This is a genomic window from Glycomyces rhizosphaerae (assembly GCF_042647865.1).
GTDB classification, from domain to species: domain Bacteria; phylum Actinomycetota; class Actinomycetes; order Mycobacteriales; family Micromonosporaceae; genus Glycomyces; species Glycomyces rhizosphaerae.
On record NZ_JBHRWO010000004.1, the window covers coordinates 726782 to 782799 of the forward strand.

52 protein-coding genes and 1 tRNA gene are annotated in these 56018 nt (G+C 69.1%); 29 read left to right on the plus strand and 24 right to left on the minus strand.

Going from position 1 to position 56018, the window contains the following annotated elements:
- Nucleotides 1-147: 147 nt before the first annotated feature.
- Nucleotides 148-495 (minus strand): hypothetical protein, encoded by a 348-nt coding sequence (locus ACFO8M_RS04285; protein ID WP_387970951.1) that lies wholly within the window; start codon nt 493-495, stop codon nt 148-150.
- Nucleotides 496-681: 186 nt separating this feature from the next.
- Here ACFO8M_RS04285 and ACFO8M_RS04290 point away from each other — a divergent pair, with 186 nt between their 5' ends.
- Nucleotides 682-1257 carry a GNAT family N-acetyltransferase gene (locus tag ACFO8M_RS04290; RefSeq protein WP_387970954.1) on the plus strand — a complete coding sequence of 192 codons (576 nt, stop codon included), beginning with the start codon at nt 682-684 and terminating at the stop codon, nt 1255-1257.
- Here ACFO8M_RS04290 and ACFO8M_RS04295 read toward each other — a convergent pair.
- Nucleotides 1247-1558 (minus strand): hypothetical protein, encoded by a 312-nt coding sequence (locus tag ACFO8M_RS04295; protein WP_387970957.1) that lies wholly within the window; start codon nt 1556-1558, stop codon nt 1247-1249. The two genes, ACFO8M_RS04290 and ACFO8M_RS04295, sit on opposite strands and share 11 nt — an antisense overlap.
- Before the next feature lie 325 nt (nt 1559-1883).
- Here ACFO8M_RS04295 and ACFO8M_RS04300 point away from each other — a divergent pair, with 325 nt between their 5' ends.
- The 3 genes from ACFO8M_RS04300 to ACFO8M_RS04310 all read left to right on the plus strand — a co-directional run bounded on the left by ACFO8M_RS04300 (nt 1884) and on the right by ACFO8M_RS04310 (nt 4957).
- A complete protein-coding gene (locus tag ACFO8M_RS04300; RefSeq protein WP_387970960.1) occupies nt 1884-2471 on the plus strand; it encodes a hypothetical protein in 588 nt (195 codons plus the stop codon).
- A 40-nt stretch (nt 2472-2511) separates the two neighbouring features.
- On the plus strand, nt 2512-3789 hold the full coding sequence (locus ACFO8M_RS04305; protein WP_387970963.1) for a glycoside hydrolase family 1 protein: 1278 nt from the start codon (nt 2512-2514) through the stop codon (nt 3787-3789).
- A 166-nt stretch (nt 3790-3955) separates the two neighbouring features.
- Nucleotides 3956-4957 carry a TerC/Alx family metal homeostasis membrane protein gene (locus ACFO8M_RS04310; RefSeq protein ID WP_387970967.1) on the plus strand — a complete coding sequence of 334 codons (1002 nt, stop codon included), beginning with the start codon at nt 3956-3958 and terminating at the stop codon, nt 4955-4957.
- Nucleotides 4958-5001: 44 nt separating this feature from the next.
- Here the strand turns inward: ACFO8M_RS04310 and ACFO8M_RS04315 are convergent, their stop codons facing one another.
- Together ACFO8M_RS04315 and ACFO8M_RS04320 are read right to left on the minus strand one after the other, a co-directional pair.
- Nucleotides 5002-6114: an MFS transporter gene (locus tag ACFO8M_RS04315; protein ID WP_387970970.1), complete on the minus strand. Its 1113-nt coding sequence runs from the start codon at nt 6112-6114 to the stop codon at nt 5002-5004.
- A complete protein-coding gene (locus ACFO8M_RS04320) occupies nt 6104-6730 on the minus strand; it encodes an HAD-IA family hydrolase (RefSeq protein WP_387970973.1) in 627 nt (208 codons plus the stop codon). The genes ACFO8M_RS04315 and ACFO8M_RS04320 overlap by 11 nt, the downstream gene beginning before the upstream one ends.
- 59 nt (nt 6731-6789) lie before the next feature.
- On the opposite strand from ACFO8M_RS04320, the gene ACFO8M_RS04325 reads away from it, so the two are divergent.
- A complete protein-coding gene (locus ACFO8M_RS04325; protein WP_387970975.1) occupies nt 6790-7989 on the plus strand; it encodes an ROK family protein in 1200 nt (399 codons plus the stop codon).
- Here ACFO8M_RS04325 and ACFO8M_RS04330 read toward each other — a convergent pair.
- From ACFO8M_RS04330 to ACFO8M_RS04345, 4 genes are all read right to left on the minus strand, one after another.
- Nucleotides 7986-9194, minus strand: coding sequence for an MFS transporter (locus tag ACFO8M_RS04330; RefSeq protein WP_387970978.1), 1209 nt, complete (start codon nt 9192-9194; stop codon nt 7986-7988). The genes ACFO8M_RS04325 and ACFO8M_RS04330 overlap by 4 nt on opposite strands.
- 124 nt (nt 9195-9318) lie before the next feature.
- On the minus strand, nt 9319-9873 hold the full coding sequence (locus ACFO8M_RS04335) for a hemerythrin domain-containing protein (protein WP_387970980.1): 555 nt from the start codon (nt 9871-9873) through the stop codon (nt 9319-9321).
- 146 nt (nt 9874-10019) lie between these two features.
- Nucleotides 10020-10090: transfer RNA gene (locus ACFO8M_RS04340), tRNA-Gly, on the minus strand.
- A gap of 42 nt (nt 10091-10132) precedes the next feature.
- Nucleotides 10133-10801: a ThuA domain-containing protein gene (locus tag ACFO8M_RS04345; protein ID WP_387970983.1), complete on the minus strand. Its 669-nt coding sequence runs from the start codon at nt 10799-10801 to the stop codon at nt 10133-10135.
- 311 nt (nt 10802-11112) lie between these two features.
- Here ACFO8M_RS04345 and tig point away from each other — a divergent pair, with 311 nt between their 5' ends.
- The 7 genes from tig (at nt 11113) to ACFO8M_RS04380 (ending at nt 18793) form a co-directional block, all read left to right on the plus strand.
- Nucleotides 11113-12513, plus strand: coding sequence for a trigger factor (gene tig / locus ACFO8M_RS04350; protein ID WP_387970985.1), 1401 nt, complete (start codon nt 11113-11115; stop codon nt 12511-12513).
- Nucleotides 12514-12725: 212 nt separating this feature from the next.
- Nucleotides 12726-13976 (plus strand): hypothetical protein, encoded by a 1251-nt coding sequence (locus ACFO8M_RS04355; RefSeq protein ID WP_387970988.1) that lies wholly within the window; start codon nt 12726-12728, stop codon nt 13974-13976.
- Nucleotides 13973-15364: an ABC transporter substrate-binding protein gene (locus tag ACFO8M_RS04360; RefSeq protein ID WP_387970991.1), complete on the plus strand. Its 1392-nt coding sequence runs from the start codon at nt 13973-13975 to the stop codon at nt 15362-15364. Before ACFO8M_RS04355 ends, ACFO8M_RS04360 begins: the two co-directional genes overlap by 4 nt.
- Nucleotides 15365-16234 carry a branched-chain amino acid ABC transporter permease gene (locus tag ACFO8M_RS04365; protein ID WP_387970994.1) on the plus strand — a complete coding sequence of 290 codons (870 nt, stop codon included), beginning with the start codon at nt 15365-15367 and terminating at the stop codon, nt 16232-16234.
- Nucleotides 16235-17269 carry a branched-chain amino acid ABC transporter permease gene (locus ACFO8M_RS04370; RefSeq protein WP_387970997.1) on the plus strand — a complete coding sequence of 345 codons (1035 nt, stop codon included), beginning with the start codon at nt 16235-16237 and terminating at the stop codon, nt 17267-17269.
- On the plus strand, nt 17266-18099 hold the full coding sequence (locus ACFO8M_RS04375; protein WP_387970999.1) for an ABC transporter ATP-binding protein: 834 nt from the start codon (nt 17266-17268) through the stop codon (nt 18097-18099). The genes ACFO8M_RS04370 and ACFO8M_RS04375 overlap by 4 nt, the downstream gene beginning before the upstream one ends.
- Complete coding sequence (locus ACFO8M_RS04380; protein ID WP_387971002.1) at nt 18086-18793, plus strand: ABC transporter ATP-binding protein; 708 nt, start codon at nt 18086-18088, stop codon at nt 18791-18793. Before ACFO8M_RS04375 ends, ACFO8M_RS04380 begins: the two co-directional genes overlap by 14 nt.
- A gap of 67 nt (nt 18794-18860) precedes the next feature.
- On the opposite strand, the gene ACFO8M_RS04385 is transcribed toward ACFO8M_RS04380, so the two are convergent.
- Nucleotides 18861-19793, minus strand: a complete 933-nt coding sequence (locus tag ACFO8M_RS04385) for an aldo/keto reductase (protein ID WP_387971005.1) — start codon at nt 19791-19793, stop codon at nt 18861-18863.
- A gap of 118 nt (nt 19794-19911) precedes the next feature.
- On the opposite strand from ACFO8M_RS04385, the gene ACFO8M_RS04390 reads away from it, so the two are divergent.
- Nucleotides 19912-20796 (plus strand): LysR family transcriptional regulator, encoded by an 885-nt coding sequence (locus tag ACFO8M_RS04390; protein WP_387971007.1) that lies wholly within the window; start codon nt 19912-19914, stop codon nt 20794-20796.
- A 6-nt stretch (nt 20797-20802) separates the two neighbouring features.
- Here ACFO8M_RS04390 and ACFO8M_RS04395 read toward each other — a convergent pair whose 3' ends face one another.
- From ACFO8M_RS04395 to ACFO8M_RS04420, 6 genes are all read right to left on the minus strand, one after another.
- Nucleotides 20803-21186 carry a VOC family protein gene (locus tag ACFO8M_RS04395; RefSeq protein WP_387971010.1) on the minus strand — a complete coding sequence of 128 codons (384 nt, stop codon included), beginning with the start codon at nt 21184-21186 and terminating at the stop codon, nt 20803-20805.
- Between the two features lie 8 nt (nt 21187-21194).
- The gene (locus ACFO8M_RS04400) at nt 21195-22850 is read right to left on the minus strand and encodes a hypothetical protein (RefSeq protein WP_387971013.1); all 1656 of its coding nucleotides are present in this window, start codon (nt 22848-22850) and stop codon (nt 21195-21197) included.
- A gap of 10 nt (nt 22851-22860) precedes the next feature.
- Nucleotides 22861-23739 (minus strand): carbohydrate ABC transporter permease, encoded by an 879-nt coding sequence (locus ACFO8M_RS04405; RefSeq protein WP_387971015.1) that lies wholly within the window; start codon nt 23737-23739, stop codon nt 22861-22863.
- Nucleotides 23736-24626, minus strand: coding sequence for a carbohydrate ABC transporter permease (locus ACFO8M_RS04410; RefSeq protein ID WP_387971203.1), 891 nt, complete (start codon nt 24624-24626; stop codon nt 23736-23738). Before ACFO8M_RS04410 ends, ACFO8M_RS04405 begins: the two co-directional genes overlap by 4 nt.
- Before the next feature lie 42 nt (nt 24627-24668).
- Nucleotides 24669-25937 (minus strand): ABC transporter substrate-binding protein, encoded by a 1269-nt coding sequence (locus ACFO8M_RS04415; protein ID WP_387971018.1) that lies wholly within the window; start codon nt 25935-25937, stop codon nt 24669-24671.
- A 225-nt stretch (nt 25938-26162) separates the two neighbouring features.
- A complete protein-coding gene (locus ACFO8M_RS04420) occupies nt 26163-26513 on the minus strand; it encodes a hypothetical protein (RefSeq protein WP_387971021.1) in 351 nt (116 codons plus the stop codon).
- A 126-nt stretch (nt 26514-26639) separates the two neighbouring features.
- Here ACFO8M_RS04420 and ACFO8M_RS04425 point away from each other — a divergent pair, with 126 nt between their 5' ends.
- The 4 genes from ACFO8M_RS04425 to clpX all read left to right on the plus strand — a co-directional run bounded on the left by ACFO8M_RS04425 (nt 26640) and on the right by clpX (nt 31010).
- Nucleotides 26640-27797, plus strand: coding sequence for a S8 family peptidase (locus tag ACFO8M_RS04425; RefSeq protein ID WP_387971024.1), 1158 nt, complete (start codon nt 26640-26642; stop codon nt 27795-27797).
- Nucleotides 27798-28046: 249 nt separating this feature from the next.
- Entirely contained in the window at nt 28047-28700 is a 654-nt protein-coding gene (locus ACFO8M_RS04430; RefSeq protein ID WP_387971027.1) for an ATP-dependent Clp protease proteolytic subunit, read from the plus strand.
- A gap of 19 nt (nt 28701-28719) precedes the next feature.
- Nucleotides 28720-29385, plus strand: a complete 666-nt coding sequence (locus tag ACFO8M_RS04435; RefSeq protein WP_387971030.1) for an ATP-dependent Clp protease proteolytic subunit — start codon at nt 28720-28722, stop codon at nt 29383-29385.
- 320 nt (nt 29386-29705) lie between these two features.
- Entirely contained in the window at nt 29706-31010 is a 1305-nt protein-coding gene (clpX, locus tag ACFO8M_RS04440) for an ATP-dependent Clp protease ATP-binding subunit ClpX (RefSeq protein WP_387971032.1), read from the plus strand.
- A gap of 11 nt (nt 31011-31021) precedes the next feature.
- Here clpX and ACFO8M_RS04445 read toward each other — a convergent pair whose 3' ends face one another.
- Nucleotides 31022-31336, minus strand: a complete 315-nt coding sequence (locus ACFO8M_RS04445; protein ID WP_387971035.1) for a PLD nuclease N-terminal domain-containing protein — start codon at nt 31334-31336, stop codon at nt 31022-31024.
- Between the two features lie 148 nt (nt 31337-31484).
- On the opposite strand from ACFO8M_RS04445, the gene ACFO8M_RS04450 reads away from it, so the two are divergent.
- The 3 genes from ACFO8M_RS04450 (at nt 31485) to ACFO8M_RS04460 (ending at nt 34181) form a co-directional block, all read left to right on the plus strand.
- Nucleotides 31485-32255, plus strand: a complete 771-nt coding sequence (locus tag ACFO8M_RS04450) for an electron transfer flavoprotein subunit beta/FixA family protein (protein WP_387971038.1) — start codon at nt 31485-31487, stop codon at nt 32253-32255.
- A gap of 9 nt (nt 32256-32264) precedes the next feature.
- Nucleotides 32265-33194: an electron transfer flavoprotein subunit alpha/FixB family protein gene (locus tag ACFO8M_RS04455; RefSeq protein WP_387971041.1), complete on the plus strand. Its 930-nt coding sequence runs from the start codon at nt 32265-32267 to the stop codon at nt 33192-33194.
- A gap of 375 nt (nt 33195-33569) precedes the next feature.
- Nucleotides 33570-34181: a biotin transporter BioY gene (locus tag ACFO8M_RS04460; RefSeq protein WP_387971043.1), complete on the plus strand. Its 612-nt coding sequence runs from the start codon at nt 33570-33572 to the stop codon at nt 34179-34181.
- A 95-nt stretch (nt 34182-34276) separates the two neighbouring features.
- Here the strand turns inward: ACFO8M_RS04460 and ACFO8M_RS04465 are convergent, their stop codons facing one another.
- Nucleotides 34277-35188: a hypothetical protein gene (locus ACFO8M_RS04465; RefSeq protein WP_387971046.1), complete on the minus strand. Its 912-nt coding sequence runs from the start codon at nt 35186-35188 to the stop codon at nt 34277-34279.
- A gap of 294 nt (nt 35189-35482) precedes the next feature.
- On the opposite strand from ACFO8M_RS04465, the gene ACFO8M_RS04470 reads away from it, so the two are divergent.
- The 3 genes from ACFO8M_RS04470 to ACFO8M_RS04480 are packed head-to-tail and all read left to right on the plus strand — an operon-like array spanning nt 35483 to nt 38821.
- On the plus strand, nt 35483-36640 hold the full coding sequence (locus ACFO8M_RS04470) for a cysteine desulfurase family protein (protein WP_387971049.1): 1158 nt from the start codon (nt 35483-35485) through the stop codon (nt 36638-36640).
- Nucleotides 36641-36672: 32 nt separating this feature from the next.
- A complete protein-coding gene (gene mnmA / locus ACFO8M_RS04475; RefSeq protein ID WP_387971050.1) occupies nt 36673-37779 on the plus strand; it encodes a tRNA 2-thiouridine(34) synthase MnmA in 1107 nt (368 codons plus the stop codon).
- A complete protein-coding gene (locus tag ACFO8M_RS04480; protein ID WP_387971053.1) occupies nt 37772-38821 on the plus strand; it encodes a methionine synthase in 1050 nt (349 codons plus the stop codon). The genes mnmA and ACFO8M_RS04480 overlap by 8 nt, the downstream gene beginning before the upstream one ends.
- A gap of 10 nt (nt 38822-38831) precedes the next feature.
- Here the strand turns inward: ACFO8M_RS04480 and ACFO8M_RS04485 are convergent, their stop codons facing one another.
- Together ACFO8M_RS04485 and ACFO8M_RS04490 are read right to left on the minus strand one after the other, a co-directional pair.
- On the minus strand, nt 38832-39476 hold the full coding sequence (locus ACFO8M_RS04485) for a sulfotransferase family protein (protein ID WP_387971056.1): 645 nt from the start codon (nt 39474-39476) through the stop codon (nt 38832-38834).
- 133 nt (nt 39477-39609) lie between these two features.
- The gene (locus tag ACFO8M_RS04490; protein WP_387971059.1) at nt 39610-41973 is read right to left on the minus strand and encodes a DUF4153 domain-containing protein; all 2364 of its coding nucleotides are present in this window, start codon (nt 41971-41973) and stop codon (nt 39610-39612) included.
- Between the two features lie 177 nt (nt 41974-42150).
- On the opposite strand from ACFO8M_RS04490, the gene ACFO8M_RS04495 reads away from it, so the two are divergent.
- Nucleotides 42151-42888, plus strand: coding sequence for a VIT1/CCC1 transporter family protein (locus ACFO8M_RS04495; RefSeq protein WP_387971062.1), 738 nt, complete (start codon nt 42151-42153; stop codon nt 42886-42888).
- On the opposite strand, the gene ACFO8M_RS04500 is transcribed toward ACFO8M_RS04495, so the two are convergent.
- The 5 genes from ACFO8M_RS04500 to ACFO8M_RS04520 all read right to left on the minus strand — a co-directional run bounded on the left by ACFO8M_RS04500 (nt 42885) and on the right by ACFO8M_RS04520 (nt 47661).
- Nucleotides 42885-43901, minus strand: a complete 1017-nt coding sequence (locus tag ACFO8M_RS04500; protein WP_387971065.1) for a magnesium and cobalt transport protein CorA — start codon at nt 43899-43901, stop codon at nt 42885-42887. The two genes, ACFO8M_RS04495 and ACFO8M_RS04500, sit on opposite strands and share 4 nt — an antisense overlap.
- 52 nt (nt 43902-43953) lie before the next feature.
- Nucleotides 43954-44580, minus strand: a complete 627-nt coding sequence (locus ACFO8M_RS04505; RefSeq protein WP_387971068.1) for a TetR/AcrR family transcriptional regulator — start codon at nt 44578-44580, stop codon at nt 43954-43956.
- Between the two features lie 9 nt (nt 44581-44589).
- Nucleotides 44590-45327: an ABC transporter permease gene (locus ACFO8M_RS04510; protein ID WP_387971071.1), complete on the minus strand. Its 738-nt coding sequence runs from the start codon at nt 45325-45327 to the stop codon at nt 44590-44592.
- A gap of 1 nt (nt 45328) precedes the next feature.
- Nucleotides 45329-46060, minus strand: coding sequence for an ABC transporter ATP-binding protein (locus ACFO8M_RS04515; RefSeq protein ID WP_387971074.1), 732 nt, complete (start codon nt 46058-46060; stop codon nt 45329-45331).
- Nucleotides 46061-46230: 170 nt separating this feature from the next.
- Nucleotides 46231-47661 carry an alkaline phosphatase PhoX gene (locus ACFO8M_RS04520; RefSeq protein WP_387971077.1) on the minus strand — a complete coding sequence of 477 codons (1431 nt, stop codon included), beginning with the start codon at nt 47659-47661 and terminating at the stop codon, nt 46231-46233.
- Between the two features lie 165 nt (nt 47662-47826).
- On the opposite strand from ACFO8M_RS04520, the gene ligA reads away from it, so the two are divergent.
- The 5 genes from ligA (at nt 47827) to ACFO8M_RS04545 (ending at nt 56007) form a co-directional block, all read left to right on the plus strand.
- Nucleotides 47827-50031 (plus strand): NAD-dependent DNA ligase LigA, encoded by a 2205-nt coding sequence (gene ligA / locus ACFO8M_RS04525; RefSeq protein ID WP_387971080.1) that lies wholly within the window; start codon nt 47827-47829, stop codon nt 50029-50031.
- Between the two features lie 336 nt (nt 50032-50367).
- Nucleotides 50368-52395 (plus strand): putative bifunctional diguanylate cyclase/phosphodiesterase, encoded by a 2028-nt coding sequence (locus ACFO8M_RS04530; RefSeq protein WP_387971083.1) that lies wholly within the window; start codon nt 50368-50370, stop codon nt 52393-52395.
- A gap of 105 nt (nt 52396-52500) precedes the next feature.
- Nucleotides 52501-53472: a sigma-70 family RNA polymerase sigma factor gene (locus ACFO8M_RS04535; protein WP_387971086.1), complete on the plus strand. Its 972-nt coding sequence runs from the start codon at nt 52501-52503 to the stop codon at nt 53470-53472.
- An 81-nt stretch (nt 53473-53553) separates the two neighbouring features.
- Nucleotides 53554-54009, plus strand: a complete 456-nt coding sequence (locus ACFO8M_RS04540; RefSeq protein ID WP_387971087.1) for a VOC family protein — start codon at nt 53554-53556, stop codon at nt 54007-54009.
- A gap of 561 nt (nt 54010-54570) precedes the next feature.
- Nucleotides 54571-56007 carry an ATP-binding protein gene (locus tag ACFO8M_RS04545; protein WP_387971090.1) on the plus strand — a complete coding sequence of 479 codons (1437 nt, stop codon included), beginning with the start codon at nt 54571-54573 and terminating at the stop codon, nt 56005-56007.
- The last annotated feature ends 11 nt before the right edge of the window (nt 56008-56018 follow it).

Consider the following 56018-nt stretch of genomic DNA (forward strand, 5'->3'; position numbering starts at 1 on the left):
ATTCGGGTTGCTCTGGTAACGGAACAGCGTGCGCGACCTGGTGGTATTGGCCATAATTGCGGCGGCGTAGTCATGGGGCCGGGCGCGGGGCAGGTCGTAAGGCCGGTTCGTTGGACCCGGCCGTAAGGGTTGTTCGTGGCAGTTCGGTTACGGCAGTTCGGACCGGTGGGCAATGTCAGCAAGGGTGAGCCGTTTGCCGTAGCCGATGAGCCGCCAGTGGGCTCCGGTTGGGCGGGCTTCTACTGCAGTGGTGAGGGCGGTGGCGACCGGGAATTCCAGTGCCTCGCGGGCAGCACCGGCGTGGAAATGGTCTTCGCGGGCCCGGCTATGCAGGGTGAACAGGACGGTGCGGGACCTGCCGACGTCCAAGGGCCGGTAGTGGACAAGGGCCAAAAAAGCCTGGGCACCATCCGATGGGTGGTCGAGCAAGCCATCGCCCATCTCCACCAGTTCAAACGCCTCGCCGTCCGCTGGGACCGCCACCTGTTCATGCATCAGGGCTTCACCAAACTCGCTGCGAGCCTCATCTGCTGGAGACGACTGACCCACATCAGCTGAGGAGCACTCTATGAAATGTTCTTGTCCCGCTGCCCGGGGACCGCGCACAATCCTCGATGTGATCGCGCGGAGCTGAGGGCGAAGCCGCCCTGAGAACCTGACCCCTGATCGAGGAGCAACGACATGGACCACGGCATACGGCGATACCTGGCATCGGATGAGAGCGCCTGGCTGCGCTGCCGTGTCCTGTCGTTCTTGCACACCGCCTACTTCGACGACGTCCAGACCGCCAAGCCCGCCGCCCCGCCACCGGGGTTGGAGCTGGTCGCCGCCGACTCGAGCGGCGAGATCCGGGGCATCCTCGACATCACCATCGAAGGCGAATCGGCCACCATCGACACCATCGCAGTCCATCCCGACCACCAATCCCAAGGCATCGGCCACGCCCTCCTCCAGGAGGCGACCGACCGTCTTCTGGCACTGAAGGTCGCAACGCTGGATGCATGGACCAGGGACGACCCATCGACCTTGCGTTGGTACCGATCCAACGGGTTCTCCGAGACCGACCACTACCTGCACGTCTACGCCGACTACTACACCGACACAGCCGAACCGGACCGCGCCATCGCCGAACGACGATCGGGCCTGCGCCCGATTAAAGCCTTCCTCCACGCAAAGCTCGACGAGGAAGCGACGATCCGGAAACAGTTCGCACGCGTCCACGTCTGCCGACGCTTCACGCAGAACCTCAGCAGGTAACTCGAAACCAGTTCTTAGAGGTCGCCTCTTCGCCGAGACCCGCGAACGACGAAGGGGAGTCGTTCGGGGCGATAGCCTGCGGCTCGAACGGGAAGTCCTCCTTCGGCGGCTTCTCCGGCAGCAACTGATCGATTAGGGCCTCAAGGCGTTCCTCGGAATGCTGCTGCTTCAGGAGAATGTCCACCGAGTCGCACAAAGAAACCACGTTCTTCTTCGCGCAGTAGCGCATGTCTCCCAGAAGGAACGCGGAGACTGTCGATGACCAACGCCCGCCTGCGATTTGCATCTGCGACCAGATCACCGGTCAGCGATCGTGTGCCGCGTTCGGCGCAGTAGCCGGCGATCTGCGCGAACACCGGAGGAGCGTCCAGCGCGGCAAAGCCCGCCGTCGCAATCACGCCGATGGTCCCAGCGACGACATTCGCCTTGGAGGCCACCTTGGCGTCCGGAGTGTCGGGTGGCGGAAAGGCCGACATGCACCGACGCCGGCCACCTGAGAGGACGGTGCAGGTCGATGCCTGGTCGAGATTCGACCCGGCCCGCGTGGCTGGACCAAACTGCATACCGTTACCTCCTCTGCTGCATCGGTACGATGAACGCTGAGGGCCCGAACCCTAGGAGCGCAGATGGATGAAGCAGGACTCAAGTCGATCGCCATGCTCCTGCGCCACCGCAACGAGATCGACGCCCGCATCGCCGACATCGTCGGCCGCCCCGTGGTCCACGGGCACCTCTCCGACTGGATCGCCGCCCAGATCTTCGACATCGAACTCGAACCGGCCGCCAACAAGACCATCGACGGCCGGTTCCGCAGCGGCCCGCTCGCCGGCCGCACCGTGAACGTCAAGCACTACACCCGCAATGAGGGCCTGCTCGACATGACCGACTCCGATGAACTCGAGTACTACCTGGTCATGACCGGCCCGCGCAGCGCCCCCGTCCGATCCGCCGGGGCGCACCGGCCCTGGACCATCGACCACGTCCACCTCTTCGACGCCTTCGAGCTGACACAGGCGCTGCGCGCCTACATGCGCCGCATCGGCGTCGCCACCAGCGTCCGCGCCGAGCACTGGCACGCCTCCGAGATCTACCCCAAGAGCGCCAACCGGACCCTGCCGCTCACCCGCGACCAGCTCGCCGCCCTCAAAGGATTCAGCTCCGCCCCGGGAGAGTTACTCCTCGGTATTCCCTTGAGGGCCCGCCGATGTCTATGATGTGAGGGCACAAAACGGGGGAGAAACGGAGCATTCCCCCATGCGCATCTTCGGCCGACTCCTGGCCTGCCTGGTCGTGTTCACCTCCCTGCTCGCGGCCGCACCCGCCTCCGCCGCCGACGAGGTCGCGCCGCTTCCTGACGACTTCCTCTGGGGCGTCTCCTCATCCGGATTCCAATCCGAAGGCTCCAATCCCGACAGCAACTGGCTCCGCTACTCCCAGAACAAAGAGCACGTCGGGAACGCCGTCGACTTCCGCAACCGGTACGCCGAGGACATCGCGCTGGCCGCCGACATGGGCGTCGAGGTCTACCGCTTCGGCATCGAATGGGCCCGCGTCGAACCCGTGCCGGGGGAGTGGGACGAGGCTGAACTCGCCTACTACGACGACGTCGTCCAGCACGTCCTCGACGCCGGCATGACGCCGATGATCACCCTCAACCACTGGGTCCACCCCGGCTGGGTCGCCGACCAGGGCGGCTGGAAGAGCGACGAGACCCTGCGGGACTTCACCGCCTACACCGAGCGGATCGTCGACCGCTACGCCGACACCGGCGCCATGTGGGTCACCTTCAACGAGGCGACCCTGTACGTCTACCACGAGATCGACAACAAGGCCGCGACCTGGTTCGACGCTCCGTGGATCTTCGACCGACTCGCCAAGGCGCACAACGCGGCCTACGACCTCATCCACGCCGCGAACCCCGACGCGATGGTCACCTCCAACCTCGCGTTCATCCCCTTGTCGCCGTGGCTCTTCGACGCCGCGTTCATCGACAGGATCGCGGGGAAGCTCGACTTCGTCGGCATCGACTACTACATGGGCCTGAGCCTCGACAACCTCACCGCCGCCCGCGCCATCACCGGTGAACTCGCCGACGCCCAGCCCGACGGGATCTACTACGCCCTCCGCTACTACGGCGATAAGTTCCCCGATCTGCCGCTGTACATCGTCGAGAACGGCATGGCCACCCACGACAACGCCGAACGGCCCGACGGCCTGAGCCGCGCCGAGTTCATCGAGGACCACGTCTACTGGATCCAGCGCGCGGTCGAGGACGGCATCGACGTCATCGGCTACAACTACTGGTCCATCACCGACAACTACGAATGGGGCTCCTACACGCCGCGCTTCGGTCTGTACACCGTGGACGTCCTGAACGACCCCGACCTGGAACGCAAGCCCACCGACGGCGTCGGCGCCTACACCGACGTCATCTCGGGCGGCGGTGTTCCCGGCGACTACGAACCCGTCGTGCGCCAATCGATCTGCTCGCTCATCGCCCCGCCGCTGAGCTGCCTCGTCCCCGCGGCCTGACCGGAAACACCGAATCGCCGGCAGTGTGACCCCGGCCGTGCTTTGGTCGGGGTCACGGCCTTTCGGGGTACACGTGACCAACGCGATCGGGGGCCGTTAGGATGCGGGCACTTGCAGGGTGATGTCAGCCCTGCAGTCGTGATGATGGCAATCTGACGGAGGAAGCGTGCTCGATATCAGCCCACTCACTTGGGCAGTGACCATCGGTTTCATCATCGCCCTTCTGGCGGTGGACCTCATCCTGGCGGCACTGCGCCCCCACCACGTCGGGTTCAAAGAGGCCACGGCCTGGTCGGTCTTCTACATCGCCGTCGCGATCGGGTTCGGCATCTGGTTCGGCATGGCCCACGGGAACGCGGCCGGCACCGAGTACTTCGCCGGCTACATCATCGAGAAGAGCCTCTCGGTCGACAACCTCTTCGTGTTCGTCATCATCATGACCACGTTCGCGGTCCCCGACCACCACCAGCACAAGGTGCTCACCTTCGGCATCGTGCTCGCGCTCATCATGCGCGCCATCTTCATCGCCCTCGGCGCGGCCCTCATCAACTCGTTCTCGTTCATGTTCCTGCTGTTCGGCCTGCTGCTGGTCTACACGGCCGTGCAGCTCTTCCGGCACCGCGACGAGGACCCCGACATCGAATCGAACGTGATGGTCCGCGGCGCCCGCCGCTTCCTGCCCATCACCGCCGACTACGTCGACGGCAAGCTCGTCACCAAAGTGGACGGCAAGCGGCTCTTCACCCCGCTGTTCATCGTCCTCATCGCCATCGGCTCGGTCGACCTGCTCTTCGCGCTCGACTCCATCCCGGCCGTCTTCGGCGTCACGCAGGAGGCGTACGTCGTCTTCACCGCCAACGCCTTCGCACTGCTGGGCCTGCGCGCCCTCTTCTTCCTCGTCAAGGGCCTGCTCGACCGCCTCGTCTACCTCTCGACGGGCCTCTCGCTCATCCTGCTGTTCATCGGCGTCAAGCTGATCCTGCACTGGGCCCACGTCGACATCAACCCGTCGATCCCCGAGATCCCGACCCCGCTCAGCCTCGGCGTCGTCATCGGCATCCTCATCGTGGTCATCATCGCGAGCCTCATCAAGACCCGCCTGAGCCCCGAGGAGAAGGCCCACGCCGGTTCCCTCTCGGCCGCCAAGAAGAAGAACGAGGACGAGTAGACGCGATGAAGGGCCCCGAACCGGTGCGGTTCGGGGCCTCCTCGCTACCTGCGCCTCGACAAGAGCAGCAGCGCCACCATCAACGGAATGGGCAGCAGGAACGCCTCCCGCAACCCGATCCCCGCGTCGAGCAGGCCCAGCGCCGCCGGAGCCGTCAAGATCGCCGTCCCCGAAGCGAGCGACCCGATCGACGCCGAATGCCGATCCGACAGATCCGGCACGGACACCAAACGCCCCAACATGATCGGATACAGCGGCGCGATCCCCACACTCGCGACCGCGATCCCCGCAGTCACCGTGTACGGATCCTCTCCCAAGTAGACGATCACCGTCCCGGCCATCGTCAGGCCCGCCGCGGCGCCCACCGCCCACGACCGGTCCACGAACCGCGGCCCGACCAGCCGCCCCACCGCCATCCCGATCCCGAAACTCGCGCCCAGCGCCGACGCGACCCCAAGCGCCACACCGGTGTCCACCAGCCGGGCCACACCCCACACCACGAAGCAGAACTCGCACGCGACGCCCAGCACGATCCCCGACCAGCCCGACACGGCCGGACCGACCGGGATGCGCCCCTGCGCCGACGATCCGTCCTCGGGCCCCCGCACCGACCGATGCACCACCGCCGCGATCAGCACCGGGACCGGCACCAGGATCGCCCACCGACCCGGCAGGCCCATCGTCTCCAAGGCCCCGAACGCCAGCGGCGCGCACACCCCGGCCGCGCTGGCGACACCGACCGCCACCACCAGTCGCTTCGCCGCGCCCGGTCCCCGCAGCAGCGACGGCGTCGCCAATGCGATGACGGCGCAACCGAGCCCGACCAGCACCGAACCCGTCCCGGCCAGCGCCATCGCGGGCGACAACGCCATGGCGGCCGCGCCCAGCGCGATCCCCGCGCACGCGAGGCGCAGCACCCGGCCCGTGCCCGCGCGGAGCACGCTCGGGCCGGTGATCGCCGTCAGCACCAGGCCCACGCCGAACGTCATGGTGAGCCAGACGAGTTCGCCGCGCGGGCGTTCGAGTTCGGCGGCGATCCCGGCCAGATACGGGCCGAAGCTCGCCACGAGGTACCCGAGCCCGGCCTGCGCGAAGCCGACCACCCGGCCCACTTCGCGCGACGGGGCGTGGGCGACCTCGTGCTCCTTAACGGCCATCGGACACCAGCAGATCCGCGAGGTGCCCGAGGTCGTGCAGTTTGACGTCGGCGTCGAGGCCTCGCAGCGACGCGGTCATCGCGCCGGCGGCGCGTCCCGCCGCCAGGCCCGGCTCGGAGTCCTCGACCACGAGGCACTCGGCCGGGTCCACGCCGAGGGCCTTGGCCGCCAACAGGTACCCCTCGGGGTCGGGCTTGCCGCGCTCGACGTCCTCGAATGTGAACAGCAGCGCGGGGGCGATGCCCGCGGCCTTGAGGCGGGCTTTCGCCAGGCGGTCGTCGGCGCTGGTGACCACGGCCCAGGGCAGTCCGATCCGGTCCAGTTCGGCGAGCAGCCGCTCCGCACCGGGAGTGGGCACGACATCGGCCAGGTCTTCGTACTGGAACTCGAGCTGCCGCCCGGCGGCCACGGCCACTTGCGCTTCGTCGAGGTCCGGCCGCAGCTTGGCGGCGGTGGTCGAGGCCGGGTTGCCGTGCGCGTTCGCCAGAGCGAGCGCCGGGTCGACGCCGTACTCGACGGCCCAGGACGCCCACGCGCGTTCGACCGCGCCGTCGGAATCGACCAGTGTGCCGTCCATGTCGAGCAGGACGGCTTCGGGGTTGCTGTAGCTTCGCATGAAGCCCTCCGGGGTAGAAATAAACTCGTAACGCGAGGATAATTCCTGGAGGTCCCCGAGTGCAAGCCAGAACCCCTGCTCCCGCAGACGACTCGAGCGCCGAGCCCGCAAAGGTCGGCCGCGCCGAGGCCGCCCGCTGGAGCGGCGCGCTCGACCTGCTGAAACTCGTCCGATCCCGGCCCGGAGTCACCCGCGCCGAAGCCGCCCGCGCCCTCCATGTCGGCAGCGGCACCGCCACCGAGATCTCCGCCCGCCTCCGGGCCCTCGACCTGCTCGCCGAGGCGCCCGCCCCGCCCTCGGGCCGGGGCCGCCCCACGACCACCCTCCACGCCCACCCCGACGGACCGCTCGCCGCCGTGGTCGACCTCCGCTTCGCGGACTGGGTCGCCGCCATCGTCGATCTCGAAGGGACCCTGGTCGACTCGACCACCGGCCGCCACGCCTCCAAACGCCCCGAACGGGTCTTCGCCGACATCCGCTCCGCTCTAGGCACTCTCGCGGCACGGCACAGCGGTCGCGTGCAGGCCGTCTCGATCTCGGCGACGGGCACGGTGCGGCGCAACGCGATCGTCCAGTCCAGTGTGCTCGGATGGCGCGACCTCGAAGTCGAGCCACTGCTTCCCGGTGTGCCGCAAGCACTCGGCAATGACGCCACCCTGGCCGGACTGGCCGAGGCCCGGCTATCCCACCCGGGTCGGAGCGTCCTCTACCTCACCATCGAAGTCGGCATCGGCGGCATCTTCGTCGACGAGGGCCACGCCGTCACCGGCGCCACCGGCGCGGGCGGCGAATTCGGCCACGCCCCGCTGGGCGACCCGGCCGTGCCCTGCCCCTGCGGCGCCTACGGCTGCTGGGACGTGGCGGTCGACGGCCGCGCCGTGGCGCGACTGCTGGGCGAAGACGAGCCCGAGGACCCGCGCGCGTACCTCATCGAAGCCCTGGTGAACCCGGATTCCCGTGCGGCCGTCGAGGAATGCTCCGCCGTACTCGGACGCGGCACCGCCGGGCTGGTGAACATCCTCGACCCGGAGATCGTCTGTCTGGGCGGCCTCGCCCCGGAACTCCGCCGAGCCGCGACCGAGTCCTTTGTGTCCTCATACCGCGCCGGCCTCATGGGCTTCCGCCGCGACGACCCCCCGCGAGTGGTCCCATCCGCACTCGGCCCCGACGCCCCGCTCCTCGGCGCGGCCGAGGCCGCCTGGGACATGATCCTCACCGAGGGCGGCATCGCGGCCTGGACCGAGCAGCGCTCGGCCTAGACGGCAGCCTTCTCGCGTTCCCGGCGCGCCGGGTCGTACGCGGGCACCCATTTCGCGAGCCAGCCCGCGCCGAACCAGGTCACCAGGCCGAGCACGATCGCGGCCGCGCCGAGCGGGAAGGCGAGGGACACGAGGCTGATCAGGCCTGGGCCCGCGACGTTGCCGAGGTCGGCGCACAACCGCCACCCGCCGAGGAACTGGCGTCGACCCTCGTCGGGGGCGACGTCCGAGCCGAGCGTGAGCACGATCCCCGAGGAGATCCCGTTGCCCAGGCCCATGAAGCACGCGACGAGTCCGATCGCGACCGCGGTCCCGGACAGCGGCAGCAGTAGGAACCCGGCGCCCATGACGAGCATCGCGGGCAGCGCCACCCACATGCGCCCGAAGCGGTCCATGATCGCGCCGCCCGGGTAGAACAGCAGCATGTCGACCCCGGCCGAGATCCCGAAGATGATGCTCGTGGTGGTCGCGTCGAGCCCCTGGAACTCGGCCCAGAGCGGGATGACCGCCGTGCGGGAGGCGCGGGCGATCATGATGAGGAAGACGCCGACGCCGATCGTGGCAAGGACCTTCCGGTGCTCCGCCAGCACCGACCACATGCTGCGCTTCTCCGGCACGGTGGCCGATCTGGCGGCGGGCAGGTCCGGCAGCGCGAGGCTCAAGAGCCCGCCCGCGAGGCTCGTGGCCGCCGCGAACGCGTAGGTCGCCCCGAACGAGTACTGCTCGATGAGGAGCGCGCCCACGAACGGTCCGATGAACGAGCCGATCCGGAAGGTCCCGCCGAGCGTCGACATCGCCCGGGCCCTGAAGCCGACCGCCACGGCGTCGGAGAGGTAGGCGTGGCGGGCCAGTCCGAACACGGCCGAGGACAGCCCGATCACGAACACGGCCGCCGCCAGGACCGCGAGCGAACTCGTGCGCGAGGCCATGATGAGCGCGCCCGCTTCGAGGACGCACGCGGCCAGGAGGACCCGCTTCTCGCCGAAGCGCTGCGCGAGCGCCCCGGCCGGCAGATCGCCGACGAGTTGGCCGAAGCCGATGAGCCCCACGATGATCGCCGCCTGCGTCACCGTCGCGCCGAGGTCGAGGGCGGAGAGGGCGATGAGCGGGATGACCGCGCCCATGCCTATCGATATGAGGATCGTGGGCCCGTAGATCGGCAGGGCCAGGCGCCGCAGGCGGATCGACATATCGGGCTCGGACACGTTCGGAACGTATCAAGCAGCGGTGCTGAACCCTCACATCGCGGGATCGCGCTTGTGACGCATTCGGGCCGGGGCGCTGCAGCGCCCCGACCCATAAGTCAGATTCACAACTGCCGGGCCCGGGTCAGCCGGTCTTGGCCTTCAGCTTCTTGGCGAGCTCCGCCTTGCCCATGCTCGAGGCCCCGGTCAGGCCGACGTTGTGGGCCTGCCACTTGAGCTCTTCCTTCGTGGCCTCGCCAGGACGTTCGCCGAGGTGCTCGGCGCGGCTGGCCGCGAACGCCTCGCCCAGCTCCATGCGCCGCTGCTCGGAGAGGTGCTCCTTCATGTGGGGGAGCACGGTCGACTCCTCCTCCTCGACGTGATGGGTGACCGCGTCCTCCAGCTCGGCGAGCACCTCGCCGAACTGCGCCGACTCGGGATCGGTCTCGACCAGGCGCTTGAGCATCGCCTCGGCCTGGGTGTGCTCCTCCTGGCTGTGCGCCACCTCCTCGGTGTCGCCGGCCTCGTCCTTCGCGGCCGGGTAGACCGCAGACTCCTCGGCGCGGCTGTGCGCGATGAGCAGCGCCGACAGGACCGGGGCTGCCAGCGGGCGGGTGTCCGGGAACTCCCGCATCTTGTCGAACAGACGCTCCACTTCGCGGTGGTCCTGCATGATCAGATCGACGACATCGCTACTCATGGCCTTGCCCCCTCGTGCGTCGGTCGCCTCCTGGCGAGGCGAGCGGAACGGAAATACCCGCCATGTGCGGTTTTCATGCACCGCGCTCGCGGGCCTCGGAGACGACGAAAGCCCTCGGCCTGTCGGCCGAGGGCTTCGATGTGCTGAGCGGGTGACGGGAATCGAACCCGCGCAATCAGTTTGGAAGACTGAGACTCTACCATTGAGCTACACCCGCACGGCCCGCCGAAGCGGACGCAGACGAGTGTAGCGCATGCCCTCAGCGGGGCGGCAACACACTTCTGAGGCCGCCCTTGACGTGAGCGAGGAACACGTCGTCCTCGTAGGCCTCCGCGGAGTGGCCCAGCGCCGTATAGAAGCACTGTCCCGCCTCCAGGCGGCGGTGCCAGGCGATCGGGTGGGGGGCGCCCATCGCGAGGTCGGCGGTGTCGTAGGTGCCCTCGTCGACCTCCAGCAGCACCTCGACGTCCTTGGGCCGCTCGTCGAAGCTGTACCACTCGTCGGTCCACGACCAGCGCTCCGGCAGGTGCTCTGTCGAGGGGTGGTCGTGCTTCGCCACGTCGATCTCGCCGGGGGTGCAGCCGGGCGGGTGGCCGATGAAGCGGGCGCCCACGAGCTCGCGGAAGAACGGCCAGGACCGTTCGGCCGTCGAGGCCGCGTGGATGCCGCACCAGCCGCCGCCGCCCGTGACGTAGTCGGCCAGCGCCGCCCGTTCGAGCTCGTCGAGGATGTCGCCGGAGGGGGAGAGCCAGACGACGGCCTCGAACCGGGCGAGGTCGAGCGGGTTGTAGACCGCCGCGTCCTCGGTGTGCTCGGTCTCGTATCCCAGCTCGGCCGCGATCCGCTCGATCGCCTCGACGCCGGCCGGGATCGAATCGTGGCGGAAACCGGTGGTCTTGGTGAAGACGAGGATTGCGGGGGAAACCACGGCGTTCACTCCTGTTCGGGGTGCGGCATCGCGAAGCGGTGCCCGAGGGCGGGCTGTCCGACTCCTCCGGAGAACGATTGCAGAGCGTAGTCTAGGCGATCTCGGCATTGGCGGAACGGCCCGGCCGCAGTCGCCGCAACGGGTGACGAGCGGCGATATCGACCACACCCGCGAGGGCCCGCATGGCACGGCGGCCTAGACTCGTTCGGAGCGGGGGTCGATGCCGTGCTGCCGGTAGACCGAGGCGGCCGTGGCAACCCTCCGCGCCGACGCAAGGCAATTCAAAGAATTTCTGATCGAGGAGTACGTCTGTGAAGAGCACTGTCGAGACCCTGAGCCCGACCAGGGTGCGGCTGTCGGTCGAGGTGCCGTTCGAGGAGCTGGCGCCGTTCATCAACGAGGCGTACAAGACGGTCGGGCAGCAGGTCCGCGTCCCCGGGTTCCGTCCCGGCAAGGCGCCCCGTCAGGTCATCGACCAGCGCATCGGCCGCGAGTCGGTCTACGCGCAGGCGATGGACCCCGCCGTGCAGGCCAACCTCAACAAGGCCGTCACCGAGAACGACGTCAACGCGCTGGGCCGCCCCGAGCTGACCGAGGTCAAGCCGATCGAAGAGGGCAAGCCCTTCGAGTTCGTCGTCGAGACCGACGTGACCCCCGCGTTCGAGCTCCCGGACTTCGCTTCGCTGAAGGTCACCGTCGAGGCCGAGGGTGTCACCGAGGAGGACGTGGACAAGGACCTCGAGTCCCAGCGTCTGCGCTTCTCGTCGCTGAAGACCGTCGAGCGCGCCGCGGCCGAGGGCGACTTCGTCGTCATCGACCTGCTGGCCACCCAGAACGGCGAAGAGGTCGAGGGCGGCTCCGTCACCGGCATGAGCCACGAGGTCGGCTCGGGCAACCTGCTCGACGGCCTGGACGAGGCCCTCATCGGCATGAGCGCCGGCGACGAGAAGACCATCGAGTCCACCCTCGCGGGTGAGCAGGAGGGCGAGAACGCCGAGGTCGCGGTGAAGGTCACCCAGGTCAAGGAGCGCGAGCTCCCCGAGCTGGACGACGACTTCGCCGAGATGGCGAGCCAGTTCGACACCCTCGCCGAACTGCGCGACTCGACCCGTGAGCGCCTGGAGAACCAGGCCCGCACCGGCAAGGCCAACGACGCCCGCCAGAAGACCCTCGAGGCGCTGGTCGAGGCCATCGACCTGCCGCTGCCGGAGAAGGTCGTCGCCGAGGACGTCGAGCACGAGATCATGCACATGAAGGGCGGCCACGACGGCGAGACCGCCGAGGCCATCGCGCAGTTCGACGAGTACCTGAAGCTCATGGGCAAGACGGAGGAGGAGTTCAAGGCCGACATGGTCGCCGACTCCGAGGCCCGCCTGCGCCAGTCGATCATCCTGGGCAAGATCGCCCGCGAGCGCGAGCTCGAGGTCTCCGGCGAGCTCATGACCGCCGAGGTCGTGCGCCAGGCCCAGCAGCGCGGCGTCCCGCAGGACCAGTTCCAGAAGTTCGTGGACGAGCTGCGCACCAACGGCGGCCTCCAGCAGGTCGCGGCCTCGCTGCGCCAGCAGCTGGCCCTCGAAGAGGTCGTCAAGGAGGCCACGATCGTGGACGCCTCCGGCACCGAGCTCACCGAGGAGGACCTCTTCCCGGGCCGCAAGGCCGCCGCCGAGGCCGACGCCGAGGTGGAAGAGGAAGAGGAGAAGACCGAGGAGTAATTCCTCGTACGCTTTTCGAAAGGGGCCCACCGCATTCGCGGTGGGCCCCTTTCGTTTGCTCGGAATGGGAGCGCTTTGCCCTGGCTGCTCCCGAAATTTATGCTACTCACGGGTAGAGACGATCGTCACTATGACCTATGGTGTGTATCTAAACCCATCAATGACATGACGCAGGCCATGTTCTGCGCGACACCGTCTCGGGAGTGCCCCCTATGATCCCCCGACACCTTTCACCGGGTTCGATTTCGCTCTATGCCAGTGCGGCGCTGGCGTTCACGATCCTCGCCTGGCCCGCCCCGGCTGCGGCGCAGGACGAGCCCTCCGGCGAGGACTCAAGTTCGACAGAGCTGCAATACGACTATGGCGTCGACGGCGTCTCCTGGTATTGGAGCCGCCAGATCGACGAGACGCTCGAACTCGGCTCGGTCTCGCAGCAGGTCGAGTGGCCCAATCCGCAGTCGGCGACGACGATGCCCGTCGCCGTCGAGCTGGGCGAGAACACCAAGATCGCCGCCCTCAGCTTCAACCTCGCCGAACGCGGCGTCACCGAGGGCTCCCAGATCACCGACTTCAAGCTCACCGTGGCCGAGGGCGACGACGCGGGCGACTCGCCCACGTTCAACCCCACCGGCAAGCTGGTGCAGGCCTGCCCGATCACCGAGGCGTGGACCACGGGCGAGGCCGAGATGTGGGACGTCCAGCCGCCCGTGGGCGACGGCTGCGTCGTCGGCGAGCGCGCCGAGCCCGACCCCGCGGAGGTCGCCGACGCGGAGGCGCTGATCGCCGCGACCCAGGAGGCGATCGAGAACGGCGGCACCACCGAGACGCCCGCGGTCGAGGTCCCGCTCCCCACTTGGACGTTCGACCTGACCGACCTCGCGAAGGACTGGGGCCAGGACCCGTTCGCGAACTACGGCGTCATGTTCATGCCCGTCATGGACGAGGCCACCCCGGTCGACACGTGGCAGGTCAACCTCAAGCTCCCGCTGCGCGACGACACGCAGACCCCGGTGAACGAATACGACGCCACCGCCTACCGGCTCGCCGCGACCTTCGCGTTCACGCCCGGCGAAGCCCCCGACGACGGCGCGACCGATCCCGGCGACGGCACGACCGGCGGCGGCAGCTCGGGCGGCAGCAGCGGTGGTTCGGGCGGCGGCGGCGGCTCCGGCGGCGAAGCCGAGGAGCCCGCCGCGGAGGAGTCCGCCTCCGGCGAGGAGCTGGCCCCGGCCGCTTACGAACCCCTCGAGCCGAAGGCCCCCTGGTACGTGTGGACCCTCATCCCCGCCGCGCTCGTCGGCGCCTACCTACTGCACTCGGCGCTGGGCGCTTCCGGCGCGACGGCCGGCGGCGGCGGCGCGATCGACCGCATCCGCGCCCACAACCTCGACAAGCGCGGCTGGGCCATGCCGGTCCCGGCCGGCCTCTGGCAGAAGCTCACCGGACGAGGGGACCGCTCATGACGCACGGTCTTCAGAAGCATGGTCTCCAGAAGCGCGGCCGAACCACATTGGCGCTCTTGGCGGGCGCCCTGCTCGTCCTCCCCGCGTGCGGCCAGTTCGCCGGCGTGCACGACGACTTCGTCGCCCAAGGCGGCGAGAACTCCGGCCTCGAAGGGACCGACGGCACCGGTACCGAAGGCACCGAGAGCACCGACGGCACCGACGCCTCCGGGGACGGCGGCGGCGCGGGCGGCGACTCCGGCGGTGGCGGCGGAGGCGGCGGCAATGACAACGGCAACGCCGGAAACGGCGACACGACCGGCGTCACGGCCGACACCATCACCATCGGCATCCACGCGCCCCTGACCGGCGCGGCCCCGCTCAAGCAGGAGTCCTTCGAGACCGGCAAGGACCTCTACTGGCAGTACGGCAACGGCGGCGGCCCGGTCGAGATCCACGGCCGCACCGTCGAGACCGTGTTCGCCGACGACCAGTACCGGCCCTCCACGGCCCGCCAGGTCTGCCAGACCATGGCCGAGGAGCAGAAGGCGTTCATGCTGCTCGGGGCGGGCGGCACTGACCAGATCCAGGCCTGCGCCCAGTACGCGGCGGGCGAGGACGTCCCTTATCTGTCCACAGGGGTCACCGAGACCGGCATGGGCTCGCTCGACACCTACTTCGCGGCCTCGATGACCTACAAGCAGCAGACGCCGATCCTCGCCGACTACATCAAGAACGAACTGGGCGTCACCGACGCCTCCAAGGTCGCCGCGGTCGTCACGAACACCCCGAACTTCGACGACGCCGTGGAGGGCTTCACCGGCGCCTTCGACGGCGTCGACGTCTTCCGGCCCGACAAGAACGAGCGCGGCTCCTCCGCCGCCGGGAACCTGTGCACCGGCACCGTCAAGAACTACGACGTGGTCTTCGTGCTCACCAGCCCCACGTTCTACCTGGAGATGGCCGCCGCCTCCGGCTGCCGCCCCCAGTACGTGGGCGTCGGCGTCAGCATGGGCCTCGACCAGGTCGCGAGCACCGGCTGCAGCGCCGCCGGCTCCACCGAGGGCGCCCGCTTCTTCAACCCGACGCCGGCCTTCGCCGACGCGGGGGACTACGACGCCGACTTCCTCGCCGCGGCCGACGCCGCCGGGATCGAGGCCGACGACGTCACCTGGATGATGTGGGGCCAGTCCAAAGTGCTCCACCAGATGCTCGACAAGGCGGGGCCGGACCTCGACCGCGGGCTCTTCCTCGATGCCGTTGCGGGCCAGAAGTTCTCGACCGGGGTCTTCCCCGATCTCGACTACGGCGACGACCCGTTCGGCGCCACACAGGTGAGCGTGCTGCGCAACGTCTGCGACGGCGGCGGCCATTACGAGACCGACTTCGCCTTCGTGAACGGGTTCTAGATGGGCGCCTTCCTTGCACTGGGCCTCTTCCAAGGCGCGGTCTACGGCCTCCTGGCCGTCGGCATCGTCCTGGTCTACAAGGCCAAACGCGTCTTCAACTTCGCCCAAGGCGAATTCGGCGGCGTCGCCGCGTTCACCGCCTTCGCGATCGTCGTCGGCGCCGGCCTGCCCTACTGGGTCGGCGTCGTCGGCGGCCTCGCGGCGGCGGTCGCCATGGGCCTCATCGTCGAACGCGTCATCGTCCGACCACTGGAGTCCTCCTCGCGGACGATCATGCTCGTGGCGCTGGTCGGCGTCGCGCTCTTCACGATCGCCATCATCGTCCTCATCGGACAACCGATCCCGCGCGTGATGCCGCCCCTGATCCAAGGCGGCGGCGTCAACATCCTCGGCGCGGGCATCCTTCCGCAGCAGCTGATCCTGATGGCCGTCCTGGCGGTCCTCGCGGCGGCGATGGCCTGGTTCTTCAAGACCGACCTCGGCCTCGCAGTCCTCGCGTCCTCACAGGACACCCGTGCCGCGCAAGTGGTCGGCATCAGCCCGGTCGCCGTCTCCCGCCTCGTGTGGGGCATGGCCTCGCTCCTCGGCGGCATCGCCGGGCTCCTCTACGCGCCCGTCGGGATCTTCACGCCCGGATTCATGACCCTCACCATGCTCGTCCCCGCCTTCGCGGCGGCCGTCCTCGGCGGCATGACGAGCCTGCCGGGCGCCTTCATCGGCGGCCTCGCCATCGGCGTCGTCCAGAACCTCGGCATCTACTACCTCGGACAGCAGCTGAAGGTCCCCGGAGCCGCCGAACTCGGCGTCTTCGCCCTCCTCATGCTCGTCCTCCTCATCCGACCCCAAGGCCTGCTAGGGAAGGAGGCATAGATGGCCACCGCAACCATGGTCCTCACCCGCGTGAAAGTCCAGCGCCGCTTCGGCCTCGCCCTCCGCATCACGGTCGTCATCGCCCTCCTCGCGCTCGCCTCGCTCCCGCTCCTGCTGGGCGGCGACGTCTGGGCGCAGCGCATCAGCCGCGCCGCGATCTATGCGATCATCGGCCTCTCGATCAACACGCTCACCGGGCACGCCGGGCAGATCTCGTTGGGCCACCAGGCTTTCGTGGGCATCGGCGCGTTCTCGGCCGCGTTCATGGCCTCCCGCCTCGGCGCACCGCTCGGCTTCGGCCTCGCCGCAGCGGCGGTCGCCGGAGCGCTCACCGCCGCCGTCATCGGCCTCGTCGCCCTGCGCGTCACCGGCCTCTACCTCGCCCTCGTCACCCTCGCCTTCGGACTCACCGCCGAGACCACCATCTTCAACTGGCGCGAGTTCACCGGCGGCGGCGCGGGCGCCTTCGCGCCCAGGCCCGAGGTGCTCACCTCCGACCACGCCTTCGCGCTGCTGTGCCTCGGTGTGCTCGGACTCGTCCTGTACCTGGACTGGCGGCTCGTCTCGACCAAAGCCGGACGCGCACTGGCCGCCGTCCGCAACAACGAGCAGATCGCCTCCACCCTGGGCGTCAACGTCACGGGCTACAAGCTCGCCGCGTTCAGCCTCTCCGGCCTGGTCGCCGGGCTCGCGGGCGGCCTCTTCGCGCACTGGAACCAGATCGTCCAGGCCATGGACTTCGAATTCCAGGTCGCGCTGGTGTGGGTCCTCATGACCGTCGTCGGCGGCCTCCGCTCCCGGCTCGGCGTGATCCTCGCTTCGGCGTTCTTCGCGTTGCTGCCCTTGACACTCCCGAACTTCCTAGCGGGGCTCCCGTGGCAGCCGCCGTTCCTCAACGAGGCGGTCTACCACGTGCTGCCGCCGTTCATCGTGGTCGTGATGCTCCTGATCGTGCTGCGGTTCTTCCCCGGAGGCTTCGGCCAACTGCTCCGCCCGGCGACCAACTGGCTCAGCGGAAAGAAGAGGAAGCCATGAAGCGCCGCCAGATCCTCAAAGTGGAAGGCCTGATGCTCCGCTTCGGCGGCCTCCAGGTCCTCAACGACCTCTCCCTCTCGGTCCGCGAAGGCCAGATCGTGGGCCTCATCGGCCCCAACGGCGCGGGCAAGACCTCGTGCTTCAACTGCCTCACCGGGATCTACCAGCCCCAAGGCGGCCGGGTCTTCTTCGACGGACGCGACGTCTCCCACCTGCCGACCCACCGCCGCGCCCGCCACGGCATGGCCCGCACCTGGCAGAACCTCGGCGTCATCGACACCCTCACGGTCACCGAGAACATCATGCTGGCCCAGCACCAGCGCAGCGGCTACTCGGCGCTGGCCGGCATGCTCGGCCTCGCCGGAACCTGGCACCGCGAGCGCGAACTGCGCCGCGACGCCGCCGAGATCGTCGAGTACTTCGGCCTCGAGGACGTCGCCGACGAACGCACCGGCGAACTGCCCTACGGCGTGCGCAAGACCTGCGACATGGCCATGGCCCTCGCCTCCGACCCGAAGATGCTGCTGCTCGACGAGCCCGCCTCGGGCCTCAGTCCCGAAGAGGCCCTGGGGCTCGGCGACACCCTCCGGGAACTGCGCGACCGCCTGAAGCTCACCATCCTCATGATCGAGCACCACGTGCCGCTCGTGGCGGAGGTCTGCGACTACGTCTACGTGCTCAACTTCGGCGAACTGCTCACCGAGGGCAAGCCTGAGGCGATCCAACGACACCCCGAGGTCATCGCCGCTTACCTTGGCGGCGTTGCGGAGTCCACCGAACCGCCCGAGTGGCCCCTGAAGCCCGAAGGAGCCTCCCATGGCACTGCTTGAGGTCGAGAACCTGCGCGCCGGCTACGGCTCGGTGCCGGTGCTCCACGGCGTGAGCCTGGACGTCGACGAGGGCTCGAACGCGGTCCTGCTGGGGCTCAACGGCGCCGGAAAGAGCACCACGCTCATGACCCTCGCCGGGCTGCTCCCGGTCACGGGCGGCGAGATCCGCTACGACGGCAAGCCGCTCACCGGCTCGCCCGGTGCGCGGGTCCGCGCCGGGATCGTGCTCGTTCCCGAAGGCCGCCATGTGTTCCCGGCCCTCACGGTGAAGCAGAACCTGCGCCTGGGCGCGTGGACGATCCGCCGCGACGCCCGCAGGCTCCGCAAGAATCTGCTGGAGGTCTACCAGATCTTCCCCCGCCTTGAAGAACGCGCCGACCAGACGGCCGGGACCCTCTCCGGCGGCGAGCAGCAGATGCTCGCCATCGGCCGGGGCCTGATGAGCTCGCCGCGCCTCCTCCTCATCGACGAGGCGTCACTCGGCTTGTCGCCCAAGCTCACCGAGCAGGTCTTCGCGGCGGTGAAGCTCATCAACCAGCGCGGTGTCACCGTGCTCATGGTCGAGCAGAACGCCGGCGTCCTCGCCCAGGCCGACACCGCGTTCGTCATGCAGCAGGGCCGCGTCACCATCACCGGCTCGGGCAGTCAGACCATCGAGGACGACGTCGTCCGCGCCGCCTACTTCGGCACCTGACCCGCTGCACGCCAAAGCGAACCGGGCCCCGCGCAACAGCGCGGGGCCCGGTTCGCTTCCAGCATGTCTACGGCACGGTGTACCCGGCGGCGCGCACCAGCTCGTACCACTCCGGCCTGGTCAGCGGGATGTCAGAACCCTCGGCCGAGGCGGCCACGCGCTCGGGGTTCGTGGTGCCGATGACGACCTGCATCTGGGCGGGGTGGCGGGTGATCCAGGCGACGGCGATCGCGATGGGCGGCACGTCGTACTTCGCGGCGAGCCGGTCGATCACGGCGTTCAGCTCCGGGTAGCGCTCGGAGCCCAGGAACGGGCCGTCGAAGAACCCGGCCTGGAACGGCGACCACGCCTGGAGGGTGATGTCGTGCAGGCGGCAGTAGTCGACGATGCCGTCGTCGCGAGCGATCGACTGGTCGAGGCCCTGCATGTTCGCCGCGATGCCCTGGGAGATCAAGGGCGCGTGCGTGATCGACAGCTGCACCTGGTTCGCGACGATCGGCTGCGCGACGTACTTGCGGAGCAGGTCCATCTGGCGGGCGGTGTGGTTCGAGACGCCGAAGGCGCGGACCTTCCCGGCGGCGGCGAGGTCGTCGAACGCGCGGGCGACCTCCTCGGGCTCGACCAGCGCGTCGGGGCGGTGCAGCAGGAGGATGTCGATGTAGTCGGTGTCCAACGCGGCCAAGGACTCGTCGACGGACTCGACGATGTGCTCGTAGGAGAAGTCGAAGTAGGGGCCGGGGTGCATGATGCCGGTCTTGGTCTGGATGACGAGGCGCTCGCGCTCGGACGGCGTGAGGCGCATGGCCTCGGCGAAGCGGCGCTCGCAGCCGTGGCGGCCGCTGCCGTAGAGGTCGGCGTGGTCCAGGAAGGTGATCCCCGCGTCGGTCGCGGTGCGCACCAGCTTGCGCACCTCCTCGTCGGTCTTCTCCTGGATGCGCATCAGTCCGAGCACCACGTTCGGCGCGGTGATCTCGGTGCCGGGCATTTTGAAGGTCTTCATTGACGGTTCCTTTTCAGTGGGGTCGGCGACGGCGGGCGCTCACTGCCACGCTATGCACCGCTAATATAGAAGTCAAACAACTGGCACTCATGAGATTGAGAAGCATAGGGAATCATTCGTGGATCTACGCCAAATGGAGTACCTGGTCGCGCTCGCCGATGAGAGGAGCTTCACTCGGGCCGCCGAGCTCTCGGGCATCTCGCAGTCGGGCCTGTCGGCGGCGATCCGGGCCCTCGAAGAGGAACTGGGGACGAGCCTGTTCACCAGGACGACCCGGCGGGTCGAGCCGACCGAGGCCGGATTCGCGCTGCTGCCGTACGCCAGGGCCATGCTGGAGCAGGCGGCGGGCGCGCGGGACGCGGTGGTCAAGGCCAGCCGCGACCTCGCCGGGTCGCTCCGGATCGGCGCCGAGCAGTGCCTCGGCCTGGTCGACATCGCCTCGCTGCTCGACCGCTTCCACCGGCGCCACCCGCGGGTCGAGACCCACTTCGTCCAATCCGGTTCGCACGATCTGCTCGGGCTCCTGCGCGCCGGTGAGCTCGACGTCGCCTTCGTGGCCACCGACCGGCATCTGAGCGGGCTGCCCCGCAAGGAGATCGGCCGGGAACCGCTGGTCGCCCTGCTGCCGCCGGACCACCCGCTCGCGGCCCGCGCCACGGTCCGGTGGGAGGCCCTGGCCGAGGAGGACTTCATCGACTTCGGGCCCTCGTGGGGCGTCCGCACCCTCAACGACGCGGCCTTCGCCTCCCGCGGCGTGCACCGCCGCGTCCGCTGCTCCGTCAACGACGTCCACACCCTGCTCGACCTCGTCTGCCGCGGCCTCGGCATCGCGGTCGTACCGCGTCACGTCGCCGCCAAACCGCAAGCGGACCACCTCCGGGCCCTGCCCGTGTCCTCCGACGGCACCCCGGAGTGGACGGTCTCGGCCGTCTCCACCGCCTGGGACCACGCCGACTCTCCGGCGGCCCACCTCCTCGAACTCCTCAAGGAGCCTCGGACCTGACCGCGGTCAGGCGGGCTTCAAACGCTTGCGGAGCAGGCAGAACACATTGCCTTCGGGATCCTGCAGCACGTGCCAGTTCTCCTCGCCGGTCTGGCCGACGTCGGCGGGCCTCGCACCGATCGCGAGCAGGCGTTCGAGTTCGCCTTCCTGATCGCGGTCGGTGGCGTTCACGTCGATGTGGAGCGGCAGCTTCCCGGGCTTCGGGTCCGTGCTGGGGCTCAGGATCAGGGTCGGCTGCAGGCCGCCGAATCCGACGTCCGGCGGGCCGATCTCGATGCTGCCGTCCTCCTCGCGGTCGAGTTCGACGTAACCGAGGACGTCACTCCAGAACGCGGCCAGCCGTTCCGGGTCGGCGCAGTCGAGGACCAGCTCGCTGATGCGGGATGCCATGCCCGCCACTATACGTACATGAAGCCGACCTGCAGGTCGCCGCTGCTCGGCAGCGGCACATAGACCTTCAGGCCCGCGACCGCGTCGGTGCCCGACAAGTGCGTGTAGTCCTCGCCGGGGTGGTAGCCCGTGCCCGCGGCGTTCGTTCCCAGCTCACTGACGCTGATCGCGATGCGGTCCGCGCCGAGCCGGTACGCGAACTCGCCGCCGACCGGCTCGAAACCACCGGACGCCAAGGGCCGCACGCCCTCGAACTCGCCGCCCTCGCGGAAGGCCAGCTCCAGCACCTGCCGCACCCGGCCCGGCCTCGCCTTGATCGCAAGGCGCACTTCGCGTTCGCCGACGCGCACCCGAGCTTCGGTCTCCAGCGCGACCTCGTCGTGCGGCCGGTGCGCGAAGTCCATCGAAGCCGAGAAGCGGCCGTCGTCCATGAGCGCGTAGTCGCCGCCCGGACGCCGGTGCTCCGCAGGCAGCGGCTGGTAGTACGAAGCCGCCACCCGCTCCGAGAGGACGAACGCATCCCCTTCGGCCGCAAGACCATCAGCCCGGAACGGACCGACGCCGAAGAAGTCCCGCGACAACCGCACCGAGTCCAACACCGCCCCACCGGCGAACATCCGCAGGAACGTCGGGTTGCTCGACAGCCCCGAGCGGATCCATCCGTGCCCGGCATAGTCCGTACCGCCGAACACCGTGACCGCGAAGTCGCCGTCCCGGATTACCGCCAGACCCGCCGACTCGAACACCGAGCTTCCGGCCTTCGGCACCTCCGCAGAGGGCAGCACCCCGGCCAGCTCCGGCTCCGACAGGACCTCCGCCAAGGCCTCCGTCGGCAGCACCGGCGGCTCCGCGAGGATCCGCTCCACGACCGCGGCGAAGTCGCCGCGCCCGCGCGCGATCGCATACCGCCGGAACTGCATCAGGAACGGCGCCAACGGGACCGCGCCCCGCTGGTCCTGCCGCCGCGAATGCACGGACTCCACGGTCCCGTCGGGCAGCGCCGTAGCCGCGATGACCTCGAGGTTCCGGCACACCGCGTCCAGCAGTTCCGGCCGGTCCAGCGCGATCCCGATCGCCGTCAACGACGGGTTCGACACGTACATCGAATAGTTCGGGCTCCGCTCCGAGTACATCCCGTCCGAGGCGATGTCGATCCCCTCGGCCAGCCACTCGTCAACGCGCGCAACGAGACGCTCATCCGGCCAGTGCCGGTTCAGCCGCGCCAGCGCCGCACTCAACTCCCACCGGTGGTTCGGCGTGTGCACACCGCCCAGCCGCAGCGGCTCGGTCGCGGCCGCCGCGATCCGCTCCAGGCCCCCGGCCAAGGGCCGTAGCACCACAGGCACCCCGTCGCCCTGCAGCAGCGCGTACGTGTCGCACAGGTCGTTGATCGTGAACGCGGTGTCCGGCGGCGAAGCGAGGTTCTCGGCGTCGAACAGCCCGTTCTCGCCCTGCATGCCCGCCAGGAACTCGACCAGCCGCGCGGCCGCCCGCGCCGCCTCCGCGGAGGCGAACAAAGCCGAAGGCGCATGGACCCCGCAGGCCACCAGGTCCTTCACGGCCGACATGACCGCCCGGTGGTGCGGCGAGCCCGCAAGCAGCTCGTCGACCCCGCCGAGCACCGCACGGGCCCGTTCATCGGCCGCCGCAGTAACAGCGGCCATGAACACAGTGTCAGTCCTTGAGTCCGGCATTGATGTCCTCGTTCATGACGTACTTCTGGAACACGATGAAGATCAGCACCAGCGGCAGGATCGACATCACCGAAGCGGCCAGCAGCAGCGGCCAGTCGATGTTCTCGGCCCCCACAATGGACCGCAGGGCGATCTGGAGCGTGAACTTCCGCTCGTCGCCGACCACGATCAGCGGCCAGATGTAGTCGTTCCAGCGCCACTGGAACGAGAAGATCGCCAACGTCATGATGATCGGCCGCGACATCGGCAGCATGATCCGGAAGAAGATCCCCGTCTCGCGCGCCCCGTCGATGCGGGCCGCCTCCAGGATGTCGTCCGGAATGGACACGAAGAACTGCCGGAACATGAACACGCCGGTGGCCGTGAGGATCGACGGCACGACCAGGCCCGCCATCGTGTCGTACATGCCCAGGTCGCGGATGACCAGGAACGTCGGCGAGAGGATGACCTCGGTCGGCAGCATCGTCGTGGCCAGCAGGCACACGAAGAAGATCCGGATCCAGACCTTGTCCTGGTACTTCGCGAGCGCGTACCCGGTCATCGCGCTGGCGAGCACCGTCAGCACGGTGGTGGAGACCGCGACGGCGAGCGTGTTCGAGAAGTAGAGCATGAAGTCGAACCGGTCCCAGGCCTTCTCGAAGCCGCCGACCGTCGGGTTCTCCGGGAAGATCGTGAGCGGGTACTGGAACAGCTCCGACCCGGGTTTGAAGGCGCTCAGCAGGAACCAGACGAGCGGGAACGCGTACAGGCAGGCCAGCAGCCACATGAACGTGGTCATCGGGATGACGGAGCCGAGCTGTTTCACCTTGCGCGCCTTCGGCTTCACCGTCTGCTGCGGTGCGGTGGTCGAGGTGCTCATGGGGCGCTCCTCCGGTTGACGGCCAACTGCACCAGGGCGATGGTGAGCAGGATGAGCAGGAGGATCATCGAGACGGCGCTGGCGTAGCCGATGTCGGCCCGCTGGAAGCCGGTCTCGTAGATGTACTGGATCAGGAGGACGTTCGAGGTGCCCGGACCACCTTCGTTGAGCGCCTGGATCATCGCGAACTCCTTCATGGCGCCGAGTGAGGACAGGAGGATCACCAGGAACGAGGTGGGCGCGATCGACGGCAGCGTGATGTTGCGGAACCGCTGCCAGGCGTTCGCCCCGTCGATCTCGGCGGCCTCGTAGTAGGCGCGCGGCACGTTCTTGAGCGCGGCGATGAAGATCAGCATGTTGAAGGCCGTGCCGCCCCAGGTCGCGGCGATGACGACGACCATGAGCGCGAGGTCGGGGTCGGTCTGCCAGGCGAGGGGGTTCCCGCCGAGCCGGTCGATGACGTAGTTGACGAAGCCGAAGCTCTCGCCGAACATCCACCGCCAGACGACGCCGGCGACGATGGGGGAGATGAGCCACGGGAAGAAGAACACGAGCTTCGCCGCGGTCTTGCCCTTGGTGTGGTTCGAGACCAGGAGCGCGGCGATCGACAGCGACAAGACGTACATCAGCGGCACGCTGAGGACCGCGAACAGCACGGTCCGCGTCAGGGACTGGTAAAAGGTCGGGTCGCGGAAGAGCCGCTCGTAGTTGTCCGTGCCGACGAACTCGGGCGTGCCGAGGCCGGAGTAGTCGGTGAAGGAGTAGATCAGGCCCAGGCCGCCGGGCCAGACGAAGAACACGAGGAACAGGACGATGCTGGCGCCGCCGAGCACGAGCGGCGCGAGCCCGTATCGGGCGCGGCGGCCCCTGCCGGGCCGCTTGCGCAGCCCGGCAGGGGTCTGGGAGGTGGTGGCAGTGGCCGTCAAGGGTTACTCGCAGACGATGTTCTCGTTGAGCCCGGCAATGATGTTGGCGATGGTCGTGGGCACGTCCTGCTCGCCGTTGGCGAGTTTGATCGCCTCTTCCTTGAGCGGGTCGGCGTCGCCGCCGGCGCTCTGGCCCGCGTACGCCATCTCGAGGTTGTTCCGCTCTTGGGCGCTCGAGATCGGGTCCGACGCGGCGATCTCCTCGTTGTAGAGGTCGAAGCTGGTCTGCGAGGCGCCGTAGTCGATGTCGAGGCCCTGGATCACCGGCAGGAACCCGGAGATCTCGCAGATCTCGGTGTAGTTCTCGGCGGAGAAGAGCCAGTTGATGAAGTCGAGCGCGGTCTGGGACTTGTCGCCCTTGTAGACCACGACGTAGCCGCCGCCGAGGTTGGTCGCGCGGCGCGTCTGGGCGGGCATGATGGCCGAGGCCCATTCGAAGTCGGCGATGTTGGCCTGGAAGTCGGCCACCTGCCACGAACCCGAGTAGTAGGCCGCGACCTGGCCGCTCTTGAACAGGGCGTTCGGGTCGTCGCCGGAGACCCACACGGAGCGGGGCATGACGTCGTCGTCGTTGATGTCGGCGAAGAACTGCAGCGCGGCGGTGGTGGTCGCCTCGTCGGTCGAGTACGTGCAGTCGTCGCCGAGCTCGAAGCCGTTGCTGCCGAACTGGTACATCATCGAGCGCAGGCGGTGCGAGGACGGGTCCATCACGAGCCCATAGCGCGCTCCAGTCGCGGCTTTGACCTCCTTGACGGCGGCGATGAACTCATCCCAGGTCCAGATCTGGTCGGCTGTGGTCGGGTAGGCGACCCCGGCCTCGTCGAACAGGGACTTGTTGACGTACAGGCCCACGGCGGTGAGGTCGGTGAGGAACGTCGGGACCTCGCCTTCCTCGTTCTCGGTGACGAGGTTCTCCATGACCCCGGCCTCGCTCGCGACGTCGCTGAGGTCTTCGAGCTGGTTCATCCAGATCGGGTCGATGGCCTGGACCCGGGCCATGTCGGGCAGGCCGTCGGCCTGGGCGGCGTTGCGCAGGCGGGTGTTGAAGTCGTCGTAGGGGATGTCGTCGATGTCGACGGTGATCCCGGTTTCCTCGAGGTACTTGTCGGCCATCTTCTGGAAGCCGCCGCCTTGGTTGGCGTCGCCCGAGAGCCAGAACTTGATGGTCTTCGCGTCGCCCTCGTCATCGCCGCCGCCGATGAAGCCGCAGGCGCTGAGGGGCAGGGCAGCCGCACCGGCGGTTCCGGCGGTGAGGATGAGTCTTCTCTTCATTGAGCTCTCTCTTCAGGATGCGGGCCCGCGAGGGTCCCGTCGGGGTTCGGAGCGAGCGCAGGCCCTCGCCGCGCGCTCGCCGGCGCACTCCCGAATGGGCCTGATCACGTGTGCCAAGTCACCCGGGTATGCGCTTGCCCGACCATAGCAGATGTCTCCTAACGCGCGACAGTAGCGCGCGACAGGTGGTATTGAACTGCAACTTTTCCCTGAGCCTAACCCCGGCTACACCGCTTTGGCCTCGGTCTTCTCATCCGCTCGGGCTTCCTGCCCGGGCGCTTCGGACGCCTCGTGGTGCTGTGTGTCGGCCGCTTCGTCCGCGGCCTGCTTGAGGAGTTCAGCGGTGCGCTGGGCGCCGTGCTCGGCCGCGTCGAGCACGGCGGCCGAAATGACGAGGGTCGAGCCGACGAGGATCAGCGCCAATCCGGCGGCGCCGCCGGAGACGAGGTAGGGCATCTGGCCGTCGACGTAGGCGAGCTCGGCCATGCCCATCCAGGCGAAGGTGATGACGACGCCTCCGGCGAGCCAGAAGAGAAGGCCGAGAAAGCGGAGACGGGTTGTGGGGGAACCGGACACAGTCACTCCATTGTGGGCTATTGAGAGATTTTCGGTTTTCGCTACTGCGAGGTAACCAAATCTACCAATTTCTTGGTACCTTGTGACAGATGCCATAGCCCGTTTTCTCCCGAAGGGTGTCCGTACATGGTGAACAATCCCCCCGTACGCCGTTACCTCCTGGCCGCATCGGCCGCAACCCTCGCCGCGACCGGCCTCGCGGCGTCCCCCGTCCAAGCCGAGACCGCCGAGATCCTCGCCGCCGACAGCCCCGACGCCATCGCGGGCTCCTACATCGTCGCGTTCGAGGACGACGTGGAGTCCGAGGTCGTCGACGATTTCGGCGGCGACGTCGAGACCGTCTTCGACTCGGTCGACACCGTGCTCGCCTCCATGAGCGCGAGCGAGGCCGAACGGCTCGCCGCCGACCCTGCCGTGGCCTACGTCGAGCAGAACCAGACCATCCAGATCGAGGCCACGCAGGACGACCCGCCCTCATGGGGCCTGGACCGGATCGACCAGTCCGGCCTGCCGCTCGACACCGCCTACACCTATCCCAACGCCGGTGAAGGCGTCACCGCCTACATCATCGACACCGGGATCTGGGCGAGCACCGCGGACTTCTCCGGGCGCACCGGCACCGGCTTCTCCGCGATCCTCCCCGGCCTCCAGGGCCTCGACTGCAACGGCCACGGCACGCACGTCGCCGGAACGGTCGGCGGCACCACCTACGGCGTGGCCAAGGAGGTCACGCTCGTACCGGTGCAGGTGCTCAACTGCGCCGGCTCCGGCACCACCGCCGGGGTCATCGACGGCGTGAACTGGGTGACCGAGAACGCCGTCAAGCCCGCCGTGGCGAACATGAGCCTCGGCGGCGGCGTGAGCGACGCCCTCGACGCGGCCATCGCGGCCTCGATCGACTCCGGCGTCACCTACGCGGTCGCCGCCGGCAACGAGACCGCCGACGCGTGCGGCGTCTCCCCGGCCCGCACGCCCGAGGCGATCACCGTCGCGGCCTCCACCGAGGCCGACGCCCGAGCCGACTTCTCCAACTTCGGCGACTGCGTCGACATCTTCGCGCCCGGCGAGGACATCACCTCGACCTACCTGCTCGGCACCCCCATGGCGCTGAGCGGCACCTCGATGGCCTCGCCGCACGTGGCCGGCGCCGCCGCGGTGTACCTCTCGGCCCACCCGGACGCGTCCCCCGCCGAAGTCGCGGACGCGCTGACCGGCGCGGCCACCTCCGGAGCGATCAGCGACGTCCAGGGCAGCCCCAACCTGCTCCTGCACGTCACCGACTAGGAAGAGAATGAAAGGGGCCCGGCCGTTGCGGCCGGGCCCCGCTCGCGTTTCCGCGTCCCGGAACCCGGACATCCTGTGCGGGCGCCCGAAGTGGCCCATGCCCCAGGATGGGCGGTGGGCCGCAAGGCGCTCCGCTCGCAGCGAACACGGAGCCCAGCCGCGTCCGATCGTCGCCCCGACGGGCTAAGGTCTGGATTGGTAACCGCAACGCCGAGTGCATATCGCCGAGACAGAATGAAGGTGCAAGACATGGAGCATTCGATTCCGTTCTCCTCGAAGCTGGAGAAGGACGTCGTCAACGCGGTCGCCCGTCGCGGCGGCGGAGGCGAGAACTCGGTCGGCCTGGACAGCATGGTCTTCGACCGTCTGCTCAAGGAGCACATCCTCTTCCTGGGCTCGGACGTCAACTCCGAGATCGCCAACCGCCTCTGCGCCCAGCTGCTCCTGCTCGAAGCCGAGGACGACCAGCGCGACATCAAGCTCTACATCAACTCGCCCGGTGGCTCGGTCTACGACGGCATGGCCATCTACGACACCATGCAGTACATCAAGAACGACGTCGCCACCGTCGGCATGGGCATGGCCGCCTCCATGGGCCAGCTGCTCCTGTGCGCCGGCGCCGCGGGCAAGCGCTACGCGCTCCCGCACGCGCGCATCATGATGCACCAGCCCTCCGGCGGCATCGGCGGCACCGCCTCCGACGTGGCCATCCTGGCCGAGCAGATGCTGTACACCAAGCAGATGTTCCAGGAGCGCGTCGCCGAGCACACCGGCCGCACGATCGAAGAGATCGAGCGCGACTCCGACCGCGACCGCTGGTTCACCGCCGCCGAGGCGAAGGACTACGGCTTCATCGACCACGTCGTCAAGCGGGTGGCCGACGTCCCCGCCGAAGCCAACTAGTAAGGAATAGGGGAACCAGATGATGGACATCCACGCCCAAGCCGGCGGCTTCGACCCGCGCGCTCGCTACATCGTCCCGTCGTTCACCGAGAAGACCTCGTACGGGGTCAAGGAGATGAACCCGTACAACAAGATGTTCGAAGACCGGATCATCTTCCTCGGGTCCCCGGTCGACGACACCTCGGCGAACGACATCATGAGCCAGCTGATCGTCCTCGAGGGCAACGACCCCGACCGGGACATCATCATGTACATCAACTCCCCGGGCGGTTCGCTCACGGCGCTGATGGCCATTTACGACACGATGCAGTACGTGCGCCCGGACATCCAGACCGTGTGCATGGGCCAGGCCGCCTCGGCCGCGGCCGTGCTGCTCGCGGCCGGGACCCCCGGCAAGCGCACCGCGCTGCCGAACTCCCGCGTGATCGTCCACCAGCCGGCCACCGAGGGCACCTTCGGCCAGGCCTCCGACATGGAGATCCAGGCCCGCGAGATCATGCGCATGCGCGACCAGCTGGAGAAGATCCTGGCCCGCCACACCGGTCAGCCGGTCGAGAAGGTCCGCCGCGACATCGAGCGCGACAAGATCTTCACCGCCGAGGAGGCCGTCGCGTACGGCATCGTCGACAACGTCCTGACCTACCGCAAGAAGAACGCCCTGCCGGCCGAGGCCGCGGCGGCGTGAGCAGCATTCCATAGGAGACGCGACGGGTCGGGCGTCCAGCCCGCGGAGCGGCCGGCCCGCCGCGTCCCCGCCTGCCACCGCCAGGCGACGGAAGCTCACCTCCGTTCGATCAGGCCCGAATGTCGCACGGTCGCGATACCGTGGCCCAGGCCGCGCAAGGGTGGCGCGGTGGCAGCAAATGCGAAATACTGGATCGAGACACCGGTTCGTCCTGAATCAACGGAACCGGATCGGTGGCACAGGTTGACCTTTCAGCAATGGAGCAAGAAAGCACGCTCGGCCCGGGCCCGACGGGTCCGCCGAGGGAGGGAGTTACCGCGATGGCACCTCGCCTGGGTGACAGCGAGATCTTGAAGTGCTCGTTCTGCTCGAAGTCGCAGCGGCAGGTCCGCAAGCTCATCGCCGGACCGGCCAACGTCTATATCTGCGACGAGTGCATCGACCTGTGCAACGAGATCATCGAAGAGGAGTTCGCCGAGGAAGCCGAGGTGGCCTGGGAGGATCTGCCCAAGCCCAAGGAGATCGTCGAATTCCTCGACCAGTGGGTCATCGGCCAGGACTCCGCCAAGCGCTCGCTGGCCGTCGCGGTCTACAACCACTACAAACGCGTCCAGCTCGACGAGCTCGGCTCGATCCGGGGCGGCGACCACGTCGAGCTCCAGAAGTCGAACATCCTCATGGTCGGGCCCACCGGCTCCGGCAAGACCCACCTGGCGCAGACCCTCGCGCGGATGCTGGACGTGCCGTTCGCGATAGCCGACGCCACCGCCCTCACCGAGGCCGGCTACGTGGGCGACGACGTGGAGAACATCCTCCTCAAGCTCATCCAGGCCGCCGACTTCGACGTGAAGCGCGCCGAGACCGGCATCATCTACATCGACGAGATCGACAAGGCCGGGCGCAAGGCCGACAACCCCTCGATCACCCGTGACGTCTCCGGCGAGGGCGTGCAGCAGGCGCTCCTGAAGATCCTCGAAGGCACCCATGCGGCGGTGCCCCCGCAGGGCGGGCGCAAGCACCCGCACCAGGAGCACATCCAGATAGACACCACGAACATCCTCTTCATCTGCGGCGGCGCTTTCGCCGGGATCGAGGAGATCATCAAGTCCCGCGTCGGCAAGCGCACCGTGGGCTTCACCGCCCACCTGCACGAGGCCGGCGACTCGGCCGAAGACGCGATCGTCTCGCAGATAATGCCGGAGGACCTGCTCAAGTACGGGCTCATCCCCGAGATGGTCGGACGCCTCCCCATCCTGACCACTGTGGACCACCTGGACGAGGCGGCGCTGCTGCGCATCCTCACCGAGCCGAAGAACGCGCTGGTGAAGCAGTATCAGCGCCTCCTCGAGCTCGACGGCGTCGAGCTCGAGTTCGCCGAGGACGCGTTGCAGCCCATCGTGGAGTCGGCGCTGCTGCGCGGCACGGGCGCGCGCGGACTGCGGGCCATCATGGAAGAGGTCCTGCAACCGGTGATGTACGAGATCCCTTCGCGCGCCGACGAGGTCGCGAAGGTCGAGATCACTGCCGATGTGGTGCGCCGCAATGTGAATCCGACGCTCGTGCCGAGGACCAAGGCCTCCCCGCCGCGCCGGGCGATCCGCCCGAGGCGCGAGAAGTCCGCCTGAGTCGGCGGGGCTCAGTCTTCCTTGTCGTCGCGCAGGCGGCGGTCGATGTCGCGCAGGAAGTCGGGGTCGTCGTCAGGGGCGACGGGCCCCTTCGGGTTCCGCGGGCCGGCGTTGTTCCTGCCAGGACCCGGTTGCGGCCGCGGCGGTTTCGCCCGCCCCACCGTGAACCAGAGGATCCCGCCCGCGATCGGGACGGCCGCGATGATGAGCACCCACCAGGCGCGCGTGAGCTTCCTGGGGGCGTGTTCACCGCCGAGGCAGTCCGCTACCGCTGCGATGACCAGCGCCAGGTGGGCGAGTACCAGGAAGACGAACGCGCGGATCATGGTCCAATCATGCCTGTCCGCCGCGCCGGGTACAACAACGCCTCGGGTGGTTACCCGTAAGTAACTTCGTAAGATATAGTTCAGGCCGAGACGCCTGAACGAAAACTAAGGTCAACATGCGTCCTCACAACGACCTCGGAGGTTGTCGATGAACATCGTGGTTCTGGTCAAGCAGGTCCCCGACTCGGGACTCGCGAGACAGCTGGACGCCCAGTTGCGGGTCGACCGCAACGGCGCCAACAACGTCATGGGGGAGCTCGACGAATACGCCGTCGAAGCCGCCCTCCAGCTCAAAGAGGCCCACGGCGGTGAGGTCACCGTCCTCACCCTCGGGCCCGGCCAGGCCACGGAGACCGTGCGCAAGACCCTTGCGATGGGCGCCGACAAGGCCGTGCACATCGAGGACGAGGCCGTCGGCGGCTCTGACGCCCTCACCACCTCCAAGATCCTCGCCGCGGCCCTCGGCCGCCTCGAATGGGATCTCGTGATCGCCGGCGCCGAGTCCACCGACTCGGGCATGGGCGTCATGCCCCAGATGCTCGCCGCCCGCACCGGGGCGCCCGCGCTCACGGGCGCGCGGAAGATCGACACCGACGGCGCCTCGGTCACCGTCGAGCACCAGCGGGCCAACGGCTACGACGTGCTCAACGCGAACCTGCCGGCGATCGTGTCCGTCTGGGACACCATCAACACGCCGCGCTACCCGTCGCTCAAGGGCATCATGGCCGCGAAGCGCAAGCCCGTCGAGACGCTCACCCTCGCCGACCTCGGCGTCACCGAGACCGGGCCCGAGGCCGCGAACAACGAGGTGCTCAGCGCCGCCGATCGCCCGGCCCGCACTGCCGGCCAGATCGTCACCGACGAAGGCCAGGGCGGCGTCGCTCTCGCCGAATTCCTCGCCGCCGAGAAGTTCATCTAGGAGCCGATGATGACGAACATCCTTGTGTACGTACCGAACACCGGTAAGCACGCCGCCGAGGTCCTCACCTTGGCGCGCTCCCTCGGCGACGTTGCGGCGATCGCCTTCGACGACACCACGGCCTCGCTCGCGGGCGAGTACGGCGCAGCGAAGGTCTACCGCGTCGATGCCGCAGGCGTCGACGACTACTTCGTGGATCCGAAGGCGACCGTCCTCATCGACCTCGCGCGCTCCGCTGCCCCGGACTTCTTCCTGCTGCCGAGCACCGACGAGGGCAAGGCGCTCGCGGCGCGCGTGGCGGTGGCACTCGAGAACGGCCTGCTGACCGACGTCTCGGGCCTGGAAGCCGACGGGACCGCGACGCAGGACGCGTTCGCGGGCGGCACGGTCGTGAAGTCGAAGGCCACCAAGGGCTTCACGCTCGCGACGGTGAAGGCCGGATCGACCGAGCCCGCCCCGGCCCCGGGTTCGCCCGCGGTCGAGGCCGTGGCGGCGACCGTGGCTGAAGCCGACCAGCGCGTGCGGGTCACCGAGCGGGTCGACGAGCCCGCGGGGGACCGGCCGGGTCTGGCCGAGGCCGGCGTGGTCGTCTCCGGCGGCCGCGGTGTGGGCTCGGCGGAGGACTTCGCGCTCATCGAGCGCGTGGCCGACTCCCTGGGCGGCGCGGTCGGCGCTTCGCGCGCGGCGACGGACGCGGGGTACTACCCGCACAAGTTCCAGGTGGGCCAGACCGGTACGACGGTGAGCCCGCAACTGTATGTGGCGGCGGGCATCTCGGGCGCGATCCAGCACCGCGCGGGCATGCAGACCTCGCGCGTGATCGTGGCGGTCAACAAGGACGCGGACGCCCCGATCTTCGGCATGTCCGACTTCGGCGTCGTCGGCGACCTGTTCCAGGTCCTGCCGCAGGCGCTCGAGGAGATCGAGAAGCGGAAGTAAGCGGCGACGAGTCACAACGAGTCGCGACGTGGCCCGGATCGCCCGCAGGGGCGGCCGGGCCACGGCCATGCCGGGGCCGCGAGGCGGTGGCGAGCAAGGCTCGCGTTCGTACTCACCCCCGGCTTCGATGGTGACGCGGGGGTGTGACACGCGGCCGGTTCACTTGGGGGAGTTGGGAGGTTCGCGGCTCTTGCCTGCAAATCGGGCATTCGCGAGCACCCCCGATTCGATGATGACACTGAGGTCCGACAGGGCTTCCGAGTCGGCGCCGGTGAGCGCCGGTCGGGGGCGTCACGTCCTTGTAACAACGGTGCGTTAGGCTTCCCGGAGCCTCTCGTTATATAGAACCTACAGATAATGTTGGAGGAATCCGCAATGGTCGCCTCAGCCGCCACGATTGCCGCGCCCCGCGTTCTCGCTGACCTCCTGCCGGCCTCGACGCGGGCCGTCGCCGTCGCCCGCGACGCCGTGCTCGTCCTCGGCGGCGCCGCCGCCATCGGCGCTTCAGCGCAGATCGCGTTCACCATCCCGCAGATCAGCCCGGTTCCGTTCGTGCTCACCACGTTCACCGTGCTCCTCGTCGGCGCCGCCTACGGGCCGCTCCGCGCGGGCCTGACCCTCGCGGTCTACCTCGCCGCAGGCGCCGCAGGGGTCCCCTGGTTCACCGAGGGCACCTCCGGGTACGCCATGCCGACCTTCGGCTACATCATCGGCTTCCTGGCCGCCGCAGTCGCGGTCGGCTACCTCGCCCGCCGCGGCGGCGACCGCACGATCCTGAAGACCGTGGGGCTCATGGTCGTCGGCAACGTGCTCATGTACGCGTTCGGCGTCCCGTACCTCGCCTACGCCCTCGACATGAGCGCCTCCGACGCGATCGCGGCCGGCATGCTCCCGTTCCTCGCCGGCGACGCCGTCAAGCTCGTGTCCGCCGCGCTGCTGCTGCCCGGCACCTGGTGGGCCGTCAAGCGCTTCCGCAACGAGCGCTAGCGAGGCGCGGAACAAGCGCACAGTCGCAACGCGGAAGACTAAGACCGCAAAGCGAAGGGCTCCACCGGTTTCCCGGTGGGGCCCTTGCTCTTGCCTTATTCGATCTCCCAGCCGATGCCCAGCGCGCCCGGCCTCGGCACCGGCTCCGCCAGCGCCACGGTCCGGTTCGGGCCCAACTGCAGGTCCCCGGTCTCGCGCTTCTCGCGCTGCAGGCTCGACTGCGCGAAGCGGTACACCCGCCTCGGGATCGCGTCCGGCGCGAAGCGCACCTGGAGCGAGTACTGGTCCACCGGGTACCGGAACGCGTTCCCGTGCCCGCTCGAGGTCCCGCCGTTGCCCTGCACGACGATCTCGAACAGGTGCGTCGCGCCCTTCGGCAGCGGCGTGTCGAACACGATCTCGGCCAAGGCCACCGGCGCGTCCGGGTGCCGCAGGATGTTCGGCACCGAGCAGTCGCGCACCGGCTTGAACTCGATGTCGTCGATGTCGCAGCCCTCGTCCCCGCGGTACAGCAGGATGTAGCGGTCCACGTCGTCCCGCCTGGCGCGCACCAGCATCGACAGCTCGAACACCGACTCCTGCCATTCGGAGTCGACGTGGACGATCACCTGCTGGCTGAGGATGTCGAGCGTGTGCTCCCGCGAGGCAGGCACCTGGTCGCACAGTTCGCGCACCGCGTCGCCGCCCAGGACCGCGTCGGGCCGGGGCAGGTTCCCGCGGATCGAACGCGGCCCGCGGGCCCGCTTGGGGCCGAGCAGCACGCGCAGCGATCCCGCAGGGATCTCGAGGAGGTCTTCGAGGGCGGTGACGGCGGCCAGCGACTCGGCGCGTTCGGGCCGGGACCGGCCCGACTGCCAGTAGCTCAGGCTCGTGGTCGACACGGTGATGCCGCGCATGGCGAGGCGGTGGCGGATACGGTCGAGACCGAGCCCGCTGGTCTGGATGGCCACGCGCAAGGCAGTGTGGAACGGCCCTGCGCGAAGCGCTTCGGCGAGCTCAGGCGTCATCGGCACACACTTTCTCTCGACTCGGGCGTCGAAGACTCCGGCTTCTTCGGCACCCGGTCTCGGGGCGGCGCCCCCTTACGACCGGAAAGGTAGGAGGATTCGTCAGATTCTATCTCGCGGTCACCACCGCGCATAACACCGACTAACACGGCGGATTCCCGGGCCTGGATCCCACCCCTCGGAACGGCGCAGACCCAGGGTGCGGAACGCCGTCGCGGCCCCCAGGAGTGAGCCGGGACGCGCCAGCCACGGCGAAACTTGCGAGCCGTAGATCAAACGTAGACTGGAGAGGCCATGGCCTACCTCGATCACGCCGCGACCACGCCGATGCTCCCCCAGGCGCTCGACGCCTACGTGCGGACCGCACGCGCGCTCGGCAACGCCTCCTCCCTCCACGGTTCCGGGCGCACCGCCCGCCGCACGGTCGAGGAGTCCCGCGAACGCATCGCCGAGGCGCTGGGCGCCAAACCCGGCGAGATCATCTTCACCGGTTCGGGCACCGAGGCCGACAACCTCGCCGTCAAGGGCATCCACTGGGCCCGCCGCGCCGAGGGCCGGAACCGCGTGGTGACCACCGCGATCGAGCACCACGCCGTCGCCGACGCCATCGCCTGGCTCGGCGACCACGAACGCGCCGACGTCACCGAGCTCCCGGTCGACAAGCTCGGCCGCGTCGACACCGCCGCCCTGGCCGGGCTCCTGGACGAGCGCGGCGCCGAGATCACCGTCCTCACCTGCATGTGGGCGAACAACGAGGTCGGCACCCTCCAGCCCATCAGCGAGATCGCCGCGCTCGCCGCCGTCCACGGCATCCCCGTCCACACGGATGCGATCCAGGCCGTCGGCCACGTCCCCGTCGACTTCGCCGCCTCCGGCGCCGCCGCCCTCGCCCTCTCGGGCCATAAGCTCGGCGGACCCACCGGCACTGGCGCGCTGGTCCTGAGGCGCGATGTGAAGGCCGTCCCGCTGCTGCACGGCGGCGGCCAGGAGCGCGAGATCCGCTCCGGCACTCTCGACGTGCCCGGCATCGCCGCGCTCGCCGAAGCGGTCGCCCACGCCGTGCGCACCCAGCAGGAGGAGTCCCAGCGGCTCGCGCTGCTGCGCGACGACCTCGTGGCCCGCATCCGCGAGACGATCCGCGAGTCGATCTACAACGGCGACCCCGAATCGCGCCTGCCCGGCAACGCCCACTTCTCGTTCCCCGGCTGCGAAGGCGACGCCCTCCTCATGCTCCTCGACGCCGCAGGTGTCGAATGCGCCACAGGGTCGGCCTGCTCGGCCGGGATCGCCCAGCCCTCCCACGTGCTCCTCGCGATGGGCGCCGAAGCCGACGACGCCCGCTCCTCCCTGCGCTTCACGCTCGGCTGGCCCACTACGAGCGCCGACATCGACGCCCTCGTGACGGCCCTGCCGGAGGCTGTGCGGCGCGCCAAGACAGCAGGGCTCTCGTAGCGCCGCCGGAAAACCGGCCTAAGGTGGATGACGTGAAACTTCGAGTACTGGCCGCCATGAGCGGCGGAGTCGACTCGGCCGTCGCCGCGGCCCGCGCCGTCGAGGCCGGGCACGACGTCACCGGCGTCCACCTGGCGCTGTCCAAGAATCCCCAGACCTACCGGACCGGGGCCCGCGGCTGCTGCACCATCGAGGACTCCCGCGACGCCCGCCGCGCCGCCGACGTCATCGGCATCCCCTTCTACATCTGGGACATGGCCGAGCGCTTCCACGAGGACGTCGTGGAGGACTTCTACGCCGAGTACGCGGCCGGGCGCACCCCGAACCCGTGCCTGCGCTGCAACGAGAAGATCAAGTTCGCCGCCGTCCTCGACCGCGCGATGGCCCTCGGCTTCGACGCCGTCGTCACCGGCCACTACGCCCGCAAGGGCGAGGACGGCCTCCTGCGCCGCGCCGTCGACCCCGGCAAGGACCAGTCGTACGTGCTCGGCGTGCTCACCCCGGCCCAGCTCGCCCACTCCGCGTTCCCCCTCGGCGACACCCCGAAGGACCAGGTGCGCGTCGAGGCCGAGGCCCGCGGCCTCGCGGTCGCCAAGAAGCCCGACAGCCACGACATCTGCTTCATCGCCGACGGCGACACCTCCGGCTTCCTGAAGAACAAGCTCGGCTCCAAGGAGGGCGCGATCGTCGACGCCGCCTCCGGCGAGGTCCTCGGCAGCCACGACGGCTCCCACCAGTTCACCATCGGCCAGCGCCACGGCCTCGGCCTCAAGGTCCCCGCCGCCGACGGCAAGCCGCGCTACGTCCTCTCGATCACGCCGGTCGACAACCGCGTCGAGGTCGGGCCCCGCGAGGCCCTGCGCGTCGACCGCATCCGCACCGGCGCTCCGGTGTGGCTCGCCGAGGAGCGCACCGGCGCCTTCGAAGCCGAGGTCCAGCTGCGCGCCCACGGCGAGGTCTACCCGGCCACCGTGACCCCCGAGGACGGCGGCCTCACCGCCCGGCTCCACAAGCCCGCGTTCGGCGTCGCCGCCGGCCAGGCCCTGGTGGTCTACGACCCCGATGCGGCCCAAGGCGACGCGGTGCTCGCGTCCGGAACCATCGACGCCACCGAATCAATCGAGGCAGCGCGTGCCTGACGCTTGGAACGACCCGGAGCGTCTGCCCGACCGTGCGCCTTCGCAGGGCACCGACGCCATCGCGATGGGCGTCGCCACCGGCGTCGGCTCCCTGCCCGGCACCGACATCGGCGAGGCCGTCAACATCGTCTTCGGTGAACTCCCCGAATGGCCGCACCTGCCCGAGCTGCCCGACCGCGGTCTCGGATCGGACATGATCGGACGCGGGGCGGCCCTCCTCGAAGGCCTGCCCGTCCAGTGGTGGGCGTTCCGCTGGGAGCTCGCCGACCTGCCGGGCCGCGACGCCCGCCGCGCCGCCGACTTCCTCGAACGCGACCTCGACGCCCTCCACGAGGTGACCACCGCCGGACCGGTCCGCTTGAACGCCGTCGGCCCGTTCACCCTCGCCGCCAACCTGTGGCGGCGCACCGGCGGCGCGATGCTCGCCGACCCCGGCGCTGTCGCCGACCTCACCGCCTCGCTCGCCGAGGGCCTGCGCAACTACGTCGCGGCGGCCCAGGCGCGGATGCCCAAGGCCGCCTTGTCGATCCAGCTCGACGAACCGAGCCTGCCGGCGGCGCTGGCGGGCCGGGTGAACACCGAGTCGGGACTGGACTTCTACCGCCGCGTGCCCGTGGAAGTGGCGCGCGAGCGGCTGCGGGAGCTGACCGAGCAGGTCGGCGTTCCCGTGGTGGTGCACTGCTGCGCCCCTGACGTGCCGGTCAAGCTGCTCGAAGAGGCGGGCGCGCAGGCGCTCTCGATCGATCTGACCCTGTTCAACCTCGACGACGTGCCGAAGGTCGACGCCTTGGGGGAGTACCTCGACGGCGGCGGCCGCCTCATCGCCGGGGTGGTGCCCGCGCTCGGCAAGCCCCATCCGGGCATCGCCAAGGAAGCGGCCGAACGCGTTCTGGGCCTTTGGAACCGCCTCGGCTTCAACCCAGAGCTGCTGCCGCAGCGGGTGAGCGTCGCGACCACGTGCGGGATGGCGGGGGCGAGCCCCGACTACGCCCGGTTCGCGATGGAGGCGAGCCGCGAAGCCGCCGAGCGGCTCCGCGGCTGAGCCGGCCTCGCTATTGACCGGGTTGCTTCCCGGCCTTGATCGATTCGATCTGGGCGTTGAAGTCCTTGGTGGAGTTCAGGTGCGGGAAAGGCACGTCCGGGATCGGCAGGCCGAGGGCCGTGCACAGCGGCTCCCACCCGGCCCCGGTCTCGAACTCGACGAGGCGATCGGCGGGGATGGTCTCGCGGACCTTCTCGTGGTAGCGGTCGTAGGCCGCCTCGACTGCGTCCTTGTCCTCCCTGTCAGCGCCTTCGAACGCGTAGTCCCAGACGCCCTGGACCATCGCCAGCCATGGGCCGCCGCTCGGGTCCTCGATGTCGTTGAACTTCCTGAAGACGGTGTTGTTCGCGCTGGTCCACCAGGATTCGAAGCTGTCGCGGCGTGAGAGGACGACGACCGCGTCCGGATAGTGTTCGGCCAGTTCGGCGTAGAACGCCGAGGCCGGCCAGTCGACTGCGGCGGCGTAGCCCTTGAGGAGCTCGTCCCAGTCGGGGAAGTCGCCTTTGGCGGCGGCGCTGAATCCCGGTGCGTCGATCTCGACACGGCTGAAGACCTCGGCCATGTGGTGGCATGGCGCCCCGAGGAGGGTCTCGAGGGCGTTCTTGAGGGTCATGGTCCCGGTGCGCGGGAGTCCCGCGCCGATAACTTGAAGCATGTCCGAAACCCTATTCAGCGGGTGGAGATTAATACAAATGAATCTCGCGAAGCCGTCTGGAACGGGAGTTCGCACTCCGATGGCGCTGCAGCTCAACGCTATTCGCGCCATCGGAGTGACATTGGACAATCGGTCAGGCAAACGCGTAGTACAGGTTCTCCAACTGCCCGGTGAGGTCCACCGAGGCGGTCGCCGCGCTCTGATCGATCGGGCCGTGCGCGATCAGCGATTCCAGGCGGATGTTCCCGGCCGTGTAGTGGTAGCGGTAGGCCTGGTAGTCCGGGTCGTCGCTCACCGAGATGTAGCGGGCCTCGGGCGCCGAGCCCTGCACGTCGACGGTGAACCCCTCGGCCTCGTAGGCCGTGACCTTCGCGTTGAGGTCATGGTACGCCGCGATGTCGCTGTCGTACTGCTGGAGCGTCACCGTCATGTACCCGTCAGGTCCCGCCTCGTAACTGCAGGTGAGCCACGCGTCGATGGTCGTCGCCGTGTCCACCGTCGCGTCGGATTCCAGCCACGTGCCGGACGTGTTCGGATCGGGTTGGAGGCCGGGTTCGTCGAAGCCGCCCTCCACAGTGGTGTGGTCGATCGACGAGCAGGTCTCGGTGTCGAAGAACGCCGAGGCCTCCGTTGCGGCGCCCGGATCCGGGGCGCCGTAGTCGTCGACCCGACCGTCCCCGTCGCAGTAGCCCGCCGACCCGTTCTGGTGTTCCTTCAGAAGCTCTTGCGCGCGTTGGTGGCCGAGGTTCCAGGCCATGAGGTCGCGCTCCTCGTCGGCGTCCCACGGCCGGTACAGCATGCAGTCGAGCTGTTCCTCGGTGAGGTCCGCGAACTCGGGCACCGCGTCGTCGGAGAGGTCGTCCAGGTAGTCGAGGTCCAGCGCGTGCTCGTGCGCGAGGTTGTAGCGGGCGATGTACGCGTCCGGGTTCACGCCGGCCAGCCCGAGCAGCGCCAGCGCGGCCGAGGCGAGCACCGCGCGCGGCAGCCAGGCCGCCCGGAGCTTCCAGCAGCACACGATGACCAGCGCGAACAGGACCGCGAGCCAGATCTCGACGGTGAAGATCCACACGCGCATCCGGGTGAGCCCGTAGGTCTCGGCGTACGTGTACATGCGGTACATCGCCGACGCGATGACCACCATGGACAGCACGCACAGGGTGCCGAGCAGGATGCGCGCCGCCCAACGGTCGGCCTTGGCGCGCTTGGGCGCGAGCCAGGCCGCGACCGCTATCACCGCGAGGGCCAGGCCCGACACGAAGCTCAACTGCCAGAAGCCCTGGCGGGCGTATTCGGCGAAGGTGAGCCCGGCGGTCTCCATGACGTACTCCTCGCCGCCGAGGAACACCCGCAGTTGGACCGCGATGAACGCGACGAACAGGAGGTTCAACGCCCCCAGCGGCACCGCGAGCTCGAACCGCGAGACCGTCCGGTGCTCGCCCTCGGCGCGGTCGGAGTCGAAGCTCGGCTTCGCGACCGCCGTGTAGATCCACAGCAGCGCCAGCGGGAACAGCACGGCCGCGAGGAACATCCGCAGGATGAACTCGGCCGGATTCACCTCGGGCAGCAGCCGCACCACGAGATCGGCGAACGTGCTGTCGGCGGCGGCGAAGAGCCCACCGAAGACGATGAGCAGCAACGCGGTCACCAGCACGACCCACACGTTCCGCATGTTGGCGCCGGTGCGGCCGTCCTTGCCACGCCGACCGCGCTTGGCCCAGCCGAAAGCGGCGGCGAGCCCCTCGAGCCAGCCCATGAAGAGGGTGAGCGCGGTGCCGCTGAACCGGCGCTGCGGCGCGAGTGCCAACGGCGTCAGCAGGAACGCGGTGGCCGAGCACAGGAACACGACCCATCCGGCGTCGCGGATCGCCGCGACCGACCACAGGGCCGCGACCAGGATCGCGCCCGGCAACCGCGGCACCAGGTCCTCGCGGTCCCCCATGGCCAGCGGTACCGCCAGGAACGCGATGCCGGTGAGCGACAGGCCGATGCCGACGCCGGTCGAGTGGAACGCGGTCCAAGCGCCGAAGAGCGCGACGGCGACGGCCAGGACCACCACGGCCGGATTCGGGACCGATTCGGGCCGGTGCCATCTGGGGTTCGGCGGCAGCATCCGCGGCGGCCCGGTCAGCTGCTGGTAGTAGCCGGCCTGCCGCTGGTACTGGACGGCGGTCAGCGGCCCGGCGGGATGCTGCGGCCCGTACGGCAGCGCGGGCTGCTGGGGGGCGGCCTGCGGCGTGGGCGGCGTCGGAGCCGCTTGCGGGAGAGCGGGTTCGGATTCGGCGGGGGAGTCTTCAGGTGCTTGCGGTTTCGCAGGTGGCGTCGGAGCGGCTTGCGCGAGAACGGGTTCGGACGCTTCGGGCCGGGAGTCCTCCATCGGCGTCTCGGGCCGGGGCGGCTCGCCCGGGGCCGCATTGCGGGGAGGTTCGCTCGGCGATTCGTCTTGAGGCGCCTGGGCGTCCTCGGGCCGCGGAGCTGGGGAGTCAGCGGGTTCGCTCATGAATGAGCCCCTTCATATCGGAGGGAGTGCCGACAATAGCGGCCGCCGTCAACCTTGGGAAGCGTCCAATACAGAGCGTGAGTACGGGGCACTGGATAATTCGCCCAAGTTCCCGCAATTCATTGGCGCTTGTGAGAACTCCCACCGGCCGCAACCTTGTGGTTGACTGGAATCGTGATGGCGCAAAGCGGACATGAAGGCCACGGGCACCGGGACGGCGCGCACGAGGGCGGCGGCCCCGGCTCGATCGGCAACCGACTCAACTGGCTCCGTGCGGGCGTGCTCGGCGCGAACGACGGCATCGTCTCGGTCGCAGGGATCGTCATCGGCGTCGCCGGGGCCACCGCCGACCGGTCGACCATCCTCGTCTCCGGCGTGGCCGGCCTGGTCGCAGGCGCCTTCTCGATGGCCGGCGGCGAGTACACCTCCGTCTCGGCCCAGCGCGACACCGAAGCGACCCTTGTGGACGCCGAGCGGCGCGAACTCGCCGAGAACCCCGACGAGGCCGAAGCCGAACTCGCCGCGAGCCTGCGCGACCGCGGCCTGTCGAAGGAGACCGCCGAGGAGGCGGCCCGCGAACTCTCGAAACGCAACCCGCTGCGCGCCCACGCCGTGGTCGAATACGGCGTCGACCCCGACGAGCTCACCAACCCGTGGCAGGCCGCGCTCTCCTCGTTCCTCGCCTTCACCTGTGGCGCACTGCTGCCGCTGCTCGCGATCACGCTGCTGCCCGAAGGCATCCGCGTCATCGGCTGCGCGATCGCGGTGATCGCCGCGCTGGCGCTCACCGGCTACACCTCGGCGACGCTCGGCGGCGCGCCCTGGGGCCGGGCGATGCTGCGGGTCATGGCGGTCGGCGCGGCGACGATGGCCGTGACCTACCTCGTCGGCTCGGCCTTCGACATCGCCGCCTAGAGCCAGTTGCTGCGCTTGAACACGAGGTAGAGCAGCCCGGCCGAGAGCAGCATCATCCCCATCGCCATCGGGTAGCCGAGGACCCATGACAGCTCGGGCATGTGCGTGAAGTTCATGCCGTAGACCCCGGCCACGAGGCCCGGCGTGAACAGGATCGCCGCCCACGAACTGATCTTCTTGACCTGGTCGCCCTGCTCGATGCTCGCGTGCGAGAGCTGCCGCATCTCCTCGTTCTGCGCCTGCGTCACCAGAGTGGAGTGGACGGTGAGCGCGTTCTCCAGCAGGGCCCGGAACGTGTCGGCGCGTTCGACGATGCGCAGCACGTGGTCGAGCACGTCCCGCATGTCGCGGCGCAGCTCGATGTCGACCTGGTACTTGTCGTATCCGGCCTCAAGGGACCGGAAGATCCGCACGAGCGGGTGCGTGGCGCGCTGGAACGCCATGGCCTCGCGGGCGAGTTCGTAGATGCGCCTGGCGACGTCGGGATCCCCGGAGAACAGCTCGTCCTCGATCTCGTCGATGTCGTCCTCCATGCCGTCGACCACCGGGTTGTAGCCGTCGACGATCTCGTCGAGCACCGCGTAGAGCACCGCCTGCGGCCCGAGCGACAGCAGCTCGGGGTCGGCTTCGAGCCGCCTGCGGACCTGCGCGAGGTCGGGGGACTCGGCGTGGCGGATGGTGATGGCGAAGTTCGGGCCGATGAACATGTGGACCTCGCCGAACTCGACCTGCTCGGTCTCCTCGAGGTACCGGGCCGGGCGCAGGACCACGAAGAGGGTCTCGCCGAAACGCTGGAGCTTCGGGCGCTGGTGGCCGGTGGTGGCGTTGTCGATCGCGAGGTGGTGCAGCTCGAACTCCTCGGCGACCGAGGCGAGTTCCTCTTCGGTGGGTCGGTAGAGGCCGATCCAGGCGAAGCCGCCGTGCTCGTGGAGGTCCTCGAAGGTCTGGTCGAGGGTCACGTGGTGCGACTCGCGCAGGCCCTTGCGGTAGATGGCGCTGTCGACGATCGGCATGCGGCCAGTCTAGGGGTGGGCCGCTTCCGGGCCTGGACCCGGCGAACGCGACTCACTTTTCACTCTGGTCGAGCAGGTGCTCGATCGGCATCGTCAGGTACCGGTCGATCGTCGGCCCGACCGTCTCGGCCAGCTGGGCCTCGCTGAGCGAGGCCAGCGGCTCCAGTTTCAGGATGTAGCGGGTCACCACCAGGCCGAAGACCTGTGAGGCGATGAAGTTGGCGCGCACCGGGATGTGGTCGACCTGGTCGCCGAGGACGTTCTCGACGGTCTTGACGATCCGGTGCTCGAAGAGCTGGCGGAGCACGAACGACATCGCGGGCTTGGAGAGGCTCGTGCGGACCACCGCGAGCAGCTTGTCCTGGTGCGGGCCGTCCCAGATCGCGACGAACGCGTGCATGAGCCGTCCGCCCGCGCCCTCGACGCCGCCCGCCTTGAGGACGGCCGCGACCTCCGGGGCCGGGTCCATCGGCAGCTCGATGGCCGCGAGGAACAGGTCGTCCTTGGACCCGAAGTAGTGGTGGATCAGCGAGGGGTCCACCTCGGCCTCGGAAGCGATGCGCCGCATGGAGACCGACTCGAAGCCCTCCTCGGCGAACAGCCGCCGGGCGGCGGCCAGGATCTCGGCTCTGGTGTCGGGATTGCCTGACCGCCGTCCGGCGCGCTTCGTTCTGGCCACGGGTGAACCCTAGTTCGTGCGACGCCGCAGCGTCGCGGCTCCGAGGGCCGTTGCGACGAGCACCGCAGCGGCCACGATCGCGAGATCGCCCCACATGGCGGCGGTGATCTCGGTGTTGACCTGCACTTCGGTGAGGGCCTTGACCGCGTAGGTGACCGGCAGCGCGTCCGAGACCCCTTGGAGCCATCCGGCCATCTGGTCGCGCGGCCAGATCAGGCCGCACAGCAGGAGCTGCGGGACGACGAACACGGGCATGAACTGGATCGCCTGGAACTCGGTGGTGGCGAACGCGGAGACGAACAGCCCCAACGCCATCCCGAACAGCGAGGCGACGATCGCGATGAGGAACACCGCCCAGGCCGGGCCGGCCGTCTCCAGCCCGAGGAAGGCGTACGCGACGGTGGCGGCGATGGCGGTCTGGCTCGCGGCGGCCACACCGAAGGCGATCGCATAGCCGCCGACGAGGTCGAGCTTCCCGGTCGGCGTCGTCATGAGCCGCTCCAGGGTCCCTCCGGTGCGCTCGCGCAGCAGCGTGATCGAGGTGATCATGAACATCATCATGAACGGGAAGAACGCCAGCAGGATCAGCCCGACGGAGTTGAAGGCCTGCGGAGCGGCGTCCATGATGGCGCTGATGAGCGCGATCATCAGGCTCGGCACGGCCAGGATGAGCACGACGGTGCGGCGGTCGTTGAGCAGCTGCCGCAGGATGCGCCCGGCGGTGATGAAGGTGATGCGCATCGACATGTCAGTTCGCCTTCTCGAGGTCGCGGATGAGGTGGAGGAACGCCGCTTCGAGGTTCGCGGTGCCGGTGGCGGCGCGCAGGTCGGCCGGTGTGTCGTCGGCGATGAAGCGACCCTCGCGCAGGAGCAGGAGCCGGTCGCAGCGGTCGGCCTCGTCCATCACGTGGCTGGAGACCAGCAGGGTCGCGCCCTGCTGGGCGAGGACACGGAACCGGTCCCACAGCTCCTCGCGGATGACCGGGTCGAGCCCGACGGTGGGCTCGTCGAGGACGAGCACCTCGGGTTCGATGACGAGCGCGCAGGCGAGCGAGGTGCGGGTCTTCTGGCCGCCGGAGAGGTTCGCGGCGAGCTCATTCGCATGGTCGCCCATGCCGACCCGCTCGATCGCGTGCATCGCCTCGGATCGGCTGCGCCCGTAGAGGGCCGCGAAGTAGGCGACGTTGGCCTTGACCGAGAGGTCGGGGTAGATCGAGGCGTCCTGGGTGACGTAGGCGACGCGGCGGCGCAGCGGTTTGGTCCCGGCCGGGTGGCCGAGGACTTCCACGGTGCCGGACTTGACCTTCTGCGTCCCCACGATCGCCCGGATGAACGTGGTCTTGCCCGAGCCCGAGGGGCCGAGCAGGCCGGTGACGGTGCCGGTGGCGATCTCCGTGGAGACGCCGTCGAGAACGATCTTCTTGCCGCGTTCGACCACGAGGTCGGTGGCCGTGATGGCCGCGGCTGGGGTGGGTGGCATCGGAGCCTCCAGTAATTCATCGGTTGATGAATTCAACGTACCACAGGAATTCATCGAGTAGTGAATTACTTCTAGTGTGCCACGCCTGCCGCCCCCTGGACAGCGAAAAGGCGACCCGGCCGCGCACGAAGACATGCGCAAGGCCGGATCGCCACTCGGGAAGGTGAGTCTTATAGGACGCCCTTGCTCCAGGGGCCCCAGATGGCGACGGTGCGCCCCGGCTCCAGCGCCGGGTCGCCCAGCGCGCCGCGGGTCGCGCCCTGCATGTTCGCGAACAGGACCTTGCCGTCAGGCGAGAACGCCGCGCCGCACCACTCGGTCTTGCCCTCGTGGTAGACCAGCGGGAAGATCTCGCCCTCCCGCGTCAGGCCCCGCATCGCCGGCAGGCTGCGGCTCGTGTCCTCGCACAGGATCAGGTTCCCGGCGGGGGACACCGTGATGTTGTCCGGATAGGACAGGAGCTCCGCGTCAGGGGACTCGAACACCAGCTTGATGGTCCCGCCCTTGTGGCCGCGAGGCCGGTACTCCCACAGCTGGCCCTCGCCCTCGTCGCCGCCCGAAGTGGACGCGATGTAGACCGCGCCGTCGCCGTAGAAGCAGCCCTCGAGCCGCCCGAAGACCGCCGCGCCCCGCGCCCAGCCCTGGTTGAACACCGCGAGCGGGTCCGCCTCGGCGTCGGCCGGGTCCGGGTCGTCGATGTCGACCCATTCGACGTACATGCCGCGCCCGGCGCGCTGGCCGGTGCGGGTGTCGAAGTTCCACTCGTCGGCGATCTTGAGCATCTGGAGCTGCCCGCCTTCGGCGAGGTCGCCGGGCACGTTCGGCAGGAACCGGTAGAACCCGGCCGTGTTCTGGTCCTCGGTCTCGTAGACCACGCCCGAGCGCGGGTCCACGGCCACGGCCTCGTGCACGAAGCGGCCCATCTCCTTGAGCGGCACCGGGATCGTCTCGCCTTCTTCGGCGGAAGGCACCTCGAACACGTACCCGTGCTCGGCCTCCCAGCCCGCCGCGGTCCCGGCGGTCGTCTCCTCGCACGAGAGCCACGAGCCCCACGGGGTCGGGCCGCCCGCGCAGTTGACGATGGTGCCCGACAGCGACTGCCAGGCCTCGACGAAGTGCGGTTCGCCGTCCTCCCAGCGGACGCTCAGCGTCGTGGTCCCGCCGCCTCCGAGCGCGTCGTAGCGGTGCTCGAGGCTGCCGGCGGGCACGCCCGGTTCGTTGCGCTCCTCGTGGTTGCGCACCAGCCGCCACTCGCCGCGGCGTCCGGTCGGGAAGCAGGCCATGCCGTCGTGGGCGAGCGGGGTCGGGTTGCCGTCCCGCATCGGGGATGCGGCGACCGAGAACACCTTGAAGTCGAATTCCTCAGGGAGCCAAAGGGTCTGGGAGAACCCGGACTCGGGATCGGTGCGGGTCAGCTCGCGCAGCTCGCCGTAGCCGCCGTTGTCGGGGCAGGCGCGGTCCTTCTCACCGTCCTTGGCGTGGGCTGCGCGGATCGAGAGGCCTTCCATTGCGGCGATCGCGAAGAGGCCGCCGCCTGCGGCGGTCGCGCCTCGGCGCAGGAAACTGCGGCGGTTCGAGCCGCCGATCGAGAGGATCGCCATGCCTGACTCCTTTGACGGGGGCAGCGAGGGGATGTACGGGCAGTACGCAGCCGATCCTTCCGGCACTCGGGGTTGCCCAGGCAATCACGACGTGAACGGGAGGTGACCGGTTGCATAAGGCTTCGGCCTCCCCGAAACGTCGGACCCAGCTGACACAATGGGGCCGTGAGCACGACTGACGCAGACCTGGACAGCACCGACGACCCTCAGTTCGCCCGAGCGCGGGCCCGCCATGAGGATCTGGCCGCCGAGATCACCGAGCACCGGCGCCGCTACTACGTCCACGACGCCCCCACCATCTCGGACAGCCAGTTCGACGAGCTCATGCACGAGCTCATCGACATCGAGACGCAGTTCCCGGAGCTGAAGAACGAGGACTCGCCCACGCAGCAGGTCGGCACCTTCTCCGAGGCGTTCACCCCAGTCACGCACCTCGAGAAGCTGCTGAGCCTCCAGGACGTCTTCAGTCTCGAAGAGGTCCAGACCTGGGCCGATCGGATCACTGCCGAGGTCCCCGACGAGCCCTACCTCTGCGAGGTCAAGATCGACGGCCTCGCCGTCGACCTCGTCTACGAGAACGGCCGCCTGGCCCGCGCCGCCACCCGCGGCGACGGCACCACCGGTGAGGACGTCACCGCGAACGTGGCCACCATCGCCGCCGTCCCCCAGCGCCTCACCGCCGCCGACGGCTTCGACGTGCCGGAGCTCCTCGAGGTCCGCGGCGAGGTCTACTTCCCGACCGCCGACTTCAAGCGCCTCAACGAAGCCCAGGTCGAGGCAGGCAAGGCCCCGTTCGCCAACCCGCGCAACGCCGCCGCCGGGTCCCTGCGCCAGAAGGACGCCGCGAAGACCGCCGAGCGGCCCCTGAGCTTCATCGCCCACGGCCTCGGCGCCATGCGCGGCTTCGAACCCGACTCACAGTCCCACTCCTACGCCGCGCTCGAAGCCTGGGGCCTGCCCACCAGTCCCTACTGGCGCGTCGTCGCCACCATCAAAGAGGCCTTCGCGTACATCGCCGAGTTCGGCGAGCAGCGCCATGAGCTCGTCCACGAGATCGACGGCGTCGTCATCAAGATCGATCGGCTAGACGTGCAGCGCCGCCTCGGCGCGACCTCGCGCACCCCGCGCTGGGCCGTCGCCTACAAGTTCCCGCCCGAGGAGGTCAACACCAAGCTCCTCGACATCAAGGTCTCCATCGGCCGCACCGGCCGCGCCACCCCCTATGCCGTGCTCCAACCCGTGCGCGTCGCCGGCTCCGAGGTCGAGTTCGCGACCCTCCACAATGCCGACCAGGTGAAGGCCAAGGGCGTCAAGATCGGCGACACCGTCGTCGTCCGCAAGGCCGGCGACGTCATCCCCGAGGTCGTCGCCCCCGTCGACGCCGCCCGCGACGGCTCCGAGATCGACTTCGTCATGCCCGAACGCTGCCCCGAATGCGGCTCGGTGCTCGCCCCCGCCGCCGAAGGCGACGTGGACCTGCGCTGCCCCAATGCCCGCTCCTGCCCCGGCCAGCTGCGCGAACGTCTCGCGTACCTGTCCGGCCGCTCCTGCTTCGACGTCGACCGCATGGGCTACATCGCCTGCGCCGCGCTCGTGCAGCCGCTCGACGCCGAACCGGCCCTGGTCGACGAAGGCGGCGTCTTCGACCTGCAGATGGCCGACCTCCTTCCCATCCGGGTCGTGGTCCGCGACCCCGACTCCGGGCTGCCCAAACCCGACCCGAAGACGGGCGAGGACAAGGTCGTCGCCTACTTCGCCAACAAGGACGGCGAGCCGAAGAAGACCGCCGTCCAGATGCTCGAGAACCTCGACGCCGCCAAGCGCCAGCCTCTGTGGCGAGTCGTCAACGCGCTCTCGATCCGCCACGTCGGCCCCGTCGCCGCCCAGGCCCTCGCCGAGCACTTCCGCGACCTCGACCTGATCGCCAGCGCCGACGAGGCCGAGATGGCCGCCGTCGACGGCGTCGGCCCCACCATCGCCGCCGCCATCAAGGACTGGTTCGCCGTCGACTGGCACCGCGCCATCATCGAGCGCTGGCGCGAGGCCGGCGTGCGCATGCAGGACGACGCCCCCGATCCCTCCGAGGCGCTCCCGCAGACCCTCGAGGGCCTCACCGTGGTCATCACCGGCGGCATCCCCGACTACACGCGCGAGGGCGCGGCCGCCGCCGTCAAGGCCCGCGGCGGCAAGACCACCTCCTCGGTCTCCAAGAAGACCGGCGCGGTCGTGGCGGGGGACAAGCCCGGCTCCAAGTACGACAAGGCCGTCTCGCTCGGCGTCCCGATCGTGCGAGGCGAGGATTTCGCGGCGTTCCTCGAAGGCGGATTGTCCGTACCGGAAACGTCAGATGCCGAGAACGAACCAGAATGATCACAAGTCGGTAACGATCCGTATTCCTTAGCGGGGGGAGACTCGTTAGTTCAGGGCAGAGTCATCTCGTGGATCCTTGCCCCTGTCGTACCAACGGCTCGGCACCCATCGCCCGAAAGGGCCGCCGCGCCTGGAACCGACCGCGAGCGGCCCTGCCGGGAACACTGGATAACGGTTTCTGTAATGAGCATGTCGCGCCTGGTCACAAGTGTGCCGCATGTGCTCCCGGCGTTGTCTGGGAGCTGATTTCGCGATATGACAGAGGAGTCGGCCGCGACCGGCCTCGGGTGATTCTGGCGCGTCACCCGAAGACGGCGCGGCAGTGGGAGGAGCGATATGGCCACGACGCTCATGCGCAACACTGCGCCTAAAGAGCATCCGGGCCGGTACTACGGCTTCATGGCCGCGGTCGCGGTGTTCGCGATCGCCGGTAGCGTCGCTGTGGCCGTAACGAGCGGCGCGCCCGAGGGCGGCTGGTTCGGCGTGCCCTTCGCCTTCTGGCTCACCGCGGGCCTCGCCATGGTCGCCGAGCTGCGCCCGACCCGCTGGGGCGGGCTGTGGATGTCGCCGATGGCGTCGATCTACCTCGTCTACGTCCTCGCCACGATGATCACCTGGGGCTTCCTTCCCGCGCTGATCGTCCAGTCGGCCGCCATCGGCATGCTCATGGTCCAGCTCAAGGCCTCCGTGTGGCGAGCGGTCTTCAACATCTCCCAGCAGGGGGCCGCGCTCGTCCTCGCCTGGTTCGTGTGGGACGCGGTCGCCGACGGGGCGACCTGGAACGGCGACGTGGCCCAGCTGCTCGCCATCTTCGCCGCCGGATCGGTCTGGACGCTGACGAGCTTCGCGCTCGTCGCGTGGCGGCATGCCCTTCGCGCCGGCACAGGGTGGTTCGCCCCGTTCTGGCAGTGGTTCGAGAGCGAATGGGCGCTCCGCGCCACGCAGATCGCGATCGCGCCCATCGTCGCGACCGCCGCGACGTCCTCATGGTGGCTGGTCGCGGCCTCGGCGATCCCCATCTTCGCCGTGTACCGCATCCTCCAGACCGCCGCCGACCGCGAGCGCCAGGCCGACCACGACCCGCTCACCGGCCTGCTCAACCGCAAGGGCTTCCAGCAGGCCGTCGACGGCAAGCTCGCGGACGCCGCCGAAACCGGTACCGCCGTCGCGGTCCTCATCCTCGACCTCGACCGCTTCGCCGACGTCAACTCCGCGCTCGGCCACGAGGTCGGCGACCAGCTGCTGGCCGAACTCGCGCGCCGCTTCGAGGCGGACAAGCCCAAGGGCAAGGCGATCGCGCGCCTCGGCGGCGACGAGTTCGCCTTCATGTGGTCCGAACTGGACGGCATGACCGACCCGATGGAGTGCGCCCGCGAGATCCGCGCCCGCCTGGACGCCCCGATCGTCCTGGGCGACGCGAGCGTCGAAGTGGACGGCTCGGTCGGCATCGCGGTCTTCCCCGACGACGGCTCGGACTTCCAGACCCTGTTCCGCCACGCGGACATCGCGATGTACGAGTCCAAGCAGCGGGCCTCCTCGTTCGCCCGCTACGCGCCCGAGTTCGACCACAACTCGCCCGAGCGGCTCCTGCTCCTCGGCGACGTGCGCCGCACCCTCGACCACCCGGACTCGCCCGGCGTGAACCTCTACTACCAGCCGCAGGTGCGCCTCACCGACGGCGAGGTCATCGGCGCCGAGGCCCTGCTGCGCTACCACCACCCCGAGCGCGGGATCGTGAACCCCGCCGAGATCATCGAGACCGCCGAGCACTCCTCGGTGATGCGGATGCTCACCGAGCGGGTCGTCGACATCGCGCTGCGCCAGCTCCGGACCTGGAACGAGGCGGGCCACGACCTGCGCATGGCCGTGAACGTCTCGGTGCGCGACCTCCAGTCGCCGGAGTTCACCGACTTCCTGACCGAGCGGATCGACGCCTACGGGGTGAACGCCGCGAAGTTCCAGCTGGAGATCACCGAGTCCGCTCTCATGGCCGACCCGCGGCGCGTGGTCGTCAACGTCCAGCGCCTCTCCGACCTCGGTGTCGGCATCAGCCTCGACGACTTCGGCACGGGGTTCTCCTCGATGCAGCACCTGCGCCGGCTCCCGGTCACCGAGATCAAGATCGACAAGTCCTTCGTGACCACGCTGATCGACGACCCGGACAACGCCGCCATCGTCTCGACCACCATCGACCTGGGCCGGGCCCTCGACGTGGAGGTCGTCGCCGAGGGCGTGGAGGACGAGAAGGTCCGCAAGCAGCTGGAGGCCTGGAACTGCCACGCCGGGCAGGGCTGGCACTTCGCCAGGCCGATGGACGCCGACGCGTTCGAGCGCTGGCTGGCCGACCACCAGCCGGACAAATAACGCTGAGATCGCGCCACAAGGGAGTTTTCGGACACCTTGCGGCCTGACGGATCTGATTTCCGAACCGTATTCGCGAGTGTCGGTGCCCTATGCGACGCTGTGCGCATGAACGTTGCGATCGATGACGACGTACTCGCCGAGTTCGAGCCCCACCGTCGGGAACTGTGCGCCTACGCCTACCGGATGCTCGGGTCCTCGTTCGAGGCCGAGGACGCCGTGCAGGAGGCCTTCACGCGGGCGTGGAAGTCCCACGGGTCCTTCGAGGGCCGCTCCTCGCTGCGCTCGTGGCTGTACAAGATCACCACGAACGTGTGCCTCGACATGATCAAGGGCCCGCAGCGCCGTGCCCGGCCGATGGACCTCGCCCCCGCCTCTGACGCCGGCTCGCCCCTGCCCGCGCCCGAACCCGACTACATGTGGGTCGAGCCGATCCCCGACTCGATGGCGTTCGGGGCCGACCCGGCGGCGGCCGCCGAAGCCAAGGACACGCTGCGGCTCGCGTTCGTCGCCGCCGTGCAGCACCTGCCCGCGAAGCAGCGCGCGGTGATGCTCATGCGCGAGGTCCTGCGCTTCTCGGCGGCCGAGACCGCCAAGGCGCTCGAGTTGAGCCCCGCGAGCGTCAACTCCGCGCTCCAGCGCGCCAAGGCCACGATGGAGCAGGTCCACGCCACGCCCACCGAGACCTACACGATCGACGACGCCGACCTCCGCAAGCTCGTCGACGGCTACGTGAGCGCCTTCGAGGCCTACGACATGGACGCGCTCACCGCGTTGTGCACACAGGACGTGGCCCTCTCGATGCCGCCGATCCCGCTGTGGGTCCAGGGCCACGCGAGCGTCGCCGAGTTCATGCTCACCTCCGGCAAGGCCTGCCGCGGCTCCAAGCTCGTCCCGGTCAGCGCCAACGGCCTCCCGGCCTTCGGCCACTACAAGCCGAGCGGCACGCCGGGCCTGTGGGAGCCCTGGTCGATCACCGTCCTCGAACTCGACGGCGGTCAGATCTCGGGCCTCAACTACTTCCTGGACACCCCGAAGCTCTTCCCGCTCTTCGGCCTCCCGCCCGAATACCGCGAATAGACGGCGGATCGGCCGCCCCGCACCGATGCGGGGCGGCCGCATTTCAACGAAACCGTCGTACCTCGGGCATAGCGTGTTGGGATGCCAGTTCACTTCAAGATCGTCATCGACTGCGCCGACCCGCACCGCCTGGCGGCCTTCTGGGCCGAGGCCATGGACTACAGGGTCGAGGACCACTCGTCGTTCATCGAAGGCCTGCTCGCCGGCGGCGTCATCACCGAGGACCTGCTCACCCAGGTCGACGGCCACCGCGCCTGGAAGACCCTCGCGGCGATCCGCAACCCCGACGACCCCTTCGACCCGGCCTCCGACGCCGGCCAGGGCATGCGCCTGCTCTTCCAGCAGGTCCCCGAGCCCAAGACCGTGAAGAACCGCGTCCATCTCGACCTCCACGTCGGACTCGACAAGATCGACTCCGAGACCGAACGCCTCGAAGTCCTCGGCGCCACCCGCCACAGCGAACGCCGCCAAGAAGGCCCCGCCCAGTGGATCGTCATGCAAGACCCCGAAGGCAACGAGTTCTGCGTCCACTCATAGGGATTCGCGCTTCATCGGCCGGTCCGGGGGACCGGGTGAGACCCATGGGGTTCGCGGCGACTGACATGATGAGGGTGCGTCGCACACCAACTCCGAATGGAGCCCCGATGTGGAGGAGTTTCCAGATGAAAGTCCCACCCGGCTGGAGTCCCCGAGCGGAGGCTTCGATTTGCTAGCCATTAAGCCTTGGCACTTGATGGCGTTCTGCCTCTTGGTGGTGATCGCCGCGGTCGTTGTGACGGTTGTGCTCGTGTCGAACGCGTCGAAGAAGCAGCAGCAGGCCCCGTACCCGCCCCCGATGTACCCGCCTCCTCCCGGCGGTGCGCAGCAGTGGCCCGGGCATCCGCCGCAGGGCGGCCCCCAGCAGCCGCCTTATCCGCCTGGGCCGCCGCAGCCACCCGGCAATCCGCCGAACCATCCGCAGCCGCCGAGCTGAGTCTCGTCGCAAACCGAAGGGCCGCCCCGCGGGGCGGCCCTTCGGCGCAGACTATCGCGATGAAGACTATCAAATCTGATAGTATCAAGATTGGTAGTCTTCAGTCCGCTTTGCGAGGGGGAACGGTGGCGAACGGATTCATCGGCAGGCAGGCGGAGCTGGCCCAGCTCGGCGAACTGCTCGAGCTGGTGCGCTCCGGCGGGGGCCTCGGCCGCCCTGGGCGGGCGCTGATCATGCGCGGGCGGCGGCGCGTCGGCAAGTCCCGGCTGGTGGAGGAGTTCGTCGAGCGATCAGGCGTCCCCTACGTCTTCTTCACGGCCGAAGGCCTTTCGAACGGCGACGACCTGCGGTCCTTCGCTCAGGCGGTAGCGGAGTCCACGCTGCCGGAAGCCGCCGACTTCGCTCCTGAAGGACTGCCGACCAGGTGGACCGACGCCCTGAACGCCTTGATGGACCTCCTGCCCGAGGACTCGCCCAGCATCGTCGTCATCGACGAGATGCCGTATCTGATCGCCCAAGACCCCGGATTCGAAGGGGCGCTGCAGCGCGCCTTCGACCGCCGTTTCTCCCGGATGCCGGTGCTGCTCATCCTCATCGGGTCCGACCTCGCCGCCATGGAGCAGGTCAACTCCTACGGCCGGCCCTTCTACCAGCGCGGCACCGAGATGGTGGTGCCGCCGTTCAACCCCGCGGAGATCGCCGAGCGGACCGGGCTCGGGGCGGCGGAGGCGTTCGACGCCTTCCTCGTCACCGGCGGGCTGCCGCTCGTCCTCGAACGCTGGGAACCCGGGGCCACGCTGATGGAGTTCCTGGAGTCGTCGCTGCGACAGCCGACCTCCCCGCTGCTCGTGAGCGCGGAGCGCGCACTGGCCGCCGAGTTCCCCGCCGAGGCGAACGCGCGACAAGTGCTGCGCGCCATCGGCAGCGGTGAGCGCAGCTTCGGGCACATCGGCCGGGCGGCGGGCGATCTGGCCCCCACCTCGCTCAAACGCTCGCTCGAGGTGCTGTCCGAGCGGCGCATCGTTCGCGCGGAGGTGCCGCTGTCGACCCGCCCGAGCCGGGAGACCCGCTACCGCATCGAGGACCCGTACCTGCGGTTCTGGCTCTACTTCCTGGCAGGGGCGATCTCGAAGGTGGAGCGCGGGCGCGGGGACCTGGTGCTCAAGTCGATCCGCGCCGGCTGGACCTCCTGGCGGGGCCGCGCGGTCGAACCGGTCGTCCGCGAGGCGCTGTGGCGGCTCGCTCCGGATCTGCTGCCCGAGGACACCGATGTGGTCGGCGGCTATTGGACCAGGTCGAACAACCCCGAGATCGATGTCGTCGGGGCCGACCGCGAGCCGGTCGCCAAGCGCGTCACGATCGTCGGCTCGATCAAGTGGCTCGAGCACAAGCCCTTCGACCACCGCGACTTCGCGGCTCTGATCGCGCATCGCGCCCAGCTGCCCGGCGCGGACGAGGACACGCCGCTGATGGCGGTCGCCCGGTCGGGATGCAGTGTCGACGGCGTTCGCCATGTCGGCCCCGATGACCTGCTCGGCGCCTGGCGCCACGCGACGCGATGAGCAGGGCCGCT

Excerpts from the sequence above, each read along its gene's own strand:
- ACFO8M_RS04495 (WP_387971062.1), top strand. The coding sequence starts at position 42,151 with ATGGCGCAAAGCGGACATGAAGGCCACGGGCACCGGGACGGCGCGCAC.
- ACFO8M_RS04395 (WP_387971010.1), bottom strand. The coding sequence starts at position 21,186 with ATGGCATCCCGCATCAGCGAGCTGGTCCTCGACTGCGCCGACCCGGAA.
- ACFO8M_RS04335 (WP_387970980.1), bottom strand. The coding sequence starts at position 9,873 with ATGAGTAGCGATGTCGTCGATCTGATCATGCAGGACCACCGCGAAGTG.
- ACFO8M_RS04315 (WP_387970970.1), bottom strand. The coding sequence starts at position 6,114 with ATGGCCGTTAAGGAGCACGAGGTCGCCCACGCCCCGTCGCGCGAAGTG.
- ACFO8M_RS04430 (WP_387971027.1), top strand. The coding sequence starts at position 28,047 with ATGGAGCATTCGATTCCGTTCTCCTCGAAGCTGGAGAAGGACGTCGTC.
- ACFO8M_RS04400 (WP_387971013.1), bottom strand. The coding sequence starts at position 22,850 with ATGGCCGCTGTTACTGCGGCGGCCGATGAACGGGCCCGTGCGGTGCTC.
- ACFO8M_RS04415 (WP_387971018.1), bottom strand. The coding sequence starts at position 25,937 with ATGAAGAGAAGACTCATCCTCACCGCCGGAACCGCCGGTGCGGCTGCC.
- ACFO8M_RS04450 (WP_387971038.1), top strand. The coding sequence starts at position 31,485 with ATGAACATCGTGGTTCTGGTCAAGCAGGTCCCCGACTCGGGACTCGCG.
- ACFO8M_RS04320 (WP_387970973.1), bottom strand. The coding sequence starts at position 6,730 with ATGCGAAGCTACAGCAACCCCGAAGCCGTCCTGCTCGACATGGACGGC.
- ACFO8M_RS04375 (WP_387970999.1), top strand. The coding sequence starts at position 17,266 with ATGAAGCGCCGCCAGATCCTCAAAGTGGAAGGCCTGATGCTCCGCTTC.
- ACFO8M_RS04285 (WP_387970951.1), bottom strand. The coding sequence starts at position 495 with ATGCATGAACAGGTGGCGGTCCCAGCGGACGGCGAGGCGTTTGAACTG.
- ACFO8M_RS04380 (WP_387971002.1), top strand. The coding sequence starts at position 18,086 with ATGGCACTGCTTGAGGTCGAGAACCTGCGCGCCGGCTACGGCTCGGTG.
- ACFO8M_RS04540 (WP_387971087.1), top strand. The coding sequence starts at position 53,554 with ATGCCAGTTCACTTCAAGATCGTCATCGACTGCGCCGACCCGCACCGC.
- ACFO8M_RS04470 (WP_387971049.1), top strand. The coding sequence starts at position 35,483 with ATGGCCTACCTCGATCACGCCGCGACCACGCCGATGCTCCCCCAGGCG.
- ACFO8M_RS04455 (WP_387971041.1), top strand. The coding sequence starts at position 32,265 with ATGACGAACATCCTTGTGTACGTACCGAACACCGGTAAGCACGCCGCC.
- ACFO8M_RS04485 (WP_387971056.1), bottom strand. The coding sequence starts at position 39,476 with ATGCTTCAAGTTATCGGCGCGGGACTCCCGCGCACCGGGACCATGACC.
- ACFO8M_RS04510 (WP_387971071.1), bottom strand. The coding sequence starts at position 45,327 with ATGTCGATGCGCATCACCTTCATCACCGCCGGGCGCATCCTGCGGCAG.
- ACFO8M_RS04515 (WP_387971074.1), bottom strand. The coding sequence starts at position 46,060 with ATGCCACCCACCCCAGCCGCGGCCATCACGGCCACCGACCTCGTGGTC.
- ACFO8M_RS04465 (WP_387971046.1), bottom strand. The coding sequence starts at position 35,188 with ATGACGCCTGAGCTCGCCGAAGCGCTTCGCGCAGGGCCGTTCCACACT.
- ACFO8M_RS04490 (WP_387971059.1), bottom strand. The coding sequence starts at position 41,973 with ATGAGCGAACCCGCTGACTCCCCAGCTCCGCGGCCCGAGGACGCCCAG.
- ACFO8M_RS04535 (WP_387971086.1), top strand. The coding sequence starts at position 52,501 with ATGAACGTTGCGATCGATGACGACGTACTCGCCGAGTTCGAGCCCCAC.
- ACFO8M_RS04360 (WP_387970991.1), top strand. The coding sequence starts at position 13,973 with ATGACGCACGGTCTTCAGAAGCATGGTCTCCAGAAGCGCGGCCGAACC.
- ACFO8M_RS04500 (WP_387971065.1), bottom strand. The coding sequence starts at position 43,901 with ATGCCGATCGTCGACAGCGCCATCTACCGCAAGGGCCTGCGCGAGTCG.
- clpX (WP_387971032.1), top strand. The coding sequence starts at position 29,706 with ATGGCACCTCGCCTGGGTGACAGCGAGATCTTGAAGTGCTCGTTCTGC.
- ACFO8M_RS04530 (WP_387971083.1), top strand. The coding sequence starts at position 50,368 with ATGGCCACGACGCTCATGCGCAACACTGCGCCTAAAGAGCATCCGGGC.
- ACFO8M_RS04520 (WP_387971077.1), bottom strand. The coding sequence starts at position 47,661 with ATGGCGATCCTCTCGATCGGCGGCTCGAACCGCCGCAGTTTCCTGCGC.
- ACFO8M_RS04435 (WP_387971030.1), top strand. The coding sequence starts at position 28,720 with ATGATGGACATCCACGCCCAAGCCGGCGGCTTCGACCCGCGCGCTCGC.
- ACFO8M_RS04290 (WP_387970954.1), top strand. The coding sequence starts at position 682 with ATGGACCACGGCATACGGCGATACCTGGCATCGGATGAGAGCGCCTGG.
- ACFO8M_RS04355 (WP_387970988.1), top strand. The coding sequence starts at position 12,726 with ATGATCCCCCGACACCTTTCACCGGGTTCGATTTCGCTCTATGCCAGT.
- ACFO8M_RS04365 (WP_387970994.1), top strand. The coding sequence starts at position 15,365 with ATGGGCGCCTTCCTTGCACTGGGCCTCTTCCAAGGCGCGGTCTACGGC.
- ACFO8M_RS04460 (WP_387971043.1), top strand. The coding sequence starts at position 33,570 with ATGGTCGCCTCAGCCGCCACGATTGCCGCGCCCCGCGTTCTCGCTGAC.
- ACFO8M_RS04370 (WP_387970997.1), top strand. The coding sequence starts at position 16,235 with ATGGCCACCGCAACCATGGTCCTCACCCGCGTGAAAGTCCAGCGCCGC.
- ACFO8M_RS04445 (WP_387971035.1), bottom strand. The coding sequence starts at position 31,336 with ATGATCCGCGCGTTCGTCTTCCTGGTACTCGCCCACCTGGCGCTGGTC.
- ACFO8M_RS04425 (WP_387971024.1), top strand. The coding sequence starts at position 26,640 with ATGGTGAACAATCCCCCCGTACGCCGTTACCTCCTGGCCGCATCGGCC.
- ACFO8M_RS04405 (WP_387971015.1), bottom strand. The coding sequence starts at position 23,739 with ATGAGCACCTCGACCACCGCACCGCAGCAGACGGTGAAGCCGAAGGCG.
- ACFO8M_RS04300 (WP_387970960.1), top strand. The coding sequence starts at position 1,884 with ATGGATGAAGCAGGACTCAAGTCGATCGCCATGCTCCTGCGCCACCGC.
- ACFO8M_RS04305 (WP_387970963.1), top strand. The coding sequence starts at position 2,512 with ATGCGCATCTTCGGCCGACTCCTGGCCTGCCTGGTCGTGTTCACCTCC.
- ACFO8M_RS04385 (WP_387971005.1), bottom strand. The coding sequence starts at position 19,793 with ATGAAGACCTTCAAAATGCCCGGCACCGAGATCACCGCGCCGAACGTG.